This is a genomic window from Streptohalobacillus salinus (genome assembly GCF_003201605.1).
In the GTDB taxonomy this organism is placed as follows: Bacteria; Bacillota; Bacilli; order Bacillales; family Amphibacillaceae; genus Streptohalobacillus; species Streptohalobacillus salinus.
Window position 1 is genome coordinate 31,804 of the sequence record NZ_QJJR01000002.1, and the last position, 57,671, is coordinate 89,474.

Below are 57,671 nucleotides of genomic sequence, written 5' to 3' on the forward strand. Positions count from 1 at the left end.
ACGTGTGTTTTCACCTTGAACAGTAAGCATTGGTGCAGTCAATGTGAATTGATCTGTAATGTTACGGTCCTCATCTTGTGTATAAAGTGCTAATTTACGAGCAGCTTCGCCATCATTTTCACCTGGCGCTAATACTAACTCTTCTGATGTTTCCATGTCTTCTTCAAAAATTACAATCCAACCACCATCAGCAGATACTGCTTCAAGTAGTGATGCTTCATCAGTAATTACTGATTGTGTTGCACCTGAAGTCGCGTCTGCAGTGTCTCCACCTTCAACAGTTACTTCACCAGTTACTTCGCCACCTGAAAGGTCAGCAGATGCTTCGTACTCTGCACTTGCAAATGTTAAGTTACCATCAATTGTACCATCTGGAATTGAGAAGCCGTTAGCTTCAACTAATACGTCACCAGCGAATGTACCACCTTGGATGCGTGTGTTTTCACCTTGAACAGTAAGCATTGGTGCAGTCAATGTGAATTGATCTGTAATGTTACGGTCCTCATCTTGTGTGTAAAGCGCTAATTTACGAGCTGCTTCGCCATCATTTTCACCTGGCGCTAATACTAACTCTTCTGATGTTTCCATGTCTTCTTCAAAAATTACAATCCAACCACCATCAGCAGATACTGCTTCAAGTAGTGATGCTTCATCAGTAATTACTGATTGTGTTGCACCTGACGTTGCATCGCTTTCTTCATTTGTTTCTTCGTTGTTACCTTCGTCGCTATCTGTCGTGTCATCTTCACCACATGCAGCTAGAAATCCTACCATAAGGATCATCATTAATACAGTCATCAATTTTTTCATATTCTTTCTCCTCCTAATGTTTATGTATTGTGACTTGCTTCACATACTATATTAACATATTAATAGAAAAAGTCTATGTACAAATTGTGATAAGTTGAACAAAAAAAATTAAAAATATGAAAAAAAAGCTTTATTTCAACCTAACACTTATACTATAATGGATAATTTACTTTATTTCGATGTCATGATGCTATGCGTAATTACTGCTTTTACGGTTATTCTAGCGATTTTTCTTTCCGTAAAACTAACAGATAGCCATACTTTTTCACTAAACGAATGCGGTTACTCAGTAAAATATAACTTGTCAAATCACATTAAGTTCGTATATAATAAGAACAAACGTTCTTATTATGGAGTGATCATCATGGACCGACACCGAATTATCCAGCAAGCCATTATTTTACCGATTGTGCTTACACTGTTCAAGCGAGACCGTGAAACATTCAAAACATTCACCTTTGAGTACTTGTATGAACAATGGTTTGATGAGATTATCGAACATGTACAAAAAGATATTTTAACGAACAAACAGCACATGTATAAAGAGTATAAAATGCACATTGAGAAAACCGAACAAACAAAACAACTTGTTACGTATCAAGTTGTCGATACAAACGGTAAACAATTGCTTAACTTCACGCCCGATGAACTTAAAGCTCGAACAGAAACTTATATGCTTCATTATCTCTTTGAACTAGGCGGTGATTCGCATGGCAAATAAACTATCCGAAGATTCAAATATGATCTGGGAATCTTCACGGATGCTTCTACCTGAACATAAAGCATTGATGCGCGAACATGAATTAACACCCGAGCCAATAAAGAAGCCTCATTTAACAGATGATGCATTTCAAGAACTGAACCAAACAATCGCTCACGCTTTAAATCATCAACTCAAGGTTCAAATAAGTTACTACCATAACAATCAGATCATACATTACAGCGGGACATGTCGCAGACTACTAAACACCGACACACTTGAACTGGAAGTGTCAGATGGTTTTGATCATTTAACACTAGCGAATATCGTTATGATTGATCTGATCTAATTTTAACTGTATGCTGAAAAAATTGCGGTCGACGCACTCCCCACCTCGCGCATGTACTTAAACACAGTCACGCTGCTCTTTCACTAGAGGCTGGTTAACAGTCAATGAATCAATGAAAACTACTGCAGCTATATAGACGTGCAGTAAGACTAATCATTACTTACTGACGTTTTTATAATACAACGAGACACGAAAACCCCCAAAGCCATTGTGGCTTTGGGGGTTGATTGATTAATATTGTTGCATGTATTGTTCGCGTTCCCAAGGGTGAACTTGTGTACGGAACATATCCCATTCAATTTCTTTAGATTCAATAAAGTGTTCATACAAGTGACTACCTAATGCATTAACAATCACTGAATCTTTTTGCAATTCAACTAACGCATCATATAATGTCGCTGGAAGATCTTGAACGCCATTTGCTACACGTTCTTCTTTATCCATCACATAAATGTTGCGATCAACTGCTTTAGGTGCTTCAAGATCACGCTCGATACCATCAAGTCCAGATGCTAACAATACTGATAACGCTAAGTATGGGTTTGCTGCAGGGTCAACTGAACGAACTTCTACACGTGTACTTAGACCGCGAGATGCCGGAATACGTACAAGTGGTGAACGGTTGGCACCTGACCAAGCTACATAACATGGCGCTTCAAAACCAGGAACTAAACGTTTGTATGAGTTAACTGTAGGGTTCGCAACTGCAGTAAACGCTTGCGAGTGTTCTAGAATACCAGCAATAAACTGATACGCTGTCTTACTTAGCTGCATTGGGCCATCCAAGTCGATAAACATGTTTTCTTTGCCTTTAAATAAAGACATGTTACAGTGCATACCTGAACCGTTCACACCAAATAATGGTTTTGGCATAAAGGTCGCATGAAGGTTATGCTTACGCGCAATTGTTTTTACAACTAATTTAAATGTTTGAATATCATCCGCATGTCTCACCGCGTCAGAATACTTAAAGTCGATTTCGTGTTGACCAGGTGCAACTTCGTGGTGTGATGCTTCAATTTCAAAGCCCATTTCTTCAAGCTCTAAAACGATATCACGACGACAGTTTTCACCTAAATCTGTTGGCGCAAGGTCAAAGTATCCGGCTTTATCATTAAGTTCTAGTGTTGGTTCACCTTTGTCATCTAGTTTGAAGAGGAAGAATTCTGGTTCTGCACCAATGTTAAATGTTGAGAAGCCCATCTCTTCCATTTTTTTCAGATTACGTTTTAAGTTCACACGTGGACAACCTAAGAATGGTGTGCCATCTGTATTGTATATATCACAGATAAAACGAGCAACTTTACCTTTTTCAGATGTCCATGGGAAGACAACAAATGTATCCATGTCCGGATATAATTTCATATCTGATTCTTCAATGCGTACAAAACCTTCAATTGATGAACCGTCAAAAACCATTTCATTGTCTAACGCCTTATCCAATTGACTTACTGGAATTTCAACATTTTTAATTGCCCCTAATAAGTCTGTGAACTGTAAACGAATGAATTTCACATTTTCGTCTTTTACTTTTTGATAAATTTCGTCTCTTGTTAATCCTCTTGCCATGAGTGTCCCTCTCCTTTAAATAATCTTTAGTTTTTGTAGAAGCGCGATAGCTCCCCTTGACGCAATGAGGTTTTTCCTAGGCGACCCGTTTGCATAAGTTCTTGACGTAAAAGTTTTCGTAAATCTTTGTCAGATAAGTCTTTTTTCTCTACGTCAGGTGTGTTGGCAGATTCGTTAGTAATCGGTAAATCTTTTAACTGAAGCACTTGTTTAATTCCCGCTAAATTGATGCCTTTCTCGATTAACTCTTTAATCTCTAATAATCGATCGACATCATTGAACGAAAACAGGCGTTGATTCCCTTCGGTCCGCGCCGGATGAATCAGTTGGTTTTCTTCATAATAACGAATTTGTCGTGCAGTCAAACCGGTTAAGTCTTTCACTATGCCTATGGAAAATAAGGGTTGCGAACGTCGATCTTCTTGACTCATAAAACATACGCCCCTTTCCTCTCTTGCTTTCCATGTCTCTATTATACACGTGAAACAATAGTTGTCAACACATGTTAGGTTTATTTACATAAAAATTATCTAAAAATTTAATTAAGTTAAACAATTCATGATTATTCCCCTTATTTTCTAGGACAATTGTGACTTTATCGGTCAATCTTTTCTCTCGCTACAGTTCCATCAGTAAAGTTATAGCGAGCGCGTAAGTAAACCTGCATCACTAAACCGTGAGACCGCTTCCGTAACTGCCAGTTTAACATGACTATAAATCAATCCACCTTGCACAAATGCCATATAAGGCGGGCGAATCGGACCATCCGCCGTTAACTCTAAACTGGCGCCCTGAATAAAGGTCCCAGCTGCCATGATTACATCACTATCATACCCTGGCATCGGTGCCGGATACGGTGTCACGTGCGCATTGATTGGCGATGCATGTTGAATTGCCTGGCAGAAAAAGATCATTTGTTCAGCGGTCTGAAACGTAACGGATTGAATCAGATCCGTTCGCTCCGCTTGGTAATGTGGTGTTGTCACAAAACCCGCAAGCTCTAAAAAGCGCGCTGTAAAAACTGCCCCTTGTAACGCTTCACTAACAACATGGGGGGCCAAGAAAAAACCTTGGTACATCTCTTGCAAAAGGCCGAGGGTCGCTCCTGTTTCTTTACCAAGACCTGGCGCTGTCAAACGATTCGCAGCAAGTGCGATTAAATCTTTTTTCCCCGCAATATATCCACCAATCCGCGCGATTCCCCCACCAGGATTTTTTATCAGTGAACCCGCAATTAAATCTGCGCCTACATTGGTCGGCTCCAAGCGTTCTACAAACTCACCGTAACAGTTATCAACAAAAACAATAATATCTGAGCGAATCGCTTTAACAAAATCAATCATCGCTTTGATTTCAGTGACTGTAAATGATGGACGGTTTGCATAACCTTTTGAGCGCTGAATGGCAACGACTTTCGTTTGAGGATTTATCGCTTGCCTTACCGCATCAAAATCGATTTTTTTCATATTCGTTAATGCGACAGACTGATAGTGGACACCAAAGTCGATCAATGAACCCGTATTTTCTCCACGCGTCCCAATGACTTTTTCTAACGTATCATACGGATCACCCGTCATGTAAACAAGCCCATCACCAGGTCGCAATACACCAAATAATGCGGTAGTTATAGCGTGTGTCCCTGAAATAAGTTGCGGGCGGACGAGCGCATCTTCAGTACCAAAGACGTCTGCGTAGACAGCTTCTAAACCATCTCGACCAAAATCATCATAGCCATAACCGGTTGTCGCTTGGAAATGACCATCTGAAATTTTATTACCGCGAAAGGCGTTCAATACTTTCAGTTGATTTTCTTCAGCCGTTTGTTGTATTTCAGTCCGAAGCCTAGCGATATCTGACTCCGTTTGTTTAATTAATGTATCAATCATAAATAAAACTCACTTTCATATTTTATTCTTCTAATTCTTCTACTTGACGCAGCGCATGAGACGAAGGAAGAAACCCATGAATTGTATAAGCTTCATTGACTTCATCAAATGTTTGCTCCGTAATGATTGAAGCTTTTTTCAATTGTTGTAGAACCTTTCCTTCACTGGCATGAACAATACGCGTATAAGGCTCCCAGTGTGTCATCATTAATTTTTCTGTTTCATAAAGTAATCGCAGACGATCCGACTCTTCAAAAGCACTAATCGTAACCGCTGGCTTTTCAAATGGAATAAACGATGTGCTCAGTAAATCTTTCTTGTTATAAACCGATAAAATCGGAATATGTTCTGCATTTAGTTCTTTAAGTAACCGTTTAACGGTTTCTTGTTGTTGATGATGGTCAGGATGTGACGCATCAATTACGTGATAAATCAAATCCGCTTCTTTAACCTCTTCTAAAGTCGAGCGAAAAGCTGCAATTAGAGCTGTCGGCAAGTCTTGCATGAAACCAACAGTATCTGAAATGATGACTTGTAAGCCTGACGGTAATTTTAATTGGCGAGCCGTTGGATCAAGTGTTGCGAACAATTGATCTTGTTCAAAGGTGTCACTATTTGTTAAACGGTTAAACAAGGTTGATTTCCCAGCGTTTGTGTAACCGACAATGGCAATTTGAAACGTTTGATTTTCTCTGCGCCGCGACCGGTACTGCTCACGTTGATTCACGACCGTTTTTAAACGTTGTTTAATTTCATCAATCCGATGATTGATGTGACGACGATCCGACTCAAGTTTCGTTTCACCTGGTCCGCGTGTTCCGATACCACCACCTAAGCGTGACAGCGAATGGCCTTGGCCATGTAAACGTGGTAAAAGATACTGATACTGCGCTAGCTCCACTTGAAGTTTACCTTCACGAGTTTTTGCCCGACCAGCAAAAATATCTAAAATTAATTGTGAGCGATCAATAATAGGCAGCGCAAACTCTTCTTCTAAATTCCGCATTTGCGAGGCGGAAAGTTCGTCATTCGCAATTAATAGATCGATATTTAAAGCCTCAATCAATTCGTGGACTTCTTCAATTTTCCCTTTACCAAGGTATGTTTTGGGATGTGGTCGATCACGTTTTTGTGTTAACACATCAACGACCTCTCCTTTAGCTGTTTCTGTTAAGGAAATTAACTCTTCTAATGCATACTTAAAATGTAAATCTTCACCGCTTTTTCGTTCTACAGCGATAATAAGTACGTGTTCTGTCATGCGATAACCTCCCTTTTCTATGTCACCTATCAACGCTAACTCAAACAATCTCTGGGCATTAAAAAGAGCGCCTTCAAAGCGCTCTTTCACTGATTATTCTTTATCGAGTGTCACGTTTTTTGCAGGTGAGAATGTTGAAATTGCATGTTTAAAAATCAACTGTTGCTTACCTTCAGTTTCTAATAAGACCGTAAAGTTATCAAATGCTTTAACTGTTCCTCTTAGTTGAAAACCATTGGTAAGGAAAACAGTCACTTGAATGTGATCTTTGCGTAGCGCATTTAAATATTGATCTTGAATGTTAACAGATTGTGCCATGTAAATTCCTCCTCTTTTTCTATCTCTAGTATACTATATTTCTAGATGGAATTTAAAATTCCTGCTAAATCTTTAATAATTTTTTCAAAAATCTCATCTTTTTCCGTAACGGACATCTGATACCAGCTGACATCCATCTTATTCCTAAACCAGGTATACTGTCTTTTAGCATAGCGTCTGGAGTTTCTTTTCAGTAACTCAACAGCCTCAGCAAGTGACAATGCTCCTTCGAAATATGGAATGAGTTCTTTGTAACCAATTGCCTTCATGGATTGTGCCGTTTTAAAACCACGATTGTAAAAATGACGCGCTTCTTCTACCAAGCCGTTTTCAATCATTTTCTCTACCCGTTGATTAATGCGTTGATAGAGTATGTCACGCTCCATCTCAAGCCCAATCAGCACAACATGATAAGGCGCATTGGCCACTTGTTCTTCTCTTAAATCAGACATTGTTTTTCCGGTTCGGTCATATACTTCAAGCGCGCGGATGAGACGGCGTTCATTATTAGGGTGAATGGTTGCTGCTGTCCTCGGGTCAACTGTTTCTAGACGTTGATACACCGCCTGAACACCTTCGGTTGCAATTGCTTGTTTAATGTTTTCTTCATAGCTGACATCACGATTCACATCCGCAAGTTGGTAATTACGAATAAAGGCATCAATATATAAACCCGTCCCACCTACTAAAATCGGCAATTTATCACGGCGGTGAATCTCTGCGACCTTTTCTTCAACAGCTTGTTTAAAATCAGCCACAGAATAACTGGCATCTGGCGCTAGTATATCGATAAGATGGTGTGGCACTACCTGTTGCTCTTCTTTAGAAGCTTTCGCAGTAGCAATGTCCATTCCTTGATAAATTTGCATGGAGTCCCCACTAATAATCTCACCATCAAAGTGTGTTGCCAGTGCTAACGAAAGACTCGTTTTCCCTACCGCAGTCGGTCCAACAATCGCGACTACTGTTTCTTTATCTTTTTCCATTCGTTCCACTCCTACATAACCCGTTTAAACATTTTTTCTAACTCATACGACGAAAAGTGAATAATAATTGGTCGACCGTGCGGGCAAGTAAATGGATCACTCGATTTGCGTAAGTCTTCTAATAAACGAAACATATCATCGTATGTTAAATGATGATTAGCTTTAATTGATTTTTTACAAGACATGAGAATAGCTGCTTCTTCACGCAGCTTCTTTAAATCAATTTTTTCATCTTCCATAATTTGCGCAATAATATCACGAATTACTTCTTCTTCAAAGCCATTCGGAAACCAATTCGGATAAGAGCGGACCATATATGTCGATTGTCCAAACGGTTCAAAAAACAAACCGATGCTTGTCAATTCATCATGGTGTTGTTCCACCAGTAAGGCTTCTTGCTTTGAAAAATCAAACGTTAACGGCATCAGTAATTCTTGCAGTTCTCGCTCTGTTTCAACAATCTTATCCCGGTAGTATTCATATTTAATTCGCTCCTGAGCTGCATGTTGATCGACGAGATACAACCCCGTTTCATTTTCAGCTACGATATAGGTACCGTGATGCTGACCAACTGGATAGAGTACTGGCACCCGCTCGCTTTCTGATTGATCAGTTGCCTTTACAGACGCGCCAGCCTCATTGCTACCCACATGAGGATGTTGCGTCTGTCCACTTGGTACAACATCCTCCCGTTGACCTTCAGTTACTTTCTTTTCTTGCACGACAGAATGCGGATCAAGCTGTTCTCGCTCATGAATAATGCTCTCGTGATTCTCAAGCGGGTTAATATTTTCTGGATGCTGATAAAGTTGGCGGGCACGTGCTAATTCTTCATCGGTTGGTTTATCTGGACGGTAACCTGTGGTTCCTTTTTTCTTTGTTTGACTTGATGTCTCATCAAAAGAAAAAGCGTGCTGAACTGATGACGTTTTTTTCGGTTTCTGCAACGGTGACTCCGGAATCAGACGCTCTTTTTTAAACGTTTGCTTCACGGCCGTTTCAATGGCTGTAAATAATTCTTTTTCCTTACTAAACCGCACTTCTAATTTAGTGGGGTGTACGTTAACATCGACAAGGATAGGATCCATTTTGATATCGAGCGCAACAATTGGATAACGACCGATTGGGAGCAAGGTGTGATAGCCACTTAATATTGCTTTATTTATCGGTACACTACGCACGAAACGCCCATTAACTAAGATTGACATGTAATGACGCTGAGCTCTTGTGACTTCTGGTCGGCAAACATACCCACTAATTTCATAATCCAATGTTTTATATTCAACTTTCACCATCTTTTTCGCAACAGAGACCCCATAAATTTGGGCAATAATTTGCAAGAGATCGCCCCGACCATTTGATTGAAACAGCAACTTTTCGTTGTGTGTTAGTTCAAAGCGAATATCGGGATGACTTAATGCCAGCCGATTAATCACATCAGAAATATGGCCCAGTTCGGTATGAATTGTTTTCATATATTTCAAGCGCGCTGGCGTATTAAAGAATAATTGATCAACGGTTATCTCAGTTCCTTTACGGGCATCCGCTTTGTCTTCTTCAATCACCTTACCGCCTTCCATGTATAACTGTGTACCTGCCGCATTCCCTTGGGAGGTTTTCAAGGTCAATTTACTTACTGCGGCAATCGATGCTAAGGCTTCACCTCTAAAGCCCAGCGTACGCACGTGGAAGAGATCTTGTTCACTAATGATCTTGCTTGTCGCATGCCTTAGAAACGCACGTTTTGCGTCAGCCTCATCCATACCATCGCCATCATCGGTTATTTTTATACGGGTAAGCCCTGCTTCTGTCACATCAATCTTTATTAAAGCGCTATTGGCATCTATACTATTTTCAACAAGCTCTTTTACAACCGAGGCAGGTCTTTCGACTACTTCACCGGCTGCAATTTTGTTGCTTAGTTCATCAGACATTAACTGGATAGGCACATGATCACTCCTCTTGTGCTTGTTTCTTGAGCTGATACAACATATTCATTGCATCGATCGGTGTCATTTCTAATATATCAAGCGCTTCTATCGTCGCAATAATTTCTGACGTGTGCTGAGTTGATTTGCTGCTTTTTGTTTTTGGCTTGACGGGCTGATCGACCGCAAAAAAGCTTAGTTGGTCTGCTTCAACCGCTGGTGTTTTTTGGTTCGGTGATGGCGTTGGTCCATCATCTTTTTCTAATGCCGTTAAAATAACATTGGCCCGGTCAATCAGTGTTTCCGGTAACCCGGCAAGTTTAGCCACATGAATCCCGTAGCTTTCATCTGCAGGTCCATCTTCAATTTGATGAAGAAAAACAACACGCCCTTGATACTCTTCGGCGCGTACATGAACATTCTTTAAATGTGCTAAGCTTTGTTCAAGTGTTGTTAATTCATGATAATGTGTTGAAAAGAGTGTTTTTGCGCCGATATGATCATGCACGTATTCGATAATTGCTTGTGCTAATGCCATCCCGTCATACGTGCTCGTCCCTCTCCCAATCTCATCTAAAAGGATCAAACTACGATCTGTTGCATGCTTTAGCGCATGATTCGATTCTAACATCTCAACCATAAATGTACTTTGTCCTGCCACCAAATCATCGGCGGCTCCAATCCGGGTAAAGATTTGATCAAAGACTGGCAAAATTGCCGATTCTGCTGGAACAAAACAGCCAATTTGTGCCATGATGACCGTTAAGGCGACTTGACGCATATAAGTACTTTTACCAGACATATTAGGTCCTGTTATGAGTAACATCCCATATTTATCATTTAAGGCAACGTCATTCGGTACATACATCTCATCTTTCATTACTTTTTCAACAACAGGGTGGCGTCCTTTACTAATCGATAAGGTGTTGTCATTCGTAAGAACCGGCTTCACATAGCCTTGTTTCTCACTCACCGTCGCAAAACTTTGTAACACATCAATTTCACTCAGTTTATCTGCAAGTACTTGTAATGCTGGAATAAACGCTTTTACGTCATCACGTAAGGCAATAAATAGATCATACTCTAAATCAATGCTTTTTTCTTCGGCTTCTAAAATGAGCTTCTCTTTTTCTTTTAAGTCTGGGGTAATATAACGTTCGGCATTCGTCAATGTTTGTTTTCGTTCATATTTCCCTTCAGGTAACAAGTGCAGATTCGCTTTTGTCACTTCGATATAATAGCCAAACACGCGATTATAGCCAACTTTTAATGATTTGATTTTTGTTGCTTCTCGTTCTTGACGTTCAAGTTCCGCAATCCACGTTTTACCGTTTCTTGAAGCATCTCGGTATTGGTCGAGTGCCTCGTGATAACCATCTTTAATCAAGCCCCCCTCTTTAATTGTCATCGGGGGATCCAGAAGTAAGCTTTCATCAAGCAACTGATACAACTCAGGTAAGGCGTCTAAGTGCTCAGCTTTTCCGTTTAAAACACGCGATTCAAAGGCGTGTAAGGTTTCTTTTAGTGCCGGTATTTTTTCAAGTGAAAATTTCAATTGAATCAGATCACGTCCATTAACATTCCCGAAAGCAACACGACCAGCAAGTCGCTCAATATCATAGACGGCTTTTAGTTCTTTACGCAATTGATCCCGGTTGATAAAGTCATCAATAAACCCTTCAACGCATGCATAACGGCGTTCAAGCGTTTGTACGTCGAGCAGTGGTCGCTCCAAATACTTCTTTAACTGACGCGCACCCATCGCCGTTACCGTTTCATCTAGTACCCATAGTAAACTACCTGCTTTTCCTTTTTTCATAATCGTTTCGGTTAATTCTAAATTACGCTTCGAATACATATCCAAACCTAAGAAACGATTCAATTCGATCCTTTGTACCGGTTTTAAGTGATCGACTTGCCGGCGCTGTGTCATGTTAATGTATGTAATTAATCGTGTCACGCCATTTTTAAGATCCTCATCAGTAAGCGGTTCAAGCAAATGGGTGAAGCCATCAGCCAGCTGTTCGTTTTGTTGTTCTGAAATAGTCAACTCGATTCGTGATGTTAGTTGTTCGATCAACTCTTCATCAAAATCAGGTGCAACAATTACTTCCTTAATCGGGCGATTAAACAATTCACTAACGACGCGGTCAAATCCGTCTTCGACTGACATCACCGATAATTCACCCGTTGACAAATCGCATAATGAAAGAACAAAATTCTGTTTAACTTGATCGAGTGCTGCCAAGTAATTGTTGTCTTTTTCCGACAACATCTTGCCCTCCATAACTGTGCCTGGTGTTATCATCTGAACGACTTCACGTCTCACGACACCTTTAGATGCTTTGGGATCTTCAACTTGCTCACAGATCGCTACTTTAAAGCCACGATCCACTAACACTTTAATATAATTACTAGCAGCATGATAAGGAATGCCACACATTGGGATCCGTTCTTCACCACCACCGTCACGACTAGTTAAAGTAATTTCTAATTCTTTTGCGGCTTTTAGGGCGTCTTCAAAAAACATTTCATAAAAGTCACCTAAACGAAAGAATAAAAAACTATCCTTGTGCTGGGCTTTAATTTTTAAATATTGTTGAATCATTGGTGTATATGTACTCATTATCGGGTCTCCTCACAAAAAAACATTCACTCAATTATAACATAGATGGACACTAAACTTTAACCTTCTCAAACAACAAAATCAATCCCTTATTCAGAATGCATATAAATAATAAAAACTCTTTCTCGGTTAGAAGAAAGAGTTTTTACAGACTATTCAGGTACGCGATTGACTTGATGATCAATCGATGCAATCATCTGTTTTAAAATATCATTGACCACCACTTGGTTTGATTTGAATTCCTCAACAATCGGTAACTGATCAATCTCAGCTTGAATTTGGTCAATCTCAACATCAAGCGCTTTAACGGCATTGGTCTTTCCGTAAGCTTGTAAATTCACTGCTTGTTTTTGCAACTGCTTAATGGCACTTATTTTATCTTTAACTTTTTGATTTTGATCCAAACGTGCTTTAAGTGCTTTAAAGGTCTGGACTTCCTCCAGCTCTTCAAGTGATTTCGCTACTTCAGTTGCTTTATTTAAGACATCTTCATTTGAATATGCCACACTTTCACCTCTTATGCTTATATTTCTTCACCGAGCAAAGACCATGTCTTTGCTTCTGTAATTTTAACAGGAACCATCTGGCCAATCAAGGTTTTCGATCCTTTAAAGTTTACCAGTTTGTTACGCTCTGTGTAACCTGATAATACTTCAGCATCTTTACGGCTTTCTCCCTCAACTAATACGGTCACAACCTCACCAACGTATTGTTCCATCGCTGCGCGTGATTGCTTATTGACTAAAGCATTCAGTCGATTTAACCGTTCTTTTTTCACCTGCATGGGGACGTCATCTTGCCATTTCGCTGCTGGTGTACCCTCACGTGGTGAATAGATGAACGTAAAGGCATGTTCAAAACCAACCATCTCAACTAACTGCAGTGTCTCTTCAAATTGTGCTTCGGTCTCATTGGGAAAACCAACGATGATATCCGTCGTCAACGTCGCCTCAGGCATACGTTCTCGAATCTTTTTCACCAGAGCCAAGTAATCTTCACGGGTATGCCGCCGTGCCATGATCCGAAGAATTTCATTACTTCCCGACTGAACGGGTAAATGGATATGATCGAGTAAGTTTCTACCGCGCGCAAGTACATCAATCAAGTGATCATCAAAATCACGTGGGTGTGAGGTGGTAAAGCGAATTCTCGGAATGTCAATCTCGGTTAACGCTTCCATGAGTTGGCCTAATCCATAAGTGAAAGGCAGATCTTTACCGTAGGCATTAACGTTTTGTCCTAACAGCGTGACCTCTTTATACCCTTGTTGTGCTAATTCTTTTACTTCTGCGATCACATCATCCGGCAAACGACTCCGTTCTTTCCCTCTAGTATAAGGAACAATGCAATACGTACAAAACTTATCACAACCATACATAATATTTACCCAAGCTTTTAATTTACCTTGTCGTTTTTTTGGTAAGTTTTCTATAATGTCTCCCTCTTTGGACCACACTTCCACAACCATCGCTTTAGAAAACATTGCTTCTTTTATAAGTTCAGGCAGTCGATGAATGTTATGGGTACCAAAGATCAAATCGACGAAAGGATGCTTTTGTAAAAGACGATTTACAACTGACTCTTCTTGTGACATACATCCACATATAGCAACAATTAGATCTGGATTTTCTTTCTTTAACGGTTTGATATGTCCGAGCTCACCAAACACTTTATTTTCTGCATTCTCACGAATAGCGCAGGTGTTTAATAAAATGACATCTGCTTGTTTCATCTGATCCGTCGCTTGATAACCCATCGCCGTCATCAAACCAGCCATAACTTCTGTGTCATGTTCATTCATCTGGCAACCATAGGTTCGAATATAGAACGTTTTATCTTTTCCAATTGACTGCATATCACTAGGAATTTCATAATCATAGTGTACGTTTACGTCTTGCTTTAATCGTTTCCGCGCTTTTTTTAAATTAGGGGGTTGATAAGTCGTTTGAAAATATTTGTTAACTAATTCATCTGACTCCAATTTTTTCAGTCGAGATAAATTATCTGGTTGTTCGTGATGTTTTTCAATAGGCTGCGCTTGCTTTTCTTCTTTCATCGATTGGCACGCTCCTTAACAAAAATAGTCATTCGTTTAAAATAAAAAGTCTATGGCGTAAAGAAGTGGAAGAAATTAACCACTCCGACTCAATTGTTAAGCGAAAAATGGATGGTCATCATTAAATAATAACCGGTCAATTTTTTTTGCTCTTCCTGTTTTCTCATCAATATCAATGACAACGCCACTGATTTGTGCTTTACCTTCTTTAGTTGCTTCAAAACGAACGGGCAGTTGGGTTAAAAACCGTTTCATGACTGCTTCACGATCTGTTCCAATAATCCCGTCATAAGGACCCGTCATTCCAACGTCAGTAATATAAGCGGTGCCCTCCTGAAGTAAACGATTATCTGCGGTTTGTACATGAGTATGCGTACCAACAACAGCACTAGCCCGACCATCTACGTACCAAGCAAATGCGAGTTTTTCACTAGTCGCTTCTGCATGAAAGTCAATAAAGATCACAGGCGTTCTTTGTTGAGCTTCTTCAATTAAATCATCAATCATCCGAAACGGATCTTCAAGTGGGGGTAAAAAGGTTCGCCCTTGCATATTTATAATGGCAACTTCTGTTCCATTCACATTCACATAACCAATACCTTTCCCAGGAGTACCTTCCGGAAAATTAGCTGGGCGTATCATTTTCTTCGCATCATCAATAAAATCAAAAATTTCTTTTTTGTCAAAGGTGTGATTACCCATTGTGACAAAATCTGCGCCCCATTCAAGAAATTGTTTATAAATTTTTTCGTTTATCCCTTTGCCGCCAGCAGCGTTCTCACCATTCACAATCGTCAATTGCGGTTGATATTTTTGTTTGAATTTCGGTAAATGCGCTTGCAGTTGGTCACGCCCCATTGAACCAACGATGTCACCAATAAATAAAATTCTCATTAGATTACCTCTTTCTGATTTAAAATAACTATTCATAGTTTACCATAGTTGCCACACGATCCACATATAAAGAAAAAGAAACGGCCCACTGGCAACCGTTTCTTTTTGATTTCTTTACTTAGCGTATTCAACAGCACGTGTTTCACGAATAACTGTCACTTTAATATGTCCTGGGAAGGTTAATTCCTCTTCAATACGTTTTCTAATGTCCCGTGCAATGCGCACAGATTCTAGATCATCAATTTCCTCAGGTTTAACCATTATACGGACTTCGCGTCCTGCTTGAATGGCAAATGATTTTTCAACGCCTTCGTAAGACTCAGCAATTTCTTCAAGTTTTTCTAAACGTTTAATGTAGTTCTCTAACGTTTCACTTCTTGCCCCTGGTCGAGCTGCGGATAAAGCGTCAGCTGCTGCAACAAGTACAGCGATAATTGATGTTGCTTCTTCATCACCGTGGTGGGAAGCAATTGAATTGATGACAACATCTTTTTCTTTATACTTCATTGCAAGTTCTTTACCAATTTCCACGTGACTACCTTCAACTTCATGGTCAATTGCTTTACCAATGTCATGAAGAAGTCCCGCACGTTTCGCTAAGGTCACATCTTGTCCCAATTCAGCTGCGAGTAGTCCAGATAAATGCGCTACTTCAACAGAGTGCTTCAAGACATTTTGTCCATAACTTGTACGGTATTTCAATCGGCCTAAGATTTTAATCAAGTCTGGATGCAAGCCATGTACACCAACTTCAAAGGTGGTCTCTTCCCCAACTTCACGGATGTATTCATCCACTTCACGACGAGATTTATCAACCATCTCTTCTATACGTGCTGGGTGAATGCGACCGTCTTGGACAAGTTTTTCTAATGCAATACGCGCTGTTTCACGACGTATTGGATCAAAACCTGATAAAATAACTGCTTCCGGTGTATCATCAATAATAAGGTCAATACCCGTGAGTGTTTCTAACGTCCGAATATTTCGTCCTTCACGACCAATGATACGTCCTTTCATTTCATCATTCGGTAAATTCACGACAGAAACAGTTGTTTCTGCAACATGATCCGATGCACAACGTTGCATTGCTAATGATAAAATTTCTTTCGCTTTTTTATCCGATTCCTCTTTGGTGCGGTTTTCAGCCTCTTTAATAATAAGTGCGGATTCATGACTTACTTCTTTTTCAACTCGTTCTAAAATCACTTGTTTCGCTTGATCCGATGTTAAACCAGAAATGCGCTCCAGTTCAGCTTGCTGATCTTTCAACATAGCTGCTACTCTGCCTTCCATTTCTTCAATTTGTTGTTGTTTGTCTGCTATAGTGTTTTCTTTCTTCTCTTGCAAACGCTCACGTTTATCTAACGTTTCGTCTTTACGATCAAGATTTTCTTCTTTCTGCATGAGACGATTTTCTTGTTTTTGAAGTTCCACTCGACGCTCGCGAAGTTCTTGCTCTAGCTGTTGACGAACTTTATGATTTTCATCTTTCGCTTCAACTAATGCTTCTTTTTTCGCAACCTCTGCGTTTCTGTGTCCTTCTTGAACGATCTGTTTCGCTAGCTCCTCTGCGCTCGAAATCTTTTTCTCTGCAATCGATTTGCGAATCCAATAGCCAACAACAATACCGACGATTAGGATAGCCACACTGGAGATGACGAGAACCAAAATGTCTGTTAAGTTCATGATTTCACCTCCCCTTGCTATTCATTTTGTCAAACTTTTTTAAGTCGGCATGTACTTTTCATACGTTTAAAATGCGTCATTAAGTGTTGTGTATAAATATATAAAAAGATTTATACAAGTTCAATTTTAATGGTGCAGATTCACAATGTCAAGAAAACCTCGCTGACTAATTCAGAAAAGTTGAAAATTTCACCTAAAAAAGAAAAAACTACAATAGAGTACAAGCCTCTATTGTAGCTGCTATTTATTCTTTGTCTTCGATCAATTCATCTTTTGCCGACTCTTCTTTCGGTGCTTCCACTTTTAATTCACCATCTAAATTGTGATGGAGACGAACAGCTTTATTAATTTCTTCAGCCATTTCTGGATGCTCTTTCAAGAATTGTTTCGAGTTTTCTCGACCTTGGCCAAGACGTTCTTCATTATAACTATACCACGCACCGCTTTTTTGTACGATATCAAGATCAGCTGCAATGTCTAACAATTCACCTTCTCTTGAAATCCCTTCACCATACATGATGTCAACTTCCGCTTGTTTAAACGGTGGTGCTACTTTATTTTTCACTACTTTAATACGTGTCCGATTACCAACCATGTCTGTTCCTTGTTTGATTGTTTCGGCACGACGAACTTCTAAACGTACTGATGAGTAGTAGGATAGGGAGCTGTTGCCTTACTGAGTCACCTCAGCAGGTTCACTTCACCCCTCCTCCGAACCAAACGTACACCTTTCAATGTATTTGGCTCTCCAATTGTACAACCGAGTCCTTACTGTTTACCGTTGTGTAGATTCAAGTGGCAGTCTGTCGAATCCTACCTACTAGACATCCTTATGGTGTCTGCTAATCATACAAGCCTTGTAAGATTCTCACTGTTTTTGAGACAGGTCACTAGATAATGTGACGGGCTTAGAATGACCACTTTTAATCGCTTGCTTTTCGCAACGGTTATAGATTTAATCTGTCTGCTCGCGATAATTTATCCGAAATGGGTAAGCTGATTTAAAACCAAGTAATCAATGAGGAAACCCAATTTATAGATGCTTAACAACTTGGATTTCACTCTGTTCCAGTAACGGAAGAAAACTTGCTTCACCTTGTTTGTTTTGATACATTATTCCCCATTTTCCATGCTGATAAAATTTCTTGTGTTTTTCCCCGTTAATTTCGGTTTCCATGTATCTTAACTTAGACACCTTCGTTTTATACTTTGCAGCGAGTGTTTTTGTTACACTTTTTTGGAATAACCAATGAATACTGATTAGTTTTTCCCTGACGTTGTATGCTAATTTGTAATAGTGATAAAAGTCTCTAAATTCCGCATTAGATTTTCTGATAATTTCTAACGGTTCATGATTCACTAATTTAGATCTATGGATTTCCTTCCACGTTCCATCATTCTGAATATTCACGTAACCGTTATTTACCATAAAAGCTTTTAAATGTTGATACGGAATTGATAACTTTATTTCTCCAGAATGCCTACGCGCATTCGTTGGTTCACTTGTTTCCGTATGATCAATTTTTGAGATCGACTCATTCGACGGGCTAACAATAATGTCATAATCGAGAAAAGTGATTGGCTTTTTGTGATGGGCAACAATTGGTCCTGCCTCATCTAACCCTAAGTTAAGTTGATCGCTTAGGAACGTAAGCAATGATCGTTTGATCCGAACAGCATCTTCTTTCGAACCAATCACACCAATCAAAAATCTTTCTTTGTACCTTACATAATTTACTCGCTTGTATCCGGGGTCCAACCTATCCCATGCAACTAATCGTTCTTTCTGAGTCATTAACACATTCGATTCAGTATTTAGCAACTGCCGCTCTTTTTTAGAAAGCGATTGATGCACACCTTTCTTTTGATCAAAGTCATCTGTTCGTCGGCCATTATCATTCGGTCCGCTTCCTTTTGACATCGACGCATGAAATGCAGTGACTGTTTGCTTCATGAAACAATCACATTCATTTAAATAAACATTCGCTAAGATATGTCCTAAGGTCTGTTCTTGTGACTGTTTAGGATGAGTTTTACTAAGCGCATCATCAGACAGATAACCCGCTTTTAAAAACTTCCAAATAAGCCTCAAAAACTTTTCGTCTCTGATTCGTTGTTTTAAAATTCCTACTAGAATTTGGCGGTTGATGTTTTCGTTAAAAATCTCGATATCACCTTTAATCCACCACGTCACGCCTAGGGAATTTTTTTTAACATCTAATAACGCTGTGTGATAACTTCGATCAGTCCGATAACCATGAGAATGATCAGAAAAGTTAGGCTCATAGAGTGTGCCTAAAATACTTACTAAAATCGTTTGTACTAACTGATCTCCAGTAACAGCCGCTTCTAGCTGTTGCACCTTAGATGTTTTCACCGCTTGTCTATGGACAGGCATTGGTTGATACGACTCATTCTTCATTGCTTTGATTAGTTTTTGGATATCATCAGGATTAAAATCATTAATCGTCTGGCCATCCGTCTCCGCCTTTATCTGTTTTGTCTTTCTAGATAGTTTAGCGTGGGCTTTTTTGTAGAATTCAATGTTATAAAAATTTCTGTACAGACGGTCAAACAGATACGTTGCATCGCTTGCTTTGGACTCAATTATTCCTAATACTGTAGCGGGATTTTGCATGGTCTTACACCATATCCTTTCTGATTTAGGAATGTGACAATCTGCTCTCCTTTGCCATGTAATGGGCTTTCCCCTTAGAGTCATTACACTCCGTTCAAGTTAAGCTTGTTACCGCTCACTTTACATCTCGGACTACTACGAGAGCTCCGTTACCTTATCTAATATTCAGCTTCTCATAAGCATAACTAGGACGTGTTATCAAAGTCTAGCTAACCACCGTTTTCAGTGAAACTTTTTCAAGTCTCGTGGTCTCATAAACAATTCTAGCACGCTTTAGTATTTAGACTTAGGTAATCCCTGCTTAGTTTATCATGGACACGTTACATTTTACTTAGGTTCCCGTTCGACCGTATCACTCCAATAGGAGTTGAGAGAGAGCCAATAGCCATCAGCATCATGCTAAATTTTAAAACAGATGCGTACTCTCTTCATACCAATAATAGCATCAGCGTAAGGTATGAGTCGCCTTTCTAACCACTGGTCTGGGTTTAAAGCAGTATAGCTTTGACCATATAAAATGATTTCTGAACTCGACATTCAGTTGCGGTGGTGATGCTCCGCTCGACTTATGCCTTTCCGAGCATGCTACACTCCCCTTTAGGTTTCCCCATAGGATAAGCTCGGTGTTCACAAGAGGATGGTTGCTCTTGGCTCGTGCAACGTTAATTGCAGTCCTTGCATTCCGAATGATAAACCACGCATGCGCTTAGGCGCACGCTTGCAGGCGCACAAATTTTAGTGCTCTTCCGCCAGGCGTTGTTTATAGTGATAGGTAACAGACATCTTCGACATGACTCGGTCAGAACTGTTTTCCCCCACTTCACACCGTGCATGAGACTTTCGAACTCACACGGCGTTCCATCAATATCATGGTGCCTTAAGCCGTTATAAACAGTCACCTCAAAAGGCCAACGATTTATAATTAAATTGATATTGACTATGCCCCTTCGCCTTCCAATCGTTTATTTCCTCTTCCTAATTTCAAGTTACCTATTATATAGGAATACAACCGGCGATTGGTCAAACACTACTACGGGCTGCTGCCACTCGAATAAGATGATCATTTCCTATCACCGAGAGTTATTGAGGTTACATCCCTCTTCACACACTCCTTCGAGCTTCCTCTGTTCCTCTAACGATTATCCTTTTCATATGTCCTTAGCTCCCCTCTATAGTCCGTCAAGAACTTCATTGACCGTTGTTGGTGGTCAATAAAGCAAATAACCCATAACGGTTAAATATCGCTCTTCTCATCCAGAAAAGTCGAGCCATTCTTGAAAAATTCATGAGCTATACATTCTTTTGAATGCAGTTTGGTTACGAACTGTACAAACAAGGGTTCCCTTTCAGTAAACATAGACATTTTTTGGACTCCCGCATACTTTACCCATCATACCTAGATGAGTGTTTTTGCGACTTCAGCGAGCTTCAGACCTGTCGTTGATGTACAACTACACGCCTGTCGCAGTCTTAGAGCATCTGATAGCCAACATTCTATCAGGAGTGGTTCTTCTCCACTCATGTCATCATTAGAAGTTATGTTTCTCATTAGAATAAACACTATAAATGCAATTACATTGAGAAATACTCTAGTTTTTATCTTGTATTTCGACAAGGATTGGACTAGAAACAGAGCACACCAGGATTACCAAACATAATACCAACCTTTTCACGGATTTGGTTAATAAAGATCGCTGTGGTATGCGATTTGCTAATAGCTCCAGATAACTTACGCAGGGCTTGCGACATCAAACGGGCTTGAAGACCGACGTGTGCATCCCCCATTTCACCTTCTATTTCTGCTTTAGGTACCAGTGCAGCTACAGAGTCAATAACAATAATATCAACAGCGTTACTTCTTACAAGTGCTTCTGCAATTTCAAGCGCTTGTTCACCTGTATCTGGTTGCGATAGTAGTAAGTTATCGGTGTCTACACCTAAATTTTTTGCATATACTGGATCTAGCGTTAGCGATAGGTAATCAACCACCATAAGGATTAAGTTATGGCTTGATTTTCCCCCGCTTCACACCGTACGTGCGACTTTCACCGCATACGGCGTTCCATCAATTCATTTAATCGGTAGCACATGTAAGTTATCTATTACAATAAATGCAACACGCTAAAAAAATCATGTGCCCCATTGACCAAACTTCTTTGACTATGCCCCTTCACTCCACAAGAATTAATTTGCTTCTTCGCTACTACGGGCTGCAGCCCCCTAAATTCAACAGCCATTTCCTGCTGTTTCGTGACATCTACCAGTAAATGTATTGCCATTCACGTTTAGGGTTCTCTTGTTCCTCATAACATATCCTTCAGCTGTTTCCTTAGATGCCTACTCTAACCCGTTGGCCAGGTAATAAGTCTTAACGGTTGTTCTACTTATTACACCACTAACACATGTTAATCATCAATTCATTAGCACGAGATCAATTGATGGACCAAAACTTACCTTCACTTCGATAAGTCGACGCTTAACGAGCCTTTCATTCGTAGATTCACTCTAATGCCAAAGCATTTATTCATCATAGAAACATTATCGGACCCCCAATGTGATCTCTAACCACTTCTCAGGTCTGATTTCCATTGTCCTCACCGAGCTTCGCACCACTATCTTTTACTAGATAGTCGCACGTCGGGGTTTTAGGGTAAGAATGACAACCTCACTCTTAAGCAGTCTTTCACTGCTTGTTCTGTTATGAAGTTAAGGATGAATAATCCTCTCTAACTTTGTGGTGCATTACTGCAACTTTTCAGTTAGAAACAAGACACACCATGCTCAGCGTCAATAAATGCCGCAGTTCCACCGTTTTTCTGTGCAGCTGCGATGGCATGTAATGAAACGGTTGTTTTACCTGATGATTCAGGTCCATAAATTTCAACAACACGTCCACGTGGATAACCACCGACACCTAACGCGATGTCTAATGCTAAAGAACCGGTTGAAACGGTTGCGATTTTTTGATTCGCTCGCTCACCTAGTTTCATGATTGAGCCCTTACCAAATTGCTTTTCAATTGTTTTTAAAGCCATATCAAGGGCCTTTTTACGATCACTCACATATATTCCTCCTTTATTTAAAAACTAGCTTAATCATAACGTTTTTCTGGCAAATACACAAGCAAAAAGCGAATAAACGTTCTTGTTAAAACAACAAAAAAGATAAGCAATTTTTGTTGTTCAATTGCTTATCTTTCTATATATTTAACTATTTCATTGACGATAAAAGATAATAAAGTTGTTCTAACCCTTTTTTAACGGAACGTGTTCGGTTCATTTCACGGTTATTAACGAATTGATATTTTTCGACAGCATAGTGTTCATCATCTTGATAGATCCCGATATAAACCGTTCCTGCTTCATGGCCATCAAATCGGCCGGGGCCAGCAACTCCGGTAAAACTAATACCAATATCGCTATTGAACTTTTCTTTGATTCGCTTTGCCATTTGGTAACAACACGCGTGACTCACCGGTCCATCACTCGCTATAACTGATGTGGGTACCTCTAATACACCTGTTTTGATCTCATTTTGATAGGTGACAATGCTCCCCTTAAATACTTGACTTGCACCAGGTACTGAGACTAACCAATCGCTAAAGCGCCCACCTGTTAGACTTTCTGCGGCACTTAGCGTTAAACCCTTCATTTCTAACAGCTTAACAACTGCAGAAGCAATTGAATCGCCGTCCTCACCGTATAAAAAATCACCTACTCGTTCAATCAGTTGCAATTCGACATCTTTGATTAGTCGTTCCGCTTGATCGATTGTGCTGGCTTTAGCCGTTAATCTCAATGCGACTTCTCCGTCTGATGCAAGGGGTGCAATCGTCGGGTTCGTTTGTCGGTCAATAATCTCTTTAACTTCCATTTCTAATTGCGACTCACCAATACCAATAAACCGTAACATTTTTGAACGAATCACGTCATCAATATCATACGTCTCACGAATAAAAGGCAAGACCGTCTCTTTCATCATCATCTTCATCTCATTTGGTACACCAGGCATAATAAAGAAAAACTTTTCTTGCCAAGGAATAATCATTCCTGGGGCAGTACCAACTCCGTTATTTATCAAGGTTGAGCCTTCAATGACTTGCGCTTGTTTTTTATTGTTTTCAGACATTGATCGTTGTCTTGCTGTAAAAAAAGCAGCCAATTGCTTCATTGCCTCTTCACTTTTAATAAGGGGACGCCCAACAAACTCAGCCATCATTTCTCGAGTAATATCATCATCCGTTGGTCCTAATCCACCTGTGATAAAAATCAAGTCGGCGCGAGCAGCGCTTAATGTTAATGCTTCTTGTATCCGACCCGGATTATCACCGACGACTTGATGATAATAGACACTAATGCCACGTGTTGCTAATTTCTCCGAAATCCATTGGGCATTTGTATTTGCAATTTGACCCAATAATAATTCTGTACCGATACCAATAACTTCAGCTTTTAATTCTCGCATTAACTAGACTCCTTCATGACATGCCAATTCTTTATGAAATACTCAACACCTGAAACTACCGTTAGGATAAGGGCAATATAAAGTAAAATCATACCCGCAGGTACATTTAAATAAACAAAAGGATAATCATGCAGTAAGAGCACGGCGACGGAAACGAGTTGAAATGTTGTTTTCCATTTTCCCATTTGACTTGCTGCTAATACTAACCCTTCGCCAGCTGCAACCAATCGAAGCCCAGTGACGGCAAATTCTCTGGATAAAATAATAATCACAATCCACGCAGGCACCATCTCTAATTCAATTAATAAGATAAAAGCAGCCGCAACTAATAACTTATCGGCCATCGGGTCTAAAAACTTACCAAGGTTTGTGACTAAATGATGCTTTCGTGCATAATAACCATCAACCCAGTCTGTTCCTGAAGCGAAAATAAAGATAAGTGCTGCAACAAGATGGGTGACGGGAAGAAATGCCTCACCAAATTCAATCGTTCCCCACTCAAAGGGTACAGATAACACAATAATAAAAATTGGGATAAGAAAAATTCGTGATAACGTGATACGATTTGGAATGTTCATTGATTAACCTCTTTCTATCTTCTTAGAATGTATTAATAAGAGAACCCTTCTCTAGGAGAAGGGTTCAGATCTATTCTTCTACCATGTCAATGGCGTCATTAATATAAACCCACAATTCTTGAACGTCGGTTGCACCAATCTCTTCTGATAATTCAATCGCTTGATCATTTACAGAAATAGAAATCGACGCTGGTTCACCAAACCGAACATAAACATAATCATAAGCTGAAATATCGACAGTGATTGGCTGATTTGAAGCATTCAAAGTTTGGTAGACCTGACGCTCTCCACTTGGATCTTCAACTTCTAACCAGTTTTGACCGGTAGTTTCAAACTGTAATTCGATTGTTTCTTCAGAAGTCTGGTAATGATAAATCGATTCATCATTTGAATAGCTCACTTGAGAAATGGTCGGTGCATCTGATTCTTCTTCTGGTTCTTCAGGTGCTTCCTCCGGTTCTTCTTCGGGTGTGTCATTTTCATTTTCGTCTGGGGTATCTGGTTCGTCTGTATCTGTTGCTGGAATCGAAATTTCTTCATTGGCATTATCAGATACATCGTTCGCATCATTAGCCGCTTGATCATCCTCGGACATGTTACTCGTATAATACCAAACACCATAACCAACCAGTAACACAAGTAAAATCACAAAAATCGTCGGTAACAGCATTTGAAACGGCGATTTTTCTTTTGGTTTGCTTGAAGCCTTTGACCGACGTAACTGGGTGAAATCTCGTGATTCACTGGCTTCTGTCAATGGTAATTCACTTTTATGTTCAACCATTAAGGCATCAACGTCAAGTTCAACAATATGCGCATATTCTTTAATAAAAGCACGCACATAGAAATTACCGGGAATCAGTGAAAAATCATTACGTTCAATTGCTTCTAAATGACGCGCTTGAATTTTCGTTCGTCCTTGTATTTCTTCGATTGACAATCCTTTTTCAAGTCTTGCCTCTTTTAATCGTTCTCCGATAAGCATTTTCCCACCACCAATTCAGATAATCCGTACATAAGTGACACATTAACTCTATAATATATGATTTTCAACATTTATTAAAGGGTAATTATTCATGAGACAAGAAAATTAATGCATCCACCCTCCGGTTACATGCATTACTTGGCCCGTTATGTAACTAGACTGCTCTGACAACAAAAAAGTTACAAGGTGACTGATATCTTCCGCCTTCCCTAAGCGCCCTAATGGTATAGAGCTTTTAAGCGTTTGACGCTCTTCATCAGAGAATTGTTGGTTCATCTGTGTATCAATAAAGCCGGGTGCTATCCCATTGACGAGCACACCACTAGGGGCAACTTCTTTTGCTAACGCTTTAACAAAACTGTTCTGTGCGCCCTTTACTGACGAATAGACGACTTCATGGCTCGCTCCAACTTCTCCCCAAACGGATGAAAGCACAAGAAGATGGCCGAATTGTTTTTTTATCATCGCCGGTAAAAATGCTTGACTTATGTGCCATGTCGCCTGAACATGGACCTTTAATAAAGCATCCATCTCGACAGTTGATGCCTCAGTAAAAAGACTGTCATTTGATTGACCTTGTGCAAAAATAATTGCCTCTGGATTAAACTGTACATGTTGAATACAGTGTTCAATGCCCTGAATCGTTGATAAATCAGATTGAATGATTTCAAAAACAGCTTCAGCCGGTAGCACCTCTACTAAATCGGCTATTCGTTCATGGTTAGTATGATAATGCAAACTAAACGTATGACCAGCTTCAGCTAGATCCTTTACAATTTGTCCACCAATGTCTCCACTCGCGCCTAAAACTAAAATATGCATCAGTTAATCACGTGTTCCTTTACGAATAGCAAAAGTACTTACGTTATCATCTTGAATCCATTGATGAAGAAATGTTTCTACATCTGATTTTGTTATACTTTCTAATACCGGTAACAAACTAAAGTAATCGATGCCTAACAGATGATATTGACTGATAGCATTCGCGATATCAGAAGCTGCATCCATATCTTCCAACAAACCACCAATCATTTTTTTCTTCATGCGATTAAAGGATTCATCTGTGAACCGATAGGTTTTAAGTGATGCTAACTGGTTAAGTACCGTTGTCTTAAATTTTTTAACATCCGTTGTTGATCCACCAATTATTGAAAAAGCAAAGGTAGGTTGACGTTCAGATTCAAATCCAAGTCGGCCATCAATTAAATCGTCATCGTACAGCTCTTGATAAAAGTCACCCGCTTTTGAATAGAAAAAATCAAGTACCATTTCACTCATTAATTCCTGTTTAATAAATGCACCAGGATCATCTGTTGGTGTTTCTTTGATACCAACCATACATTTTTCCATCGCTACTGGCATATCAAGCGAAGCGGACCGCTTATGGACAGTGGCTGGCTCCATAGGGGTTAATCTTTCAATCGCTTCAACAGGGGCGAAAGACTTCGCTGCCTGATTCTCTTCAATCAAAGCCATTGCTGCATCCACATCAAAGTTCCCCACTAAAGTAAACACCATATTAGATGGGTGGTAAAAGGTGTGATAACAGGTGTATAAATCATCTTTGCTAATGTTTTGAATCGCGTCTACCGTTCCGGCAATATCAATCCTTACCGGATGATGCTTATACATTGCTTCAATGATACCGAAAAATGCTCGCCAATCTGCTTGATCATCATACATTTGAATTTCTTGTGCAATGATACCTTTTTCTTTTTCTACCGAACTTTCCGAAAAATAAGGCGATTGGACAAAGTCTAGAAGGATTTTCGTAGCTGGCAAAACATCTTGAGTTGTCGAAAAAAGGTAAGCCGTCTTCGTAAATGATGTAAATGCGTTTGCTGAAGCGCCGAGTGCTGTGAATTCTTGAAACACATCATGATTTTCTTTTTCAAATAATTTATGTTCTAAAAAGTGGGCAATGCCATCAGGAACCTTTATTGGATTCGTTTCATTTAACGGTACAAAATGATTATCAATTGAACCGTAATTTGTAGTAAAAACACCATAGGTCTGAGAGAGCTCTTTTTTCGGAACAAGAATAACTTCAAGGCCATTTGTCAAACGTTGGCGATATACGGTCTCTTTTATTTGTGTATACTCGGTTCTTTTCATGTTATTTCTCCTCTCGCGTTAAAAAGTAAGACGTGTCCAATTTTAGTTTATTAGCCATTTCAGTAATTTCTTGGTGACTAACAGTCTTTATCGCATCGATATAATCGATCGCTAGGGCAGCTTCACCAGCCATAAAGCGGTTGAAATTCACTTCAATTAAACCATCTGCGTCGTCTAATGCCTCTTTGTACTGATTTATTAATAACAATTTAGCTTCTGCAATTTGTTCTCCAGTAAAGTCACCCTTTTTCATTGCTTCAAACTGATCAAGGATAATTGTTTTAGCTTGTAAATAATCTTCAGGTGCAATACCACTAAAAACAAACAATAAACCCTTATGGCTTTCAAAACGAGAGGCTGCATAATAAGCTAAACTATTTTTTTCGCGAACGTTGATAAATAGTTTCGAACTTGGGAAACCACCAAAAATCGCATTAAATAGCTGCAGAGCAAAATAGTCATTATCGTTCATTGTCGTATATGTTCTAAAACCAAAGTGTAATTTCCCTTGTTGAATGTCTTGACGTTCTATGATTTCATTTAGTTGTTTAACGTTTTGGTGCTGTGCTCTTGAAACCGTCAGGGTATTATTTGTGTCACGACTAAAGCGCTCGTCAATTAACCGTTCGATTTCTAACTCTTCCAAATCACCAACCACATAAATATCCAGTGGGTTGTGTTCAACAACATCTTTGTAATAGCAATATAAATCCTCAGCGGTAATGGTTGCGAAATCTTCAGGATACCCATGTCCGTGTAAGTGATAAGGCTCATCAGCACACATTTGATCAATCATACGCATGTTAGCGTAGTGCATCTTGTTATCAATGATACTGTCGATTTTTTGCTTTAACGATTGTTTTTCGCGTGCAAGCGTATGAGGATCGAAACCACCATTAACAACTTTAGGTGCATATAATGCACCTTTAAAAAAATCTAAAGCTTTCGTCAAGACAGGTTCATCTGTTGCTAAATAAGCAGGATTTGCTAAGGATAACCGTGCCGTTAAAACGTGCATCTCACCTTTTTTTGACCCGTCTATATTAAACGAAGCACCATAGAGCTCATCAAGTGCCTGTCTGAAGGACACAGAGGTTGGATACTGGTCTGAACCCTGCTGAATAACAAAAGGCAATAAGGCGCGCTTTGTTATTGTTTCCCGGTCCAATGGCGCACTGTATTTTGCTGCAATATTAATGGTCTTAAATTTATCTGTTTGAATCATATGTAATCGATAGCCTTGTTTGTTAATGATACGTTCATCTGACTTGTTCATGTGAATCAGCCTCCTCAATATTCTAAAACAGTATCGCATAATTATTTTAGCATTCTTATTCATTTTACACTAATCAGAGTGATAACGAAAATATTTCCGTCTAACAAAATTAAGGCCTAAAAAAAGAGCCTACCATGTAGGTAGACTCTTTACATTGATAAAATGAATAGGATTAACGGCTGCCTTTAATATAAGGTTCACCATTTGCTTTAGGCGCTTCTGCCCGGCCAATAAAGCCTGCTAAAGCTAACACTGTTAGAACGTAAGGAAGAATAACTAAATAGACACTTGGGACCTCTGATAAGAAATCAAAGTTATTCCCAACGACACTAAGCGCTTGAGCAAAACCAAAGAATACGGCTGCACCTAATGCACCAAGTGGATGCCATTTACCAAAGATAACAGCAGCTAATGACATGAAACCTTGACCTGAAATCGTTGAACCTGCGAAACTAAGTGAAATCGTCAACGCATAGGTTGCACCACCTAAACCTGCAAGTAAACCAGATAAAATAACAGCGATGTAACGCATTTTTGTAACATTTATCCCATTGGTATCAGCAGCCATTGGGTGTTCACCTACAGCACGTAAGCGCAAACCAAACGTTGTCTTATACAATACGAACCAGGCAAGCACGGCAACACCAATTGCAATGTAAGAAGTAATGTATACGCCGTTAAAGAACATATCTCCAATAATCGGAATCTCTGACAAGAACGGAATGGTTTCAGTATAGAACGGTTGTGTGATTGAGTCTGTCTGTCCACGCCCGAAAATCTCACGTGTTAAGAACACCCCTAATCCTACAGCCATCATATTGATAGCAACACCACTTACAACTTGGTTTGCCCTGAATGACACTGCGGCAACTGCGTGCATAATAGAGAAAATTCCTGCTGCAATTGCACCAGCTACTAACGATAACCAAGGCGTTGCTGCCCCAAGGGTATCAGCAAAGAAAATATTAAAGACAATCCCACTGAATGCACCAATAACCATTAAACCTTCTAAACCAATATTTACAACACCTGAGCGCTCACTAAACACGCCACCGATTGCCGTGAAAATTAATGGAGCAGAATAAAATAATACCATTGGCATCATTGCGACTAATTGATCAATGAATTCCATCTTATTTCTCCCCCTTACTGAAGCGTAAAATAAGTAATCGAATCATGTAGCTTGCAGCAACGAAGAAGATAATCATTGCGATAACAATGTCTACAAGTTCAGAAGGCACACCTGAAAGTGGTGGCATGCTTAAAGCCCCAACTTTTAAAGCACCAAATAAGAAGGCTGCAATAACAACACCAGGTGCTGTATTGGCACCAAGTAAAGCAACTGCGATTCCATCAAAACCAAGGTTAGTATAAGAAGCATGTGTGTACATGTATCCAAATGTACCTATACCTTCCATTGCCCCACCGACACCAGCTAATGCACCAGAGAGCATCATTGCAAGAATAATATTACGTTTCACACTCATCCCCGCATAATTTGCTGCATTCGGGTTAAAACCAACTGCACGTAATTCAAAACCATACGTCGTTCTTTCTAAAAAGAACCAAATAAATACTGCTAAAATAATTGAGACGACAAAGCCCCAGTGAATTTGCGAATAGCCAAACATTTCTTTTAATCCTTGTGTCGATAATGACGCCGACTGAGAAATACGAGCAGATTGTGACCCGCCATCAGAAAGCACAGTTCGGATTAAATAGTTTGTTACGTGTAAAGCTATATAATTCATCATAATTGTGACAACAACTTCGTGAACACCACGTGTTGCTTTTAAAATCCCTGGTACAGCTGCCCAAATGGCACCTGCAAGCGCTGCTGCTAAAATCGCAACTGGAATATGAATAATAGCTGGTAATTCAAAAGTGACGCCGACCCAAACAGCAGCAAACCAACCAACAAAAACCTGGCCTTCTGCACCAATGTTAAACAACCCAGCACGAAAAGCAAACGCAACAGCTAAACCTGTTAACACTAGCGGAATTGTACGACGAATTGTTTCACCAACATTATACAGACTTCCAAAGGCACCTTGGAATAAAGCGCTATAGCCAGCAATTGGATTGTATCCATAAGCGATCATAATAATCGCCCCTACTAAGAAACCTAATAGTACAGATAAAATGGGTACAAGTATATTCATTTTTCTATTATCTGTCATGAGTTGTCACCCGCTTTCTGACGCGCTTCTTCTTTAGAACTCCCGGCCATCAGTAAACCAAGTTCTTGTTCATTTGTTTCTTCTGGTTTAAGTTCAGCAACAATTTGACCGTCAAACATAACGGCAATACGATCACTGACGTTCATAACTTCATCAAGTTCAAATGATACAAGTAAGACAGCGCGTCCTTTATCTCTTTCTTCAATTAAACGTCTGTGAATCGTTTCAATCGCGCCAACATCTAACCCACGTGTTGGCTGTGCTGCGATAAGTAACTCCGGTGAGCGATCGACTTCGCGTGCAATAATCGCTTTTTGTTGGTTACCACCTGATAATGCACGGGCCTTTGTCTTAGTGCCCGGCGTCCGCACATCAAATTCCTCAATTAGCTTTTCTGCATGTTTATAAATGGTGTTAAATGATAAAATTTTATTTTTAGAAAATGGTTTTTGATAATACGTTTGTAGAACCATATTTTCAGCAATCGGATAATCTAGCACTAAGCCAAATTTGTGACGATCCTGTGGAATATGTGCGACACCAGATTCTGTAACTTTACGTGGGGATAAGTGCATCAATGATTTATTGTTCAACTTAATCTCGCCGGATTCAGATTTTCTTAAACCCGTAATCGCTTCGATTAATTCTGATTGACCATTACCATCGATACCCGCAATCCCAACAATTTCACCAGATTTCACTTCTAAGTTTAAGCCTTTCACCATCATCGCTTGACGTGAATCCTTCACGTGTAAATCTTTAATAGATAATGCAACACCTTTTGGATCCGCTGGCTCTTTTTCAGTTTTAAAATTGACCTGACGTCCAACCATTAATGAGGCAAGTTCATCAACATCTGTTTCATCAACATTGACTGTGCCGATACCTTCACCTTTACGGATAACCGTGACGCGATCACTCGCTTCCATGATCTCTTTTAGTTTGTGTGTGATTAAGATGATTGAAATCCCTTCACTAACAAGCGCTTTCATTATATCCATTAATTCAATGATCTCTTGTGGTGTTAAAACAGCTGTAGGTTCATCTAAAATGATTACTTCTGCGCCACGATACAATGTTTTTAGAATTTCTGCACGTTGTTGCATCCCAACTGAAATATCTCGAACTTTTGCGTTCGGATCGACATGTAAGCCATACTTTTTAGACAGTTCGGTGATCTCTTTTTCTGCTTTTTTAATATCAACCACTGCAGCGCCTTTAGTTGGCTCACTACCTAAAATAATATTTTGGGCAACCGTGAAGGTATCAACGAGCATAAAATGCTGGTGCACCATCCCAATTCCTAAGCGATTGGCTACATTCGGATCGGTAATGTTTACTTTTTCTCCATTAACGCGAATCTCTCCTTTTTCAGGTTGGTATAACCCAAAAAGTACGTTCATTAATGTTGATTTACCAGCACCATTTTCACCTAGTAAAGCATGAATTTCGCCTTTTTTTAATTGGAGGTTGATATTATTATTTGCAACAATACCAGGAAATTCTTTTCGAATGTTTAACATTTCAATGACATAGTTTTCCAAAGTGTTTCACTCCTCGTTTGAAGGGTCTATTAAAATCACCAAATGAAAAGGGGAGAGTATCTTTCTCTTCATTTGAAGATTTTTATGGATACTAAGGGCTTTAGCCCTTAGTATCCTTTTCTTTTTATAAGTTGTCTAAAAATTCTTCTAATGCTTCATCAGTACCTGGTGCATCAACATCACCATTTACTAATTTTTCTTGCCACTCAGCAACTGCATCTGCAATTTCTTGAGTATAAGCTTCTTCGTTTGTGTCAGCGATTGAAATCGCTCCGTCTTCAATACCTAGAACTAAGTGTTCTCCACCTGGGAAATCACCATTCATTGCGCGTGTTGCAACTTCTTGTACAGCAACATCGACACGCTTAACCATTGAAGTTAACGTTACGTTACGATCGCCTTGTTGTCCTTGCTCATATTGGTCACGGTCTACACCGATAACCCATACGTTTGAATCTGGATCGTTTTCAACACGGTTACGCGCTTCCGTGAATACACCAAGACCAACAGCTCCTGATGCGTGATAAATAACATCTGCACCTGAAGAATACATGTTATTAGCAATTGAACGTCCCATACCTTCATCTGAGAATGATTCAGCATATTGGATTTGCACTTCAATCTCAGGGTTTACTGATTTCACACCAGCAACAAAACCTGATTCAAAACGTTTAATTAGCGGACTTGTAACTCCGCCAACGAAACCAACGTTATTTGTTTCTGTTTTAAGTGCAGCAGCAACACCAGCTAAGAACGAACCTTCTTCCTCAGCAAATGTTACACTTGCAACGTTGTCAGCTTCGACAACATCATCAATAATTGAGAAGTGTGTTTCTGGGTTTTGCATAGCCACTTCAGTTACTGCATTTTTAAGTTGGTAACCAACACCAAAAATTAAGTTGTAACCTTGATTTACTAAACTGTTGAAGTTTGGTAAGAAATCAGCAGCATTTTCTGATTGTGCGTAATCAAAACCAGTACCACGTTCTAGTCCGTTTTCTTCACCAAAAGCTTGAATACCTTCCCAAGCGGATTGGTTAAATGAACGGTCATCAACGCCACCTTCATCTGTAACCATTGCGACTGAAAAGTCAGAACCTGTTTCTTCATCAGTACCTTCATCTTCAGTACCTTCGTCTTCAGCTGGTTCTTCAGAACCTTGGTCGTTATTGTCATCACCTGAAGTATCATCATCAGATGAACCACACGCACCAAGTACAAGTACAGCCGCTAGCAACATAGCTAACATCAACATTAATTTGTTCTTCATTTTGTTACCCCCATTTATGGTTGAATTTTGACCGATCTGTTTTTTTTACTTTGGCGATGAACGATGCATCAATCATACCTCTACAAATTATCTGATCTTTGCCTTAACACGTGAAACTGAAATGCATCACTTTTAAAATAATTAGCTGAGTATAAAATCGGCTCGTGATCTTCTGTGTAATGCATTTGTCGAAGCAACAACAACGATTGATCTGGACGACAATTCAAAACTGCTGAAATGGTTTCATGAAAACCGATTGGCTCTATATACGTTTTCGCATAATGTATGCGCTTACCTGTATAGTTTTCAATCAACTTGAAGATTGATCCTTCGCTATGAATTGATCCAATAGGAACAAGAGCTTGATCCACTTTATCAATACAATAGACAACAGGTTCACCATCAGCTGTCCGTACCCGTTCGACCCTTGCTAATGTTTGGACGTCCAACGAGTTGAAATTTGTTAAGTCGCTTGCAGAAGGTTTAACGACTTCCGCAGCAACAAATTGTGTGCCAGGTTCTTTTCCTGCGCTTCTGATCATATCAGATACACTACCTAATTCTTCAATACCTGAAGAATGCATCGGCTTTGGATTGACAAAAACACCATTGCCTAATCGACGCGTAACCATATTCTCTTCAACTAATTGCTCTATGACTGCTTCCATAGTCGTACGTGAAACACGATATGAGGTTGCAAGTTCATAAAGAGGATGTAACCTTTCATTGGGCGGGTAAACGCCCTTTTCAATATCTTCCCTGAATCGTGAAAGCGTTTTATCGAATTCTTCACTATTGATATGCAATTCGGTCATCTTTCATCCCCCAGTAATTAAAAACAAATTGATTGGTCATTTACAATATACCACTTTCCTATAAATAAATAAACAAAAAAGTCATAAAAATCTCAGTTTCTAAGAAATTGAAAAAATTAAATTAATCTGAATATTCATCAATAAGTACCGTTCTTGGCTTTGAACCTTCATGTGGACCAACCACTCCACGTGCTTCCATCGCGTCAATTAACCGTGCAGCTCGGTTATAGCCGATTCTAAAGCGCCGCTGTAACATTGAGACGCTGGCTGTTTGCATTTCCAATACAAGTTGAACAGCTTCTTCATAATATTCATCGTCAATTTCTGAAACGGATTCATCAATTTCTTCTGGAATCATTTCTTCTTGATACTGAGCTTTTTGTTGGTCAATACAAAAATCAACAATCGCCTCAACCTCTTCATCTGACAGGAAAGCACCTTGGATCCGTGTTGGTTTTGATGCGCCTACTGGCATAAATAACATGTCGCCCCGTCCTAACAATTTTTCAGCGCCACCACCGTCAAGAATCGTGCGTGAGTCTGTCTGTGAAGATACACTAAAAGCAATCCGGGAAGGAATATTAGCCTTAATAACACCTGTAATTACATCTACAGATGGGCGCTGCGTCGCAATAATAAGGTGAATACCAGCTGCGCGTGCCATTTGCGCAAGTCGAGTGATTGCATCTTCGACATCATTGGAAGCAACCATCATTAGGTCCGCTAACTCATCAACCAGGACAACGATATAGGGTAATAGCGGTTGTTTTTCTTCTTCATCATGGATGGTTTGATTATATTTTTTCACATAATTATTGTAGCCTTCAATATTACGATTTCCCGTATCTGAAAACAAGTCATAGCGCCGCTCCATTTCACTGACGACTTTCTTCAAGGCTTGTGCAGCTTTTTTAGGATCAGTAACTACGGGGGCTAATAAATGCGGAATGCCATTATATACATTCAATTCAACTTTTTTAGGATCAATCATCATTAACTTAACTTCATGTGGTTTAGCTTGCATAAGAATATTGACGATGATTCCATTAATGCAGACACTTTTACCACTTCCCGTTGCGCCTGCAACAAGTAGATGGGGCATCTTATTTAGTTCATGTTTAATGGCTTCACCAGAAATATCACGCCCTAACACAAAGCTAAGGACATGGTTTTGTGTTGTGGAGACTGTTTCAAAGACTTCCCGCATGGTAACCATGGCAATCTCATCATTTGGCACTTCAATTCCTACCGCTGATTTACCTGGAATCGGGGCTTCAATTCGAATATCTTTCGCTGCTAGTGCTAATGCTAAATCATCATGAAGATTAACGATTTTACTTACTTTCACACCCGCTTCAGGATATACTTCATATTTCGTGACAGCTGGTCCGACATGAACACGAGTCACTTTAGCTTTGACACCAAAACTTTGGAAAGTCGCTTCTAGCTTTTTCACAACCGATTGAATTTGCCCTTTCGCTTTCGTTTGTGGTTGTTGAGTTGGTGCTTGCAATAGCGAAATTGGCGGTAACTGATAATCTTTATTTTCAACTTCAGCCGTTACCCCTGTCGTCAGTTGCTTATCGAGCGCCTCGTCTGCAGTGATGTCAGTTGCTATTTGTTGGTCAGCATTAACTGCAGGTGCCTCTGCTTTTTCTTTATTTGGATTATCAATTTCATCATGATAACTAACGGCAGTAAATGCTTCAATAACAGGCTCTTCACTTTCAGTTGTTTCTGCATTCCCTTCACCATCTGACTGATAAAGCCGTTGACTTCTTTCGATATCTTTTCTAGTTCTTTGCTCTGCTTTTTTATCTATCCATTTAGTTTTTAGAGCGGTTAAACTTCGCTTAATACGTTGTATCAACCAACTAGAAAGTTGTTGTAGATCAACATCTGCGACAAAAACAACGGCGACAATAATTAGGAATACACTTAAGAACAAGGCACCACCTAAACCTAATAGATGATACGCTACGGCGAAAAATAGCGCACCAATTATTCCGCCTCCAATTAACGTAACCGAACCTTCATCTAAATAGATTTGGTAATCTGCCCATGTCCGATTTACAATTGAAACGTCTTCTATAGCTAACAGGGCATCAAAGCGAAGGTAATGTGCTAACATTGACAGTCCAACTAATAAAAACACCAAACCTAAAAAGCGTCGAGTTAGAAACACTGGCCATTGACGTCTTATCATAATATATAAACCTAAAGCAATTAAAGTTGCAGGAATGATGAAATAAAACACACCCATTAAAAATCGATTCGTATGTAAAATAAATGAGGGCACCACACCATCACTAATTACAGCAATGCCGCTACCAAATACTGCAACCAATATAAAAAGCACACCATAGATCTCAAACATCAATGTGTGATTAGGATTCTTTTTTTTGCTTTTATTTGTTTGTTTTTTCCTCACCATATCGGCCACCCTTTCATCTACTAATGGTATTATAACACACGTACGTTCCTATGTAGACAAAAGAATCACACAGAAATAAGTGTACAACGAGCATTTCCTCATTGCACACTTAACAATCTATTTCTAATTTTGTAGCCAATTGCGATTGGATAATTCAAAAGCATCGTGTAAGGCATTTAACGCTTTATTTACATCTGTTTCTTCAATGAGAACCCAAATCGTTGTATGTGAATCTGACGATTGCAAAATATGAACACCTTTCTCATGTAAACTACGAACAATTCGGGCAGTGACACCGGGTACACCCGTCATACCCGCACCAACAACACTAACTTTAGCACAACTTGTCACAAAGGTAGGCTGATAACCTACCTGTTCAATGACCGCTACCGCTTTTACTAATAATGCTTCAGGTACCGTAAACCGTAAACCGGTTGGGAACATGTTGATGAAATCGACTGAAATACCTGCCTCAGCTAGTGATCCAAAAACGTCGTCGTGTAGTTTATCTAGAGGTTCTTTTGTCTCAATTTTAATTTGGGCAATACCCGTGATATGGGCAATTCCGGTGATTAGACGATCATTGATATCCTTTCCTTTGATGGTATCAATTGCACCCGTTACAACTGTGCCGACATGTTCAAGTTCAGTTGAACGAATGCGCAATGGCACTTTGGCTTGCATCGCAATCTCAACCGCCCGTGGATGAATGACTTTAGCTCCTTGATAGGCTAAGTTTACAATCTCGTTATATGTTACAACATCGAGTGTACGTGCTGACTCAACAATTCGTGGATCAGCGGTTTTTATTCCATCAACATCGGTAAAGATATCAACAAACGTCGCATCAATACTTGCTCCAATAGCGGCAGCCGTTGTGTCACTCCCTCCCCGACCAAGTGTGGTCACATCACCTTGTTCAGTTTGGCCTTGAAAGCCTGCAACAACTACAGCATCATGCACTTCTAATTCTTCAATCAGACGTTCCGGACGCATATCAATAATTTTCGCTTGCGTATAGTCATCGCTTGTGATGATACCCGCTTCTCTTCCGGTAAGCGCGGTTGCAGATAAGCCCAATCGTTTTAATTGGTTGGAAAAAACGACTGTTGAAATAATTTCACCACAGGCTAACAACAAGTCATGCTCACGATTAGATATGTGATGATTCGGATAATCAACAAGCTTTAATAGCGCATCTGTTGCATAAGGTTCCGGCATACGCCCCATTGCCGAGACAACAACGACAACTTTATAACCTTCCCTAATTGCTGATTGAATATGCTTAATTGCTTTTTTACGGCTAGCTTCATCCTTAACAGATGTGCCTCCGAATTTTTGTACGATTACTTCCATACTACACCTCTATTTAGTTAACCAGTTATTTTTAACGAGAGATTCAGCAATTTGCACTGAGTTCCATGCTGCTCCTTTTAATAGATTATCAGAAACAATCCACATATGGTAGCCTTTTTCGTTATCTAAATCTTTTCTGATTCTTCCGACAAAGACATCTGGAAGTCCTGCAGCGTCAAGTGGCGTTGGATAGTCTTGTGTGTCTAAGTTATCTTTTACTGTTACTCCAGGTGACTCAGCTAACAACGCTTTAATTTGATCAACAGATACGTCTTGATCTAGCTCGACATAGACACTTTCTGCATGAGAAGTGAAGATTGGTAAACGCACACAAGTTGCCGCAACAGCTACTTGGTCATCATGTAATATTTTTTTCGTTTCATTAATCATTTTCATTTCTTCAAATGTATAGCCATTTTCAGTAAAAACATCGATTTGTGGCAAGGCATTAAATGCAATGGGATAGTGTTTAGCTTCATCTTTAACAGGTAATAATTCCGCATGCATCTCCTCACCGTCTAAGAAGCTTTGTGCTTGTGATTTGAGTTCATCGATCGCTTCAGTACCTGCTCCAGAAACGGCTTGATACGTTGATACAATTACTCGATTTAAACCAAATTGATCTTTTAATGGTTTCAAAGCGGCAACCATCTGAATCGTTGAACAATTAGGATTAGCAATAATACCTTGATGGTCAGCCATGTCTGATTCATTTACTTCTGGCACAACAAGCGGCACATGTTCATCCATACGGAATGCACTAGTGTTATCAACAACCACCGCACCACGTTTAACGGCTTCAGGCGCAAATAGTTTAGATACGCCCCCGCCGGCTGAAAATAGAGCTATATCAACGTTCTCAAAACTTTCCGGTGTCGCTTCTTCAACAGTATAAATCTCATCTTTGAATTTTAAAGTTGTTCCTGCCGAGCGACTTGATGATAGTAGTTTTAGTGATTCAATGGGAAAATCCTTTTTCTCCAATGTTTCTAACATTTTTTGGCCAACTGCTCCAGTTGCCCCCATGACAGCGACGTTATATTTCTTATTATTTGACATACTAATCCCCTCTTTCGCAAGCATTATAAATTTACGTCCTATTGTAACACAAAAGTATCTAATCGTAACGTAGCTTTTAGATATTTGTGAAAATTATATTAATTCAACAGCTGCTTAATTCTGCTATAAAAAACACATCCCTTGAGGTACATGACCAAAGGTCATACTCATAAGGATGTGTTAAATTTAGTTTATTGTTTGTTTTTTTCTTGTTCTTCTAATAAGACAGCTTTACGTGATAAGTTAACGCGACCTTGACGATCAATCTCTTTAACTTTAACCATCATCTGATCGCCCTCTTTTACAACATCTTCTACATTGTTCGTGCGATCAATTTGTAATTCTGAGATATGAATTAAGCCATCTTTACCTTTGAATATTTCTGCAAAGGCTCCGAATTTTTCGATGCGCTTAATTGTTGCCATGTAAAGTTCACCGACTTTAGCTTCACGTACCATATCTTCAATAATTTTCTTCGCTTTTTCGTTCATTTCTTGATCAGTTGAAGCGATAAATACTTTACCATCTTGTTCGATGTCTATTTTCACACCTGTTTCATCAATAATTTTATTGATGTTTTTACCACTTGGCCCAATAACATCACGAATCTTATCAGGTTTAATCATCATTGTGATAATTTTCGGTGCATGCTCAGATAGTTCTTTTTTCGGTTCGTTAATGACCTCGATCATATGATCTAAAATGTGAATACGACCAATTTTAGCTTGTTCCAGTGCTTCTTGTAGAATGTCACGTGATAAGCCATCAATTTTAATATCCATCTGTAATGCTGTTACCCCTTTAGCAGTACCAGCCACTTTAAAGTCCATATCACCTAAGAAATCTTCCATCCCTTGGATGTCACTTAGCACCGTATAATCGTCACCTTGTTTAACAAGACCCATTGCAATCCCTGCAACTGGTGCTTTAATCGGTACACCTGCAGCCATCATTGCAAGTGTTGATGCGCAAATACTTGCTTGTGACGTTGAACCATTAGATTCTAATACTTCTGATACTAAACGAATCGTGTATGGGAAGTCTTCCGCTGATGGTATTACTTTTTCTAAGGCACGCTCACCTAAAGCACCGTGACCAATTTCACGACGACCTGGTCCACGGATTGGACCTGTTTCCCCAACACTAAACGACGGGAAGTTATAGTGGTGCATAAAGCGCTTAGATTCCTCTAAGTCAAGACCATCTAAGATTTGCACATCACCTAATGCACCCAGTGTACACACACTTAATGCTTGTGTTTGTCCACGTGTGAATAAACCTGAACCGTGTGTACGCGGAAGAATATCAATGCGTGATGTTAACGGGCGGATTTCATCCGGACGACGACCATCGGGACGTAATTTCTCTTGTGTGATAAGGCGACGTACTTCACCTTTTACCATACTATCTAAAATATCTTTGACTTTTTTGATGGTTGCATCATCTGCTTCATTTTCTTCATAGCTAGCAACGATATCTTTTTTCACAGCATCAATCGCTTGTTCGCGCGCCTGTTTTTCATTGATTTGAACAGCTTCATCAATTCTTGATTTTGCTGATACGTTAAGCGCTGCTTGAAGCTCTTCATCTAAATTAAATAATTTTACTTCCATTTTTTCTTTACCAACAGCTTGGTAGATTTCTTCTTGGAATGCCACTAAACGTTTGATTTCTTCATGTCCAAACATAATTGCCTCTAACATAACATCTTCAGGAACTTCATCAGCGCCTGCCTCTACCATGTTAATTGCTTCTTTTGTGCCTGCAACAGTTAAGTCAATATCGCTTTGTTCACGTTGGTCAATTGTAGGGTTAATGATAAATTCTCCGTCAATACGGCCTACAACAACACCTGCAATCGGTCCTGCAAAAGGAATATCAGAGACGCCAAGTGCGATTGATGAACCAATCATTGCCGCGATGTCAGAAGGTGCATCTTGCTCCACACTCATGACCATGCTGATCACTTGGACGTCATTACGGAAGCCGTCTGGGAATAGCGGACGAATTGGACGGTCAATTAAACGAGAGGTAAGTGTTGCTTTTTCACTTGGACGACCTTCACGTTTAATAAATCCACCTGGGATTTTACCAACAGCATAGCGACGTTCCTCATAACTCACCATTAACGGAAAGAATGGTAAATCTTTAGGTTCTCTCGACCCTGTAGCTGTCGTTAATACCGATGTATCTCCGTAATGAATCATACATGCCCCATTGGCCTGTTTTGCAAGTTCTCCAACTTCAACAATAAATGGTTTGCCTGCAATTTCAGTTTTGAACGTTTGTTTGTTTGACATATAAATTAAAACCCCTCTCGATTTTACACATAATCATTTTATGTGTAATCAATATAATGATACCTGTCTTAACCTCATCTATCCGATTGCATTCGTGTTTTCATCTTGCTCCATCCTGATCAAAGCGAACAATGAGTTATTCGCTTTGATCAGAATCGAGCGCAAGGACAATAGTGATTAAGACAAGTATTTAGACATATAGAAAAAGCGGGATATTATCCCGCTTGTTTTCTACGTTTAGCGACGTAAGCCTAATTTTTCAATAACTTGACGGTAACGTGTAACGTCTTTGTTACGAAGATACGTTAGTAAATTACGACGTTTCCCAACCATTTTCAATAATCCACGACGTGAGTGGTGATCCTTTTTGTGAATACGTAAGTGATCATTTAAACTATTGATTTCTGCAGTTAGGACAGCGATCTGAACCTCTGGAGATCCGGTATCGTTTTCGTGTGTTTTAAACTCATTAATGAGTTCATTTTTACGTTCTTGTGAAATAGCCATCCTTTTCACCTCCTATAAGTCTTAAGTAAACCCCAATCCCCGAGCAAACGTTGGAGAATCGTTTTGCCAAGATGATGGTTTCCACTTGTTAGAATAACCTTTTTTCAAATAAAAAGCAAGGGTTCTCGCTCAGTTTATTTAAAAGTTGTTGGTTAACAACTGATTAATATAATTGCCTAATCTCAATTTCATCTTGTCTAATCTGATCGATTAAAGGGTCAACCCCAGAAAACTTTAACTCAGGACGAATAAATTGATGCCAAGCAATCGCTAGCGATTTTCCATACAAATCAGCTTTGTAATCCAGAAAATGCACTTCAAGTTTTACATCTAAGAGCTCATCTTCAAACGTTGGATTATAGCCCAAATTCGCCATCCCATGAATAACTTCACCGTCAATCTCAGCTGTCACATAATAAACACCCGTTCGTGGCAACGCCTGTTGTGGTTCCACTTCGATGTTTGCTGTTGGATAACCAATTGTTCGCCCACGTTTATGACCATGTACAACTTTTCCGTTTGTTCTGAGCGGACGTGTTAATAAATTTTTTGCTTCTTTCACATTGCCATCCTTTAGCATTCGGCGAATTCTGGTAGATGAAACCTTCTCATTTCTTTCTGAGAACTTTTCAACAATCGTTACACTAAAACGATCTTGACTATCGTCAACGAGTGTATGTATATTCCCTCTCCCCATATGGCCATAACTAAAGTCAAAACCACAGATAAGATGTTTGACATTGAGGTCTGCAATAAAGCGATCAACAAAGATTGAGGGAGATAGTTTAGCTAAAGCGATATCGAAAGAAACCACATACAAAATATCTACCCCGAGCGCTTTAAAAATCGCTTCTTTCTCTTGCATAGAGGTTAAGTAAGAGACCGCACCTTTATCGTTCGCCAATACTTCCTTAGGATGCGGATTAAATGTCATAACTGCTGTCTTTAATTGATTATCTTCAGCTATCATTTTCGCTTGTTTAATGACTTGTTGGTGACCAAGATGTACACCATCAAAAAAACCGATTGCCATTGCTGATGCGGCTTCTGGCTTCGTTAAACCTTCACTAGTAAGTGATATCACTTTCATTATGTTACCTCCCGGCAATTAAACTTTTTTAAGTAAGATTAAATCCACGCATCGACTTGATAAGCGCGCGGTCTTCTGGATGGCTTTGATATATTGCTAATAATCGGTCTTCATTTAGCACAACATACGGTTGATCGTCTTGCCAACCTTCAGGTTTTTCTAATTTTTGCCCATATTCGACCCGTTGTCGTAAATCACCTGACACTTGATAGACTGGAAGATGACGAAGACCATCCATAACCGGTAGCAACGCTGTCTCAATGTCCCCGTTCGCTTTTAATTGTGAAAGTTGTTCAAATGTAACCGCATCTTCAAGCTTAAAGGTCGCAACTTGTGTTCGAACCAGATGTGACATATGCGCAGGGTAGCCAAGCGTTGTACCAATGTCTTTTGCTAGCGTTCGAATATAAGTACCTTTTGAAACAGTTGCTTCAATTTTAAAGGTAACTGTACCCATTGATTGGACTAGACTATCTTCAATAAGGTGAAGTGCATATATATGAACGTGACGTAACGGACGTTCAACTGGTATGTTATTTCTCGCATACTCATACAACTTTTTTCCATTCACCTTTACTGCAGAATAGAGTGGTGTCACTTGGGTGATTTCTCCGTTAAAGAGCGCTAAAGCTGCTTCGACCATTGCAACAGTCATTGGCTTATCGACGGTCTGTTTGTCAATAACTTTCCCGGTTTGATCTTCGGTATCTGTTGCAACACCAATCGTTACCTCTGCTTGATAGGTCTTTTTTGTATCGGTCAAATACGGCACAATCTTTGTTGCTTCTCCAATACAAATTGGCAACACCCCTCGCACTTCTGGATCAAGTGTTCCGGTATGTCCTACTTTTTTTGTTTGAAACAATCGACGTAACATCATGACACAGTCATGCGATGTTTTACCGATGGGTTTATCCAAATTTACAATTCCATGCATGAAACAATCCACCTCCCTATCCTCACAGAAGAAAACCCCTGTCTATTCAAGCACAAGGGTTGTTTGGTTAGTTATTCTTCGTTATTCGTATTTAAGTCACGCAACAAACTCTCAATTCGATTACCCGTTTCAATTGATTCATCAATTTCAAAAAAGAGTTCTGGGGTTTTTCTTAAGCGGATACGATTGCCTATTTCTGAACGAATAAAACCTTTCGCTTTTGATAGACCTTTTAAAGTATCTTGCTTTTCGTTTTCTTCACCTAAAATCGTCAAATAGACCGTTGCTTGTTGTAAGTCCCCGGTCACTTCAACATCAGTAATCGTAACAAACCCTACGCGAGGATCTTTTATTTTTCTAGTTAAAATGTCTCCAAGTTCTTTTTTCATTTGTTCCGCCACACGATTAGCGCGCATTTCACTCATTAAAAATCACCTCTTTATTCTCCCATAGTAAATGAATTAACCCAGCCATTGTTTGTGAATGTTTGTTACTTCAATTGTAGATTCGTGATCCAGCTTGTGAATGGCTTGATCAATCAATCGTTCGCACTGAATAGAAGACTGCGATATTGATGTCACACCAATCATGGTTCGCTGCCACAAATCTTGAAAATCGAGCTCAGCAGCAGCGAGATTAGGTTCATCTAATTGATGAAGGATCCGTTTTAATACAGATCGTTTTTCCTTTAATGATTGGGCATCATATATCATACATTCTACTTCAGCATATAAGATCATTTACGTTCGATTTCTTCCATGACAAAGCACTCAAAAATGTCGCCTTCTTTGATATCGTGGAAGTTTTTCAACGTGATTCCACACTCATAGTTTGTTTGAACCTCTTTCACATCATCTTTAAAACGTTTAAGTGTATCGATTTCACCTTCAAAGACGACAACGCCATCACGAATCACACGGACTCCTGCGTCACGTGTAATCTTTCCTTCGATAACGTAACTACCAGCAATAGTACCAATTTTAGATACTTTGAATGTTTCACGAACTTCAGCTTGACCAATAACTTTCTCTTGGAATTCTGGATCCAACATCCCTTTCATTGCCGCTTCAATCTCATCAATTGCTTTATAAATAATACGGTGTAGACGGACATCGACTTTTTCTGTTTCTGCTGCTTTTTTCGCATTGTTATCAGGACGAACGTTGAATCCAATCACAATCGCGTTAGAGGCAGAGGCTAGAATAATGTCTGACTCAGTAATTGCACCCGCACCTGTATGAATAATGTTGACTTTGACACCTTCCACATCAATCTTACGTAACGACGCCGCAAGTGCTTCTGCTGAACCTTGAACATCAGCTTTTAAAATAATGTTGATATCTTTAATATCACCCTGCTTAATTTTTTCAAATAAATCTTCAAGGCTAACACGTGACTGATCACCACGACGTGCTTCTAATTGTTTTTGTTGACGGAGTTCACCGATTTGACGTGCAGTTTTCTCATCTTCAAAGACAACGAAACGGTCTCCCGCTTGAGGAACATGGTTAAGTCCGGTGATTTCTACTGGCATTGATGGGCCTGCCTTTTTAACACGACGACCGACATCACTAACCATTGCTCGAACACGACCAAATGTGTGACCAACAACAATTGGATCACCCACACGTAACGTCCCGTTTTGGACAAGTAGAGAAGCTGTTGGGCCACGGCCTTTATCTAATTCAGCTTCGATAACTGTACCATCAGCAAGACGATTTGGATTGGCTTTGAGTTCTTCTACTTCAGCAACAAGAAGGATCATCTCTAAAAGCTCATCAATTCCTTCACCTTGTAATGCCGACATGTTAACAAAGATCGTATCTCCACCCCATGCCTCAGCAACTAATTGATATTCTGTCAATTCTTGCATAACACGATCAGGGTTCGCACCCTCTTTATCCATTTTATTTACTGCAACAATAATGGGTACTTCGGCTGCTTTTGCATGGTTGATGGCTTCAATCGTTTGTGGCATAACACCATCATCTGCAGCAACAACGAGGATCGCAATATCAGTTACTTGTGCACCACGTGAACGCATGCTAGTAAAAGCTGCATGGCCTGGTGTATCCAAGAAGGTAATCTTCTTTTTATCTTCAGTTTTAATTTGGTAAGCACCGATATGTTGCGTAATACCGCCTGCTTCACCTTCAGTGACACGGGTATTACGAATCGAGTCCAGCAATGTTGTTTTACCGTGATCTACGTGGCCCATAATGGTAACAACCGGTGGACGTTCAGATAAATCACTATCTTTATCTTTCTCGATATATTGTAGTAAGTCAGACTTCAATACTTCTTCTTCTTTCTTAGCAACCATGCCAAATTCATTAGCAACCATTGCAATCGTATCATCATCCAAATCTTGATTTTTGTTAGCCATTACACCTGCAAACATCAACTTTTTAATCAGTTCTTTTGTAGGTCTTCCGACTTTTTCAGCTAATTCGTTCACAGTTAGTGAACCAGTATAATGTAAAACTTTTCTATTGTCTTCAACAGCTTCTGTTTCATCAGCTGCTTGTTCTTCATCGCTACCTGCTTGATTAACATCAAATAGTTCATCTAACTGTGCGATCTCTTCATCCGTAATCGTAGACATGTGATTTGAGACATCACTTCCTAATTCAATTAATGTATTTACGACTTCTTTACTTGAAACATTGTGTTGTTTGGCATATTCATATACTCTTACTTTAGCCATACAGTCACCTCCGGGTTATTTTTGGTCTATCAAACTAGCTATCTTTTTTGCAAAACCTTCATCTAAAACCGCCACTGCTACACGTCCAGATTTACCAATCGCAATCGATAGTGAATCACGGTCACAAATAATTTTATAATCAACCTCATAAAATTTACACTTGTCTGTTAGTTTCTTATGTGTTTGATACCCTGTGTCTTCAGCGATCAAAACTAGTTTTGCTTCATTACGTTTAATGTCTTTTATAATTTGGTCTTCACCAAGCGATAATCGCCTTGCGCGCATCGCGAGGCCCAACATACTTAAATATTTTTGTTGATTACTCAATGGTCTCACCTAGAATGACCTTCTTTAGGTCTTGATAAATCTGACCTGGATTTTCTACTTTTAAATGACGCTCTAATAAATGGTCTTCTTCGGCTTTACTTACTAATGCTAAATCTTTTGACACATAGGCACCACGGCCGTTTTTCTTACCGGTCGGATCGACAAATACCTGTCCTTCTTTTGTCCGCACGATTCGAATCAGGTCATGTTTTTCTTTCATTTCATTGGAAAGAATACATTTTCTAAGTGGAAGTTTTTTATTTTTTTTCGGCATAAAACTTTCCTCCTTAGTTAAATAAATCGTCTGTGTCATCAAACAACGGCTCTGCTTCAACAGCTGTTGAAGTGTCCACTTGTTCATAAAGACCTAATTCTTTAGCATCCGTTGCACTTTTAATATCAATCTTCCAACCGGTTAACTTAGCTGCTAACCGTGCGTTTTGCCCGCGTTTACCAATTGCAAGTGATAATTGATTATCCGGCACAATAACAGTTGTTGCTTTCTCTTCTTGGTGAATGATGACATGATCAACTTTAGATGGACTAAGTGCATTTGAAACATAGACAACTGGATCATTTGAATATTCAACGATATCAATCTTTTCGCCCTTAAGCTCATCAACAACCGTTTGTACACGTTGCCCTTTTTGCCCAACACAAGATCCGACCGGGTCAATATCTGAATCAGCAGCATATACTGATATCTTAGAACGATCGCCTGCTTCACGCGCAACGGATTTAATTTCTACTGTGCCATCATAAATTTCAGGCACTTCTGTTTCAAACAAACGTTTAAGTAAACCAGGATGTGAACGTGAAACGAACACTTGTGGCCCTTTGTTGGTGTTTTCTACTTTAGTTACCAGCACTTTAATGCGGTCATGAACATGATATTCTTCCGTTGGCATTTTTTCTGCTTCTGGTAATTTCGCTTCGACTTTACCGAGATCAATGTAAACAAACCGAGGATCGATCCGTTGAATAATGCCATTCATGATATCTTCTTCACGATCAATATACTCCCCATAAATCACACTGCGTTCAGCTTCGCGCACACGTTGTGTTACCACTTGCTTAGCTGCTTGAGCTGCAATTCGACCAAAGTCACGTGGTGTCACTTCAACTTCTACCACATCACCAACAACATAGTTTGGATCTAGCTCTTTAGCTTTTGTAATACTTAACTGTTGTTGTGGATCTTCGACTTCTTCAACAATCTCTTTACGTGAGAGTACTTTCATTGCACCAGATTCTTCGTTCAAATCTACACGAACGTTTGATGCTGATTTAAAGTTTTTCTTATAAGCAGAAATTAACGCTGCTTCTAACGCTTCAATTAATAAGTCTTTGTCGATGCCTTTTTCTTTCCCTAAATGATTAATGGCATCAAATAGCTCTTTACTCACAATAGTTCCCCCTTTAGTTAAACGATACCGCTAGTCGAGCCTTGGCCATCTTTTTATACGGTATTTCTATCGTTTTTGTACGTGCTTTATCCTTGTATTCGATTGTTGCAACTTCTTCATTGCTAAAAGCAACTAACTGACCTTCAATTGCTTTCATGCCACCTATTGGCTCATATAATTTGATATGCACATGCGATCCCACAAACTTTGTAAAATCTGCCGTTTTTTTAAGTGGACGTTCGGCTCCTGGTGAGGATACTTCTAAATAATACATGTCTTTAATCGGGTCTGTTTCGTCTAATTTTTCACTTAATAACTCAGATACACGTCCACACTCTTCAATATCAACGCCACCTTCTTTATCAACAAACACACGAAGATACCAACTCTTACCTTCTTTCACATATTCTACATCAACAAGTTCGAGGTTTAATTCTTCCATAATTGGTTGCACCAATTGTTCTGTTTGTTCAACTACGTTATTAGCCATACAATCGCCTCCTATCAAAAGCGTAAATTTCGTCAGATCTCATTTGTTTGTTTAACTTCTGTTGTTGCTCTTTAAGCAATGTTAAATCCCTTGCCAATAGACAAGGGATCCGATCGACTTACATTAAACTAAACGAACCACATTGTAAAGAAAGAGTGGGTAGAACCCACTCTAATCTTAACAACGTCACATTACATCTATAGATAATATAGCATATTCCTGAAAAATATTCAAGTTCGTTATCTGGCTTAGTTCCGCTGAGATTGAGCTAGAAAAGTGACAGTTGATTTTTCTCCTCCATCCCTTCTAAACAACCTTGTTGATCGAGGGTTTCAAGAATGGTTTTAGAGATGCGACTGCGCTCACGTAAATCTTCTTTTGAAAGGAACTCACCGGCTTCTCGCGCCTTCACAATATTTAAAGCTGCATTTGTGCCAAGGCCATCAATCGCATTAAACGGTGGAATTAAGTTATCACCATCCACCAAGAAATCGGTCGCACTTGATTTATATAGATCAACTTTATTAAACTTAAAACCACGCTCGTTCATCTCAAGAGATAGTTCTAACACAACGACTAAACTCTTCTCTTTTGGCGATGCATCGTTGCCTTTTTGATAAATTTCTTTCATGCGGTTCCGTATGGCATCTGAGCCTTTAATCATTGTCTCTACTTCAAAATCACTTGCACGTACAGTGAAATATGCAGCGTAAAACAAAATTGGATGATGTACCTTAAAGTAGGCGATACGAATAGCCATAAGGACATAAGCAGCCGCGTGTGCTTTAGGAAACATGTATTTAATTTTACGACAGGAATCAATGTACCAATCTGGCACATCGTTTTTTTTCATCTCAACAACCCACTCATCTTCAAGCCCTTTGCCTTTTCTGACCGCTTCCATGATCCGAAAGGCCAGTGATGCTTCCACACCTTTATGCATAAGATAGACCATGATATCATCACGACAACCAATAACATCAGCAAGTTCACAAATCCCTTTATTGACTAACTCTTGTGCATTTCCGAGCCACACATCAGTCCCGTGTGATAACCCAGAAATAATCAACAATTCAGCAAACGTCTTTGGATTTGTATCTTCTAACATTTGTCGAACAAACTTCGTCCCGAATTCTGGCACACCAAGCGTTCCTGTTCCACACATAATTTGGCTCGCGTCCACACCTAATACTTCAGGTGAAGAGAAAATTTTCATGACATCCGCATCATCAATGGGAATATCTTCTGGGAGAATGCCGCTCAAATCTTGCAACATACGGATCATTGTTGGATCATCATGGCCAAGAATATCTAATTTTAATAAGTTATCGTGAATCGAATGGAAATCAAAATGGGTTGTTTTCCATTCTGAGTTGCGGTCATCTGCTGGAAATTGAATGGGTGTGAAATCATAAATATCCATATAATCTGGTACAACGATTATCCCACCTGGGTGCTGACCTGTGGTTCGCTTTACTCCGGTACACCCCTGAACCAATCGATCAACTTCAGCATTTTTAATGTGTAATCCATTATCTCCTGCATAGCCTTTCACATAACCATACGCAGTTTTGTCAGCAACAGTTCCAATCGTACCTGCTCGAAAAACATAGTCCTCACCAAATAACACTTTGGTGTAATTGTGAGCTTTAGCCTGATAATCACCTGAGAAATTTAAATCAATATCAGGAACCTTATCCCCTTTAAAGCCTAAGAAGGTTTCAAACGGAATATCCTGTCCATCTTTTTTATAAAGCGTACCACACTCCTCACAATTTTTATCTGGTAAATCAAAACCACTTGCATACTCACCCTTAGTGAAGAAATGGTGATGACGGCATTTCGGACAAACATAGTGTGGCGGTAATGGATTTACTTCCGTGATTTCTGTAAAGGTTGCAATTAATGATGAACCCACAGACCCCCTTGATCCTACTAAGTAGCCATCTTCTAATGATTTTTTAACCAGCTTTTGTGAAATCAAATAGATAACCGCAAAACCGTGACCGATGATACTTTTTAGTTCTTTCTCCATCCGATTCACAACGAGCTCTGGCAGTTCATTTCCATATAGGTTATGAGCAAATGCATAACTCATCTCTCGGATTTCTTGATCGGCACCTTCGATGTTAGGTGTGTATAACTCTTCTTTAACTGGTGTAATCTCTTCGATGTCATCCGCTAATCTATTTGTATTGGTCACAACGATTTCTTTCGCTTTTTCTTCACCTAAGAAGGCAAAACAATCAAGCATTTCGTTAGTCGTTCTAAAGTGCACATCGGGTAATGGTTGGCGACTCAACGGGTTGCCGTTTTGAGATTTTATTAAGATTTGACGATATATTTTATCACGCTCATCAAGATAATGCGCATTCCCCGTGGCAACACACGGTTTATTTAATGCCTCAGCGAGCTCGACAACATTTCGAATGATATCATATAGCTGCGCTTCATTTTGAACCAGTTCTCGATTGATCAGCGGGGCAAAGTTCTCTGGTGGTTGCACCTCAATATAGTCATAATATTTCGCTACTTTTATTGCCTCATCTTTTGATTTTTGCATCATTGTCTCAAACACTTCACCTTTATCGCAACCAGAACCAACCAAAATCCCTTCACGTAGTTCTGTTAATTTTGAGCGTGGGATTCGTGGTACGCGATAAAAATAATCAATATGACTTAAAGAAATCAATTTAAACATATTTTTAAGACCTGCTTGTGTTTGCGCTAGTAGGGTTGCATGGTGTGGACGAGCACGTTGATAAGCATTTCCTTCACCCATGTGTTGATTAAACTGATTGTGATTTAAAATATCACGTTCAGCAGCTTCTTTAACCAATTTCCACATTAAATATGCTGTAGCTTCCGTATCATAAATAGCACGGTGATGCTGGGTTAATTCTATGTTGTAATATTTACACAATACATTTAGGCGATGACTTTTGAGTTGCGGTAGAATAAAGCGACCTAATTCTAGCGTATCGATCACTGGGTTCATCGCTTCTTCAATCCCTGCTTTTTGAAAGCCTTGATTAATAAATCCCATATCAAAGCTAGCATTATGGGCAACAAGAATATCCTCACCAATCCATGCTTTAAACTCAGTTAAAACCTCTTCTACTTCTGGGGCATCTTTTAACATGTCATCAGTAATCCCCGTTAGATCAATAATCGTTTGTGAGAGGGGTTGATGCGGATTGCTAAAACGTTCAAAGCGCTCAACAATTTCGCCTTCTTTCACGCGTACAGCTGCAAGTTCAATGATCGTATCATATACTGCGGACAGACCAGTCGTCTCAACGTCAAATACGACGTAATCCGCTGTTTCTAGATGGATGTCCCGGGCATTGTAAGCAATCGGTACCCCATCATCAACAATATTGACTTCAACCCCATATAACATCTTGATTCCATGCTTTTTACTAGCGCCATGCGCCTCTGGAAATGCTTGTGCGCCGGCATGATCTGTAACCGCTACTGCTTTATGGCCCCACTTTGCAGCTTGTTCAACCAGTGCAGATACCGACATAACCGCATCCATTTGACTCATTGTTGTATGGGCATGTAATTCAACACGTTTTTCATCATCTGCGGCCGTATCTTTACGACTTGCAACAGCTATCTCATTCAAGTCATTCATCATCATTGTTAATTCATTACTAAAAGTATCGGTCTGAATCGTTCCTCTAACTTTTACCCAAAGACCTTTTGTCACACTTTTAAACTTATCTTTGTCTTTATCATCACGGGAAAACATTTTGACACTAAACGAATCCGTATAGTCCGTGATTTTAGCCATCAATAAATGACGCCCAGAACGCAATTCTCGTACCTCGACATCAAAGATGTATCCTTCAAAGACAATCCGTCGATTTTCTTCTGTTATCGACGCCATCGTAAATGGCTCTTCTTTTATCGGATAACCAATCATAACTGGCTCATCGGTCATTTCTTTAGGTTTTTCTTTTTGCATTTTCTGTTGATCTTCCATTGCTTTTTTAACGAGCAATTGGTCTTCCATCGCTTTTTGTTCTCTAAACTTCGTGACATCTTCTGTTTTCACTTCTGTCTGACATTCAACACGCCACGTAGGTAAACCAAATTGTTGACAATAAGCTTTAAAACTTACATTAAAGCGCTGATTCAGAATAGTACGCTCGGTATCATTTCGCGTTTTCAAAATCAACTTTTTATTATCTATAACCGGTTTCTGTTGCTCAATCCAGTCTTTATATCCAGGCGAGAGTTGATTCGACTGGCTTAAAAAGTCGTTCCAATAACTACACATTTGTTCATCTTCTATTGTTAAGTCGGCTGACTTAATCGTAAAATCCACGGTTGCAATGGATTGAAATGTCTCTTGTAATTTAAGGCGTAATAATCGAAAGATATGAATTGGAAGAATGATTGGAAAGTGAAAGTGAAAAACCCATCGTTTTTCTTGTTTATATACCTCTAACTTCTCCAAACTCGCTTGTTTGAAATACGTTTGCTGATCAACACTATCCATCTTGATCTGTTCAAGTAATATTTTCATTTTGTCTTGATTCGTTACTGTCATCGCTTGACCTCCATCAAAATAGAATGGTAAACCCTTGTCTTTAGTTAAGACAAGGGTTACGGGTTACACTATTACCACTCTTGCTTTAATACCTTAAATAAATCATTAACAGCCACATCGGACTGTTCACCTGTTTTACGTACCTTAAACTCAACGATCGCTTCACCAGCTTTATTTCCAACCGTTACCCGAAGTGGTAACCCAATTAAATCACTATCAGCAAATTTCACACCAGCACGTTCAGCTCGATCATCATAAAGTACTGAATAGCCAGCAGCTCTAAGGTCTTTGTATAAGCGCTCACCTAATTCCGATTGTTCTTCCTTTTTAGTGTTTAAAACGAGTAAGTGTACATTAAATGGCGCGACAGCTTTAGGCCAAACAATGCCACGGTCATCATGATGTTGTTCAACAATGGCTGCCAAGGTCCGTGAAACACCGATACCGTAACAACCCATTGTCATCACCGCACTACGACCTTGGTCATTTAAGAAATCCGCGCCCAGTTTTTCAGCATAAAATTTACCAAGTTTAAAGACTTGACCGATTTCAATTCCTTCAGCAAATTTAATCACACCTTTGCCGTCAGGTGAAGCATCTCCCGCTTTAATAAAGCGAACATCTTCATAAGTAAATGTTCCAAAATCACGGCTAGGGTTTACGTTCGTATAATGATAGCCATTCTCATTTGCACCACACACTGCATTTCCGACCGCTTTAAGGGCAACATCACAAATCACCTGCACATCACCACCGACAGCGATTGGACCTAATGATCCGAAGTTAGCGCCAACGACTTCAAGTGCTTCGACTTCAGTTGCCATCGTTAACGTATCAACTTTTAATAAATGCTTCAACTTAATTTCATTTACATCATGATCGCCTCGCGTCACGACCATCACATACGTATCATCCGCTTTAAATAGCAATGATTTTAACCCTTGTTCAAGTGTTATGTCGAAGAAATCACACACCTCCTGCATCGTCTTCTGATCAGGTGTTGCTTTCTTCTCTAAAGGCAGTTGTTCTGTTGTACTTGCCGTATAGTTATCCAATACTTCAGCCATTTCAATATTTGCTGCATACTCAGATTCAGTAGAAAAGGCTATGGTATCTTCACCAACTTCTGATAAAGCCATAAATTCATGGGTATCTTTCCCCCCCATTGCACCAGAATCAGCGATGACCGCTCTAAAATTCAAGCCTAACCGTGTGAAAATTCGGCTGTACGCCTCATACATCGCTTGATAACTTTCGTCTAAACTCTCATCCGTCGCGTGGAAAGAATAGGCATCCTTCATAATGAACTCCCGACCACGAAGTAAGCCAAATCGTGGGCGACGCTCATCTCTAAATTTCGTTTGAATTTGATATAACGTAATCGGTAATTTTTTATAGCTTTTTATTTCATCACGAACCATGCTAGTAACGACCTCTTCATGTGTTGGCCCTAGTACAAAGTCACGGTCATGACGGTCTTTTAGACGCATCAATTCTGGTCCCATCTTGTCCCAACGTCCTGATTCTTCCCATAGCTCTTTGGCTTGGAGGGCAGGCATCAATACTTCATTGCCACCAATGGCATCCATTTCTTCGCGGATTACCGTTTCTATGGTGTTTAAAACTTTTTTGCCTAATGGTAAAAAGCTATACACCCCAGAGAAATTTTGACGAATGTACCCAGCCCGGAGCAACAATTGATGACTTTTTATATCTGCATCCGCAGGTACTTCTTTTAGTGTTGGAATTAACGTTTTACTTTGTCTCATTTTTATCCACCTTTTCTATGTTCAATTAAAAGAATAAGCGTTGCAAATCATTCCAGGTAACGATAATCATTAACAGCATTAGCAATGCGAAACCAACAAAATGAACCAAACCTTCTTTTTCTTGCGAAATCGGCTTGCCTCTTACTGCTTCTAGTCCAATAAAGATAAGACGACCACCGTCAAGGGCAGGTAAAGGCATTAAGTTAATGATTCCTAAGTTGACGCTCAAAGCGGCTGTCCATTGCATGAAATTCCAAAATCCAGTTTGAACAACTTGATCTGTAAAGTCATAAATACCCACAGGTCCCGACAACATATCAACAGAGAATTGACCGGTAATTAGCATACCTAAATTAACAAGGATCAGTTTAGACCATCGGTAAGTTTCTTCAAAACTATAGGGAATTGCTTTCAAAATAGATGTTTCCATCCCACGCATAACACCGATGCGGCCAATTTCTAAATCTTCTACTTGAGAAACATCTGGTGTTACCGCTGTATCAAAACTTCTATCTTCTCGTTTTACAGTAAGTTGAACCTCTTCACCGGGGCGTTCGGCGATTATTGTTTGGAATTCAATCCACCCAGTAATCGCTTCATTATTAATCGCAGTAATTTCATCGTTAGCCATTAATCCAGCTGCATCAGCGGGCGTATCATCAAGAACCTCTCCTAAGATGGCATCTTCTACAGGAATGCCATTAAATGCGCCAATCATAAAGAATAACACGGCGGTTAAAACAAAGTTCATAAATGGACCCGCAAAAAGTTGTAAAAAGCGTTTCGTTTTTGATTTTGAGGCAAATTGACGAGAATAAGGCGCAATTTGTGTTTTAGTTTCATTCATAACATAATTTGCATCTTCAGCAACACGATAATGTAGTGTTTCTTCTTCGCCAATCCGAGAAGCGTTAATATAAAGTTTATGATCTAAATCAGCATCAAGTACTTCGATTACTTCTGCGTTGGGATATTTTTCTTTGTGGTTAATGATAATATCTGTAACAGCTTGCTGTTCATTTAAAATTAAACCAATATGTTGACCAGGCTTTAAGTCGATAATCTCTGGGTCTTCTCCCGCCACACGTACATAACCACCCATGGGAAGGATGCGTATCGTATACAAGGTTTCTCCTTTTTTGATTGAGAAAATCTTTGGCCCGAAACCAATTGCGAACTCTCTAACTAACATCCCTGTCTTTTTTGCAACAATAAAATGTCCGAATTCATGGACAAAAACTAACAATCCGAACATTAATATAAACGCAATAATTGTGTTCACATGTATCTCTCCTTCATAAATTCACCACTAATACATTTCCCGTATCTGTTGCTACTGAATAAACTGTATAAAATATAAAAACGGAAAAACGAATAACCAACTATCAAATCGATCGAGAATTCCACCATGTCCAGGTAGAATATGTCCGGAATCTTTAACGACATAATAACGTTTAAAAGCAGACTCAACAAGGTCACCAATTTGACCAATCCCTGAACCTATCAAACTAACGAGTATCACAACGATAATAGAATCATGTACCGGGAAAATAAATTGAAAAACAAGTCCCAAAACCACAGCTAAAGCCATGCCGCCAATGGCACCTTCAATGGTCTTATTTGGGCTGATTTCCGGCCACAATTTCCGACGACCAAATGCACGACCTGAAAAATAGGCACCTGTGTCCGTCGCCAAAATGATGATGATTGCAAAAAAGATAAATTCTAATCCCGCGCGTTGTGCTTCAATAAAATAGTGAAACCCTAAACCAAGATAAATAGCTGTTAACAACA

The 57,671-nt window shown here is 39.5% G+C and carries 45 protein-coding genes and 3 pseudogenes (1 of these 48 running past the window's edge); 2 read left to right on the forward strand and 46 right to left on the reverse strand.

Annotated elements, in window-relative coordinates; translation table 11 throughout:
- A partial coding sequence (locus tag DES38_RS12045) for a hypothetical protein (protein ID WP_211305827.1) occupies positions 1-810 on the reverse strand: 810 nt, incomplete at its 3' end.
- A gap of 364 nt (positions 811-1,174) precedes the next feature.
- Here DES38_RS12045 and DES38_RS01605 point away from each other — a divergent pair.
- Together DES38_RS01605 and DES38_RS01610 are read left to right on the forward strand one after the other, a co-directional pair.
- Entirely contained in the window at positions 1,175-1,531 is a 357-nt protein-coding gene (locus tag DES38_RS01605) for a YhjD family protein (protein ID WP_110250338.1), read from the forward strand.
- Positions 1,521-1,859: a YolD-like family protein gene (locus DES38_RS01610; RefSeq protein WP_110250339.1), complete on the forward strand. Its 339-nt coding sequence runs from the start codon at positions 1,521-1,523 to the stop codon at positions 1,857-1,859. The genes DES38_RS01605 and DES38_RS01610 overlap by 11 nt, the downstream gene beginning before the upstream one ends.
- 231 nt (positions 1,860-2,090) lie before the next feature.
- On the opposite strand, the gene glnA is transcribed toward DES38_RS01610, so the two are convergent.
- From glnA to DES38_RS01835, 45 genes and pseudogenes are all read right to left on the reverse strand, one after another.
- On the reverse strand, positions 2,091-3,428 hold the full coding sequence (glnA, locus tag DES38_RS01615; RefSeq protein ID WP_110250340.1) for a type I glutamate--ammonia ligase: 1,338 nt from the start codon (positions 3,426-3,428) through the stop codon (positions 2,091-2,093).
- A gap of 26 nt (positions 3,429-3,454) precedes the next feature.
- The gene (locus DES38_RS01620) at positions 3,455-3,859 is read right to left on the reverse strand and encodes a MerR family transcriptional regulator (RefSeq protein WP_110250341.1); all 405 of its coding nucleotides are present in this window, start codon (positions 3,857-3,859) and stop codon (positions 3,455-3,457) included.
- A 207-nt stretch (positions 3,860-4,066) separates the two neighbouring features.
- Complete coding sequence (locus tag DES38_RS01625) at positions 4,067-5,314, reverse strand: methionine gamma-lyase family protein (protein ID WP_110250342.1); 1,248 nt, start codon at positions 5,312-5,314, stop codon at positions 4,067-4,069.
- A gap of 22 nt (positions 5,315-5,336) precedes the next feature.
- The gene (gene hflX, locus DES38_RS01630) at positions 5,337-6,575 is read right to left on the reverse strand and encodes a GTPase HflX (RefSeq protein WP_110250343.1); all 1,239 of its coding nucleotides are present in this window, start codon (positions 6,573-6,575) and stop codon (positions 5,337-5,339) included.
- A 93-nt stretch (positions 6,576-6,668) separates the two neighbouring features.
- Positions 6,669-6,893: an RNA chaperone Hfq gene (hfq, locus tag DES38_RS01635; RefSeq protein ID WP_110250344.1), complete on the reverse strand. Its 225-nt coding sequence runs from the start codon at positions 6,891-6,893 to the stop codon at positions 6,669-6,671.
- A 41-nt stretch (positions 6,894-6,934) separates the two neighbouring features.
- Positions 6,935-7,879 carry a tRNA (adenosine(37)-N6)-dimethylallyltransferase MiaA gene (gene miaA / locus DES38_RS01640; RefSeq protein WP_110250345.1) on the reverse strand — a complete coding sequence of 315 codons (945 nt, stop codon included), beginning with the start codon at positions 7,877-7,879 and terminating at the stop codon, positions 6,935-6,937.
- Positions 7,880-7,890: 11 nt separating this feature from the next.
- Entirely contained in the window at positions 7,891-9,828 is a 1,938-nt protein-coding gene (gene mutL, locus DES38_RS01645) for a DNA mismatch repair endonuclease MutL (protein WP_425450525.1), read from the reverse strand.
- Between the two features lie 4 nt (positions 9,829-9,832).
- A complete protein-coding gene (mutS, locus tag DES38_RS01650; protein ID WP_110250346.1) occupies positions 9,833-12,433 on the reverse strand; it encodes a DNA mismatch repair protein MutS in 2,601 nt (866 codons plus the stop codon).
- A gap of 152 nt (positions 12,434-12,585) precedes the next feature.
- Positions 12,586-12,939, reverse strand: coding sequence for a YlbF/YmcA family competence regulator (locus DES38_RS01655; protein WP_110250347.1), 354 nt, complete (start codon positions 12,937-12,939; stop codon positions 12,586-12,588).
- 17 nt (positions 12,940-12,956) lie between these two features.
- Positions 12,957-14,489, reverse strand: coding sequence for a tRNA (N6-isopentenyl adenosine(37)-C2)-methylthiotransferase MiaB (miaB, locus tag DES38_RS01660; RefSeq protein WP_110250348.1), 1,533 nt, complete (start codon positions 14,487-14,489; stop codon positions 12,957-12,959).
- Positions 14,490-14,585: 96 nt separating this feature from the next.
- The gene (locus tag DES38_RS01665) at positions 14,586-15,383 is read right to left on the reverse strand and encodes a TIGR00282 family metallophosphoesterase (protein WP_110250349.1); all 798 of its coding nucleotides are present in this window, start codon (positions 15,381-15,383) and stop codon (positions 14,586-14,588) included.
- Positions 15,384-15,497: 114 nt separating this feature from the next.
- On the reverse strand, positions 15,498-17,069 hold the full coding sequence (gene rny / locus DES38_RS01670; protein WP_110250350.1) for a ribonuclease Y: 1,572 nt from the start codon (positions 17,067-17,069) through the stop codon (positions 15,498-15,500).
- Between the two features lie 244 nt (positions 17,070-17,313).
- Positions 17,314-17,730: pseudogene (locus DES38_RS01675) on the reverse strand (recombinase RecA family protein); the annotation flags it as partial.
- A 372-nt stretch (positions 17,731-18,102) separates the two neighbouring features.
- Complete coding sequence (locus DES38_RS01680; RefSeq protein ID WP_170114306.1) at positions 18,103-19,707, reverse strand: reverse transcriptase/maturase family protein; 1,605 nt, start codon at positions 19,705-19,707, stop codon at positions 18,103-18,105.
- Between the two features lie 1,641 nt (positions 19,708-21,348).
- Positions 21,349-21,672: pseudogene (locus tag DES38_RS01685) on the reverse strand (recombinase RecA); the annotation flags it as partial.
- An 806-nt stretch (positions 21,673-22,478) separates the two neighbouring features.
- Positions 22,479-22,769 (reverse strand): annotated as a pseudogene (locus tag DES38_RS01690) (recombinase RecA); the annotation flags it as partial.
- A gap of 148 nt (positions 22,770-22,917) precedes the next feature.
- Positions 22,918-24,171 (reverse strand): competence/damage-inducible protein A, encoded by a 1,254-nt coding sequence (locus DES38_RS01695; RefSeq protein ID WP_110250353.1) that lies wholly within the window; start codon positions 24,169-24,171, stop codon positions 22,918-22,920.
- Positions 24,171-24,749 carry a CDP-diacylglycerol--glycerol-3-phosphate 3-phosphatidyltransferase gene (gene pgsA / locus DES38_RS01700; protein ID WP_110250354.1) on the reverse strand — a complete coding sequence of 193 codons (579 nt, stop codon included), beginning with the start codon at positions 24,747-24,749 and terminating at the stop codon, positions 24,171-24,173. The genes DES38_RS01695 and pgsA overlap by 1 nt, the downstream gene beginning before the upstream one ends.
- A 70-nt stretch (positions 24,750-24,819) precedes the next feature.
- Positions 24,820-25,734 (reverse strand): RodZ domain-containing protein, encoded by a 915-nt coding sequence (locus tag DES38_RS01705; protein WP_110250355.1) that lies wholly within the window; start codon positions 25,732-25,734, stop codon positions 24,820-24,822.
- 105 nt (positions 25,735-25,839) lie between these two features.
- Positions 25,840-26,556: an elongation factor P 5-aminopentanone reductase gene (gene ymfI, locus DES38_RS01710; protein ID WP_110250356.1), complete on the reverse strand. Its 717-nt coding sequence runs from the start codon at positions 26,554-26,556 to the stop codon at positions 25,840-25,842.
- A 3-nt stretch (positions 26,557-26,559) separates the two neighbouring features.
- On the reverse strand, positions 26,560-27,849 hold the full coding sequence (gene yfmH, locus DES38_RS01715; protein ID WP_110250357.1) for an EF-P 5-aminopentanol modification-associated protein YfmH: 1,290 nt from the start codon (positions 27,847-27,849) through the stop codon (positions 26,560-26,562).
- Between the two features lies 1 nt (position 27,850).
- Entirely contained in the window at positions 27,851-29,125 is a 1,275-nt protein-coding gene (gene yfmF / locus DES38_RS01720; protein ID WP_110250358.1) for an EF-P 5-aminopentanol modification-associated protein YfmF, read from the reverse strand.
- A 172-nt stretch (positions 29,126-29,297) separates the two neighbouring features.
- A complete protein-coding gene (locus DES38_RS01725; RefSeq protein ID WP_110250359.1) occupies positions 29,298-30,257 on the reverse strand; it encodes an ABC transporter permease in 960 nt (319 codons plus the stop codon).
- A gap of 1 nt (position 30,258) precedes the next feature.
- Complete coding sequence (locus DES38_RS01730) at positions 30,259-31,305, reverse strand: ABC transporter permease (RefSeq protein WP_110250360.1); 1,047 nt, start codon at positions 31,303-31,305, stop codon at positions 30,259-30,261.
- The gene (locus tag DES38_RS01735; RefSeq protein WP_110250609.1) at positions 31,302-32,828 is read right to left on the reverse strand and encodes an ABC transporter ATP-binding protein; all 1,527 of its coding nucleotides are present in this window, start codon (positions 32,826-32,828) and stop codon (positions 31,302-31,304) included. Before DES38_RS01735 ends, DES38_RS01730 begins: the two co-directional genes overlap by 4 nt.
- Positions 32,829-32,973: 145 nt before the next feature.
- Positions 32,974-34,119: a BMP family lipoprotein gene (locus DES38_RS01740; RefSeq protein WP_110250361.1), complete on the reverse strand. Its 1,146-nt coding sequence runs from the start codon at positions 34,117-34,119 to the stop codon at positions 32,974-32,976.
- Positions 34,120-34,199: 80 nt separating this feature from the next.
- Positions 34,200-34,934 carry a GntR family transcriptional regulator gene (locus tag DES38_RS01745; RefSeq protein WP_110250362.1) on the reverse strand — a complete coding sequence of 245 codons (735 nt, stop codon included), beginning with the start codon at positions 34,932-34,934 and terminating at the stop codon, positions 34,200-34,202.
- Positions 34,935-35,055: 121 nt separating this feature from the next.
- Positions 35,056-37,368, reverse strand: coding sequence for a DNA translocase FtsK (locus DES38_RS01750; RefSeq protein ID WP_110250363.1), 2,313 nt, complete (start codon positions 37,366-37,368; stop codon positions 35,056-35,058).
- A gap of 123 nt (positions 37,369-37,491) precedes the next feature.
- The gene (gene dapG / locus DES38_RS01755; protein WP_110250364.1) at positions 37,492-38,724 is read right to left on the reverse strand and encodes an aspartate kinase; all 1,233 of its coding nucleotides are present in this window, start codon (positions 38,722-38,724) and stop codon (positions 37,492-37,494) included.
- 9 nt (positions 38,725-38,733) lie between these two features.
- The gene (locus DES38_RS01760) at positions 38,734-39,783 is read right to left on the reverse strand and encodes an aspartate-semialdehyde dehydrogenase (RefSeq protein ID WP_110250610.1); all 1,050 of its coding nucleotides are present in this window, start codon (positions 39,781-39,783) and stop codon (positions 38,734-38,736) included.
- A 191-nt stretch (positions 39,784-39,974) separates the two neighbouring features.
- Positions 39,975-42,083 carry a polyribonucleotide nucleotidyltransferase gene (gene pnp / locus DES38_RS01765; RefSeq protein ID WP_110250365.1) on the reverse strand — a complete coding sequence of 703 codons (2,109 nt, stop codon included), beginning with the start codon at positions 42,081-42,083 and terminating at the stop codon, positions 39,975-39,977.
- Between the two features lie 237 nt (positions 42,084-42,320).
- Positions 42,321-42,590: a 30S ribosomal protein S15 gene (rpsO, locus tag DES38_RS01770; protein WP_110250366.1), complete on the reverse strand. Its 270-nt coding sequence runs from the start codon at positions 42,588-42,590 to the stop codon at positions 42,321-42,323.
- A 163-nt stretch (positions 42,591-42,753) separates the two neighbouring features.
- Positions 42,754-43,680 (reverse strand): bifunctional riboflavin kinase/FAD synthetase, encoded by a 927-nt coding sequence (locus DES38_RS01775; RefSeq protein ID WP_110250367.1) that lies wholly within the window; start codon positions 43,678-43,680, stop codon positions 42,754-42,756.
- Positions 43,681-43,708: 28 nt separating this feature from the next.
- Positions 43,709-44,617 carry a tRNA pseudouridine(55) synthase TruB gene (gene truB / locus DES38_RS01780; RefSeq protein WP_110250368.1) on the reverse strand — a complete coding sequence of 303 codons (909 nt, stop codon included), beginning with the start codon at positions 44,615-44,617 and terminating at the stop codon, positions 43,709-43,711.
- A 71-nt stretch (positions 44,618-44,688) separates the two neighbouring features.
- Positions 44,689-45,042, reverse strand: a complete 354-nt coding sequence (gene rbfA / locus DES38_RS01785; RefSeq protein ID WP_110250369.1) for a 30S ribosome-binding factor RbfA — start codon at positions 45,040-45,042, stop codon at positions 44,689-44,691.
- Between the two features lie 36 nt (positions 45,043-45,078).
- On the reverse strand, positions 45,079-45,357 hold the full coding sequence (locus DES38_RS01790) for a DUF503 domain-containing protein (protein WP_110250370.1): 279 nt from the start codon (positions 45,355-45,357) through the stop codon (positions 45,079-45,081).
- The gene (infB, locus tag DES38_RS01795) at positions 45,354-47,324 is read right to left on the reverse strand and encodes a translation initiation factor IF-2 (RefSeq protein WP_110250371.1); all 1,971 of its coding nucleotides are present in this window, start codon (positions 47,322-47,324) and stop codon (positions 45,354-45,356) included. The genes DES38_RS01790 and infB overlap by 4 nt, the downstream gene beginning before the upstream one ends.
- A 15-nt stretch (positions 47,325-47,339) precedes the next feature.
- Positions 47,340-47,651, reverse strand: coding sequence for a YlxQ family RNA-binding protein (locus tag DES38_RS01800; protein WP_110250372.1), 312 nt, complete (start codon positions 47,649-47,651; stop codon positions 47,340-47,342).
- Positions 47,644-47,925 carry an RNase P modulator RnpM gene (gene rnpM, locus DES38_RS01805; protein ID WP_110250373.1) on the reverse strand — a complete coding sequence of 94 codons (282 nt, stop codon included), beginning with the start codon at positions 47,923-47,925 and terminating at the stop codon, positions 47,644-47,646. The genes DES38_RS01800 and rnpM overlap by 8 nt, the downstream gene beginning before the upstream one ends.
- 13 nt (positions 47,926-47,938) lie before the next feature.
- Positions 47,939-49,057: a transcription termination factor NusA gene (gene nusA, locus DES38_RS01810; protein WP_110250374.1), complete on the reverse strand. Its 1,119-nt coding sequence runs from the start codon at positions 49,055-49,057 to the stop codon at positions 47,939-47,941.
- A 13-nt stretch (positions 49,058-49,070) separates the two neighbouring features.
- The gene (gene rimP, locus DES38_RS01815; protein WP_110250375.1) at positions 49,071-49,547 is read right to left on the reverse strand and encodes a ribosome maturation factor RimP; all 477 of its coding nucleotides are present in this window, start codon (positions 49,545-49,547) and stop codon (positions 49,071-49,073) included.
- Positions 49,548-49,815: 268 nt separating this feature from the next.
- Entirely contained in the window at positions 49,816-54,108 is a 4,293-nt protein-coding gene (locus DES38_RS01820) for a PolC-type DNA polymerase III (RefSeq protein ID WP_110250376.1), read from the reverse strand.
- 71 nt (positions 54,109-54,179) lie between these two features.
- On the reverse strand, positions 54,180-55,877 hold the full coding sequence (locus DES38_RS01825) for a proline--tRNA ligase (RefSeq protein ID WP_110250377.1): 1,698 nt from the start codon (positions 55,875-55,877) through the stop codon (positions 54,180-54,182).
- A 25-nt stretch (positions 55,878-55,902) separates the two neighbouring features.
- Positions 55,903-57,159, reverse strand: coding sequence for an RIP metalloprotease RseP (rseP, locus tag DES38_RS01830; protein WP_110250378.1), 1,257 nt, complete (start codon positions 57,157-57,159; stop codon positions 55,903-55,905).
- 51 nt (positions 57,160-57,210) lie between these two features.
- Positions 57,211-57,671, reverse strand: the 3' portion of a protein-coding gene (locus DES38_RS01835) for a phosphatidate cytidylyltransferase (RefSeq protein ID WP_110250379.1). The gene runs 325 nt beyond the window's last position; the window shows 461 of its 786 coding nt (coding positions 326-786); its start codon lies off the right edge, out of view — the gene reads right to left on this strand; it ends in the stop codon at positions 57,211-57,213.

Excerpts from the sequence above, each read along its gene's own strand:
- DES38_RS01605 (WP_110250338.1), top strand. The coding sequence starts at position 1,175 with ATGGACCGACACCGAATTATCCAGCAAGCCATTATTTTACCGATTGTG.
- DES38_RS01610 (WP_110250339.1), top strand. The coding sequence starts at position 1,521 with ATGGCAAATAAACTATCCGAAGATTCAAATATGATCTGGGAATCTTCA.
- glnA (WP_110250340.1), bottom strand. The coding sequence starts at position 3,428 with ATGGCAAGAGGATTAACAAGAGACGAAATTTATCAAAAAGTAAAAGAC.
- DES38_RS01620 (WP_110250341.1), bottom strand. The coding sequence starts at position 3,859 with ATGAGTCAAGAAGATCGACGTTCGCAACCCTTATTTTCCATAGGCATA.
- DES38_RS01625 (WP_110250342.1), bottom strand. The coding sequence starts at position 5,314 with ATGATTGATACATTAATTAAACAAACGGAGTCAGATATCGCTAGGCTT.
- hflX (WP_110250343.1), bottom strand. The coding sequence starts at position 6,575 with ATGACAGAACACGTACTTATTATCGCTGTAGAACGAAAAAGCGGTGAA.
- hfq (WP_110250344.1), bottom strand. The coding sequence starts at position 6,893 with ATGGCACAATCTGTTAACATTCAAGATCAATATTTAAATGCGCTACGC.
- miaA (WP_110250345.1), bottom strand. The coding sequence starts at position 7,879 with ATGGAAAAAGATAAAGAAACAGTAGTCGCGATTGTTGGACCGACTGCG.
- mutS (WP_110250346.1), bottom strand. The coding sequence starts at position 12,433 with ATGAGTACATATACACCAATGATTCAACAATATTTAAAAATTAAAGCC.
- miaB (WP_110250348.1), bottom strand. The coding sequence starts at position 14,489 with ATGAAAGAAGAAAAGCAAGCGCAGCCTATTGAAAAACATCACGAACAA.
- DES38_RS01665 (WP_110250349.1), bottom strand. The coding sequence starts at position 15,383 with ATGAGAATTTTATTTATTGGTGACATCGTTGGTTCAATGGGGCGTGAC.
- rny (WP_110250350.1), bottom strand. The coding sequence starts at position 17,069 with ATGAACTTAACAGACATTTTGGTTCTCGTCATCTCCAGTGTGGCTATC.
- DES38_RS01680 (WP_170114306.1), bottom strand. The coding sequence starts at position 19,707 with ATGCAAAATCCCGCTACAGTATTAGGAATAATTGAGTCCAAAGCAAGC.
- DES38_RS01695 (WP_110250353.1), bottom strand. The coding sequence starts at position 24,171 with ATGCGAGAATTAAAAGCTGAAGTTATTGGTATCGGTACAGAATTATTA.
- pgsA (WP_110250354.1), bottom strand. The coding sequence starts at position 24,749 with ATGAACATTCCAAATCGTATCACGTTATCACGAATTTTTCTTATCCCA.
- DES38_RS01705 (WP_110250355.1), bottom strand. The coding sequence starts at position 25,734 with ATGCTTATCGGAGAACGATTAAAAGAGGCAAGACTTGAAAAAGGATTG.
- ymfI (WP_110250356.1), bottom strand. The coding sequence starts at position 26,556 with ATGCATATTTTAGTTTTAGGCGCGAGTGGAGACATTGGTGGACAAATT.
- yfmH (WP_110250357.1), bottom strand. The coding sequence starts at position 27,849 with ATGAAAAGAACCGAGTATACACAAATAAAAGAGACCGTATATCGCCAA.
- yfmF (WP_110250358.1), bottom strand. The coding sequence starts at position 29,125 with ATGAACAAGTCAGATGAACGTATCATTAACAAACAAGGCTATCGATTA.
- DES38_RS01725 (WP_110250359.1), bottom strand. The coding sequence starts at position 30,257 with ATGGAATTCATTGATCAATTAGTCGCAATGATGCCAATGGTATTATTT.
- DES38_RS01730 (WP_110250360.1), bottom strand. The coding sequence starts at position 31,305 with ATGACAGATAATAGAAAAATGAATATACTTGTACCCATTTTATCTGTA.
- DES38_RS01735 (WP_110250609.1), bottom strand. The coding sequence starts at position 32,828 with ATGTTAAACATTCGAAAAGAATTTCCTGGTATTGTTGCAAATAATAAT.
- DES38_RS01740 (WP_110250361.1), bottom strand. The coding sequence starts at position 34,119 with ATGAAGAACAAATTAATGTTGATGTTAGCTATGTTGCTAGCGGCTGTA.
- DES38_RS01745 (WP_110250362.1), bottom strand. The coding sequence starts at position 34,934 with ATGACCGAATTGCATATCAATAGTGAAGAATTCGATAAAACGCTTTCA.
- DES38_RS01750 (WP_110250363.1), bottom strand. The coding sequence starts at position 37,368 with ATGGTGAGGAAAAAACAAACAAATAAAAGCAAAAAAAAGAATCCTAAT.
- dapG (WP_110250364.1), bottom strand. The coding sequence starts at position 38,724 with ATGGAAGTAATCGTACAAAAATTCGGAGGCACATCTGTTAAGGATGAA.
- DES38_RS01760 (WP_110250610.1), bottom strand. The coding sequence starts at position 39,783 with ATGTCAAATAATAAGAAATATAACGTCGCTGTCATGGGGGCAACTGGA.
- pnp (WP_110250365.1), bottom strand. The coding sequence starts at position 42,083 with ATGTCAAACAAACAAACGTTCAAAACTGAAATTGCAGGCAAACCATTT.
- rpsO (WP_110250366.1), bottom strand. The coding sequence starts at position 42,590 with ATGGCTATTTCACAAGAACGTAAAAATGAACTCATTAATGAGTTTAAA.
- DES38_RS01775 (WP_110250367.1), bottom strand. The coding sequence starts at position 43,680 with ATGAAAGTGATATCACTTACTAGTGAAGGTTTAACGAAGCCAGAAGCC.
- truB (WP_110250368.1), bottom strand. The coding sequence starts at position 44,617 with ATGCATGGAATTGTAAATTTGGATAAACCCATCGGTAAAACATCGCAT.
- rbfA (WP_110250369.1), bottom strand. The coding sequence starts at position 45,042 with ATGAGTGAAATGCGCGCTAATCGTGTGGCGGAACAAATGAAAAAAGAA.
- DES38_RS01790 (WP_110250370.1), bottom strand. The coding sequence starts at position 45,357 with ATGATCTTATATGCTGAAGTAGAATGTATGATATATGATGCCCAATCA.
- infB (WP_110250371.1), bottom strand. The coding sequence starts at position 47,324 with ATGGCTAAAGTAAGAGTATATGAATATGCCAAACAACACAATGTTTCA.
- rnpM (WP_110250373.1), bottom strand. The coding sequence starts at position 47,925 with ATGCCGAAAAAAAATAAAAAACTTCCACTTAGAAAATGTATTCTTTCC.
- rimP (WP_110250375.1), bottom strand. The coding sequence starts at position 49,547 with ATGGCTAATAACGTAGTTGAACAAACAGAACAATTGGTGCAACCAATT.
- DES38_RS01820 (WP_110250376.1), bottom strand. The coding sequence starts at position 54,108 with ATGACAGTAACGAATCAAGACAAAATGAAAATATTACTTGAACAGATC.
- DES38_RS01825 (WP_110250377.1), bottom strand. The coding sequence starts at position 55,877 with ATGAGACAAAGTAAAACGTTAATTCCAACACTAAAAGAAGTACCTGCG.